Here is a 57436-nt window from a genome sequence, read left to right as displayed (position 1 = left end):
GCAACACCCTGGGAGCAAGCTTTGGAGGGTGTTGCGGCGAAGGCGGGTTCGATAATTCCGGTTTTTAAGAGCGCGTCATCAAGGCCGGCAGCAGCGCGCCGGAAGCGTGCGGCGTGACCTTGACCTTGTCGCTGTGCAGGATCGGCTGAACGTACTGCAGCAGCGGAATGACCAGGGCGTTGTCTGCGATGTAGCGGTCAACGTCCTTCCAGCCTTCAATACGCTTGTCCTCGTCCGCCTCACCCCACAGCGGCAGGATCTTCTGCATCAGTTCTTCGCCATCCCACACGGAATGCGGCGAGGGCCCAAACATGGCAAAGCCTGTCGAGGTGGTCGGGTCGCCGATGGCATTGCCCCAGTTATAGAAGGCTGCCGGGGCCAGCGTATCCGCCGCGCGCAATTCGTAATGCTTGGCGATTTCATAGACTTCGATTTCCGCCTCGATGCCGATCTTGCGCCACAGGCCGACGATAGCCTGGATGATTTCATAATCCTTGGGCTTGAAGCCGCGTGTGGTCTGGATCTTGAACTTGACCGGATTGTCCGGGCCATAGCCGGAAGCCGCCAGCAGCTCCTTTGCCTTGTCAGGATCGTAGGGAACGGTGATGGAGGCATCATAGGCGGTGTAGTCGGGTGTCTGCAGCGTGTCGATGGGAACGCCGTAGCCCGACAGAAGCCGCTCGATGATGGTTTTCTTGTCAATGGAATAGGCCATGGCCTTGCGCACGTTCTCGTCCAGCATCGGATCGACATCGTTGATGAAGATCATGCCGATATCGGAGATCGGTGCAGCGGTGCCGACGATGCCGTCGTTTTCCTTCAGCCGGTCGAATTCCTCGTAAGGCATCTCCAGCGTGACATGGGCATTGCCGGACATCACTTCGAATGTGCGGCTGGAGGCGTCGGTGACGAACTTGATCGTGACCGTCTTGAATTCCGGTGCGCCGCCCCAGTAGTTCTCGTTGGCTTTCAGCCGGACGAAGGCATTGCGTTCGAACTTGTCGACCATGTAGGGCCCGGTGCCGATCGGCTTGGCCTCGAACCCCTCCGCGCCGACTTCCTCGTAGTATTTCTTCGGCATGACGTAGCCGGTCAGGAAGCTCATCCATTTGAAGATGGTCGGCTCGTATTCCTTGACGTCGGCGGTGATCTTGTTGCCGTCGATCTGGAAGTTGCCGATCTTGCCCCAGATGAACTGGATCGGGTTGCCGGTGTCCGGATTACCGGCGCGTTCCAGCGACCAGACAATGTCTTCCGGGGTCAGCGGGTCGCCATTGTGCCAGGTAACGCCTTCGCGCACGTCCATCCAGACTTTCGACTTGTCTTCGTTCCAGCCCCAGGCGGTGATGATGCCCGGCGCAAAGCTGAGGTCGGTGTTCTGATGAATGAACATGTCGAACACGGACTGGTAGATGCCCTGGATGGTCGGGTTGACCGCGGACGGGCCGACAGTCGGATCCCAGCTCGGCAGGTTGACGTTGTAGGCAATCACCAGTTCTTCGATGTCGCTGGCAAAGGCAGGTGTTCCGACGGCTGTCAGCAGACCGCTGGCAGCCGCACTTTTAAGCAGTGTGCGTCTTGAAACTTTCATTGTTACTGTTCCCCATTTTTACCTCTGGAGCCGGTGCGTTTCTTTTTTGCGCTATCCGGCAAGTTTTTGTGCGAGCAGATATCCGGGCCCCGCACCGGTGCCTGCACCCGGCCAGACGGCGGCGCCGGTGTGGTAAAGGTTTCCCACCGGTGTTGCGCCGTCGGCAAAGCCGCGTACGGGCCTGAACATGAAATGCTGGGTCAGGTGATGGCTCCCGCAGACCTGGTCTCCTCCGACCAGGTTGGGATTGTCCGCCTCCAGCTGGGCGGGCGATACGATATGGCGGCCGAGGATCTTGGCCCTCGTGCCGGGGGCATAACGTTCCAGGATGTCGAGCGCGCGTTCGGCAAAGGGTTCCGCCGCTTCGCTCCAGTCCGTGGCCGTGATCTTGCCGGCGGCATCCCCTTTGATCGTCCCGGGCGCCATGCGCACCTGGAGCCAGAGCACGTGCTTGCCCTCCGGCGCTCGGCTCGGGTCGACAACGGTAGGCTGGCCGCACACGATCACCGGTTCATCCGGCAGCAGGCCGGCGCGCGCCTGGGCATAGGTGCGCGCCATCTGGTCTAGATCCGGCGCCATGTGCACATAAGCGAATTTTTTCAGGTCTTCGCCGGCAGCCCAGTCGGGCAGGGCGTCCATCGCCAGATGGATCATCATCGTGCCGGGCGCATGGGCGAATGTCTTCAAACCGAGATCATAGCGCTTGTCGCCTGTCTCGCCCGCCAGTTTCAAAAGGGCTGAAGGGGCAACGTTGGCAATGACGGCCTTGCGAGCCATGATCTGCCGCCCGTCGCTGAGCTCAATGCCGCGTGCCTGTCTGTTTTCGACAATGACCCGTGTTACTTCCGCATTGCAGGTCACCGATCCGCCGCTCGCCTCGATCTGCGAGACCATGGCCTTTACGATCGTGTCAGCACCGCCCTGGCCCAGCACCATGCCGAAGGCCTGGTTGGTCATGCCTTCCAGGTAGGGAAACAGGGCGCCACCTGAAATGTCGGGTGCAAAATCAAGATGCATGCCCCAGGCGGCAAGAAGCGCGCGCACCTTGGGCGAAGTGAAGGTTGCGTTCAGCCAGTCGCGCGGGGCGGAAAGCAGAAAACGGCCAAGATCCAGAACGCCGTCCGCACCGCTTTTGCGCCACTGCTTGAACAATATATATGCAAATGCACGTTTTTTTGCTGGGCTGCCCAAGAGGGAGAACAAGGTCTCCGCACGGCCGGGGAATTCCGACGTCAGCGTGCGCCAGACTTGAGCATCTTCCGCGCTGACTTTTTCGATTCGTGAAGCGGTCGTCTCCAGGTCGTTGCTGACCCCAAGCCAGGTGCCGTCCGGAAAAACGGAAGAGAAACAATCGGATGCAGGCGCGAATGCAAGCCCGTGACCGCCCAGTTCCTCTGCGTATTGCTTGAAGAAAGCGGAACCAGCGAACAGGGAAAGGTTCATGGCCGCCCAGTCATGGCGAAACCCCGGAAGCGTGTATTCGCCGGTCTTGACGGCGCCGCCGGGCTCTGCCGCGCGTTCGAAAACGCCGATTTTCCAGCCCTGGGCAGCAAGGTGAACAGCGCAGGCCAGGCTGTTATGCCCGCTGCCGATAATGACGCCGTCCAACATCTCTGTCACGATTAATCCCCTCCATCGTTCGAAGAAGATAATTGCAAATACAAATAAATCTGTCTAGCATTGAATTGTGATAACGAGCCGACAGGCCACAGAGGTACAGAGGGAACGAATATGTCTGCACAGAGCGCGCTCAGCGGGCTTGGAGCAAAACTCCTGTCCGGAGAAGTGGAGGTGGTGGATTGCACGGGCGTTCTGGGTCCGAATACGCCGATCCTGCAGCTTCCACCTGATTTTGCAAAGAATACGCCGAAGGTAGAGATTCACAAGATCAGTGAATATGATTCCGATGGCCCGTTCTTCGCCTGGAACTGGATGGTTCTGGGGGAGCATTCCGGCACGCACTTCGATGCACCGCATCACTGGATCACCGGGAAAGACTACAGCGACGGTTTTACCGACACCCTGGACGTCCAGCGTCTGATTGCGCCGGTCAACGTGATTGACTGCTCCAAGGAGAGCGCGGCGGACCCTGATTTCCTGCTGACCGCGGATTTGATCAAGGCCTGGGAAGCCGAGCACGGCGAGATTGGTGCCGGCGAGTGGGTGGTAATGCGCACCGACTGGGACAAACGCGCCAACGACGAGGCAGCGTTCCTCAATGCCGATGAGACCGGCCCTCACAGCCCTGGACCGACGCCGGATGCCATTGAATATCTTCTGTCCAAGAAGATCGTCGGTTGGGGCAGTCAGTGCATCGGAACCGATGCCGGCCAGGCTGGTGGTATGGAGCCGCCGTTCCCGGCGCATAATCTGCTGCATCGAGACAATTGCTTCGGTCTGGCCTCGCTTGCAAATCTCGACAAGCTGCCGGCCAAGGGGGCGATCCTGATCGCCACGCCGCTGAAGATCGAGCGCGGCACGGGCAGCCCGATCCGTGCGCTGGCTCTGGTCGCGAAAGCCTGAGGCGACCCGGGATGGCCGCTCCGCATGTCATCGTAGGGTCCGGCATCAACGCTCTTGTCGCGGCAGCCATGCTGTCGCGGCGGGGAGAGCCGGTCCTGCTTCTGGAACGCTCTGACGTCCTTGGCGGCTGCATGCGGACCGAGGAAATCACGCTGCCGGGGTTCCGGCACGATGTCATGGCGGCCACCTTTGTCCTTTTCCTGACATCGCCTGCCTACGCGGAACTGGCGGAAGATCTTGGCCGTCACGGCCTCGATTTCTGCCACTCTCCGCATCCGACCGCCGTTTTGCGGCCGGGAGGCGAGGCGCTCAAGCTGACGACGGACCGCGCGGCCAACATTGCCGCCTTCGATGCCCTTGCGGCTGGAGACGGCAAACAGCATGAAGCTGATGTCGGCGGTATCGAAGCCGATGCGGAGTTTCTGTTTGCCTTGCTCGGCGGTCCACTCTGGTCCGGCAAGATGGCGCGCCTGATGCTCAGTCAGGCCTGGAAGCGCGGTCTCGGCGGCTTGAAGGCCTGGCTCGGCACCTGTCTCCAGCCGGCACGCGGCTGGCTGGAAGGAAGCTATCAGAGTGAGACCCTGCAGGCGCTTTGGGCGCCCTGGGTTCTGCATACCGGCCTCACGCCGGAAAGCACCTACTCGGGCCAGATGGGCCGTGTGATCGCATTTGCGCTTGAAGCTGCCGGCGCGCCGGTGGCAAAGGGGGGCTCAGGCTCCGTGCCGGAGGCGTTCAAGCGCCTGATTGAAGCCAAGGGTGGCAAGATCCGGACGGGTGTCGATGTCGAACGTGTTCTGGTGAAGGACGGCAAGGCGGTCGGCGTCGAAACGACGGACGGAGAAACCATCAAGGCGCAGTCGGTGATTGCATCCGTCACGCCGACACAGCTTTACCAAAGGCTTCTGAAACAGGAGCCTCTTCCCGAGCAAACGCGGACCTATCGCTACGGCCGTGGCAATTTCCAGCTTCACTATGCTCTCGACGGGGATCCGGACTGGATTGCCGAAGGTCTGGAAGATGTGGCGCTGATCCACCTGACGGACGGCATCGACGGTGTTTCCAAATCCGCCAACGAGGCCGAGCGGGGCCTGCTACCGGAAATACCGACGATCTGCGTTGGTCAGCCTCACCGGCTTGACCCGTCGCGCGCACCGGAAGGCAAGGGCATCCTGTGGCTTCAGATACCCGATGCCCCGCGCACGATAAAAGGGGACGCGGCCGGCAAGATCGAGACCGGGGCCGAATGGACCGAGACTATTCGGGAAGCCTTTGCCGACCGGTTGGAAGACATCCTCAGGCGGCATATTCGTAATTTCGATCAGATCAAGCTTGCCCGGCGGGCCTACTCGCCGGCGGATCTGAATACCCTCAACATCAATCTGGTCGGCGGCGACCCCTATGGCGGGGCTTGCAGCATCGATCAGTTTTTTGTCTGGCGCCCCTTTGCTCATTCCGTTAATAGCGCCACCCCAATCCGGAACCTCCACATGATCGGTGCTTCGACCCATCCAGGGCCGGGGCTCGGTGGCGGGTCCGGTTACAACCTGGCGAAATGGATGGGTGCATGAGCGACGAGGATCAGACGGACGCAATTTTGGAAGAGGCCCGCTTGCCGCGGCTCGGTGAGATCGGACTGGAAAATTTTCCGCCTTATCTGATGAACCGCATCATGGGCCGTTACAACGCCGCGCTGCGTGAGGAGATGGCCAACCTGGGCCTGACGACACCAAAGATGCGAGCTCTGGCCGTGCTGTCCGTGGTTGACGGTCTGCTGATCCGGGAGCTCGCCATCTACGCGGTTGTCGAAGTCTCGACGTTGAGCAGGGCGCTGGACGCGCTTGAGCGGGACGGACTGGTGCGACGGATTTCCGACAAGGAAGACAGCCGAGCCGTCCGTATTCACCTGACGTCCAAGGGGCGCGACACCCACGAGCAGCTTTGGCCGCATCTGGCAGGTGCCTACCGGCAGATGTTCAAAGGCATCAGCGACGCGGATCAAAGAGCTTTTGTCGCCACGCTGCAGGCAATTTTGAAGAACGTGCGCAAGCACCCGATATAAGTTGATCGCGTAAGGAGGGGCCGATGGCCGAAAGGTCGTTCAAGGCTGAGGTAGAGCATCTTCGCAAGGGAACTGGAGACACCTTCACGGGTGAGGGCATTCTGGCCATCACGAAGGCGCTTCTGGAAAATGGTGTCGGCTATGTCGGCGGCTATCAGGGCGCGCCGATCTCACATCTGATGGATGTTCTCGCCGACGCCGAGGATCTTCTGGGCGAGCTCGGCATTCGGTTCGAGGCCAACGCCTCCGAAGCGGCCGCAGCTGCCATGCTGGCCGCCTCCGTGCATTACCCGATACGCGGCGCCGTCACCTTCAAGGGCTCGGTCGGTGTCAATGTCGCCTCGGATGCGCTGGCCAATCTGGCGTCTTCCGGTGTCACCGGTGGCGCGCTTGTCATCGTTGGCGAGGATTACGGCGAAGGCAGCTCCATCATGCAGGAGCGCTCCTACGCCTTTGCCATGAAATCGCAGTTCTGGCTGCTGGATCCAAGGCCCAACCTGACGTCGATCGTCAAATCCGTTGGTGATGGTTTTGCCCTGTCTGAGGCCAGCAATTCGCCGGTCATGCTGATGGTGCGTATCCGCTCCTGCCACGTCACCGGCCGGTTCGAGACCAGGGACAATGTGCCACCGCCGCTTTCCGTGCGCGATGCGCTGTCCAGTCCGATGCGCGACTTCAAGCGGGTGGTGCTGCCGCCCATGTCCTATGCCCATGAGCATGACAAGATCGACAACCGCTGGCCGGCAGCCGAAAAGTTCATTCTGGAAAACCGTCTGAACGAGCGTTTCGGACCGGCAGAGGGCAAGGTCGGCATCGTCTGCCTCGGCGGCATCTACAACAGCGTCATCCGCGCGCTGCAACGGCTCGGCCTTGCCGATATCAGCGGCAATACGTCGATTCCGCTTCATGTTTTGAACGTGACTTATCCGCTGGTCAAATCCGAACTTCTGGAGTTCTGCGCAGGCAAGGAAGCCGTGCTGATGGTCGAGGAAGGCCAGCCGGAATTCATCGAGCAGCAACTCGGCGCCATGCTCTACAAGGAGGGCCGGACGACAAAGCTGGAAGGCAAGGGTATCTTCCCGCGTGCGGGTGAATACACCGGCCAGATCATGCTCGACGGCCTGGATGCCTTTGTCCGCCAATATGCGCCGGAGCTCCTTCCGGGCAAGGTGCTGGCGCCGAACACGCCCAAGACGGAATTGCCGGATCTCACCAAAACGGTGCCGATCCGCCCGCCGGGCTTTTGCACCGGCTGTCCGGAACGTCCGATCTTCGCCTCTTTGAAGATGGTGGAGCAGGAAGTCGGCCAGCATCAGATCACCGGTGACATCGGCTGCCACCTCTTTGCCTGCCTGCCGCCCTTCGAAATCGGCGGCTCAACCATGGGCTATGGCCTCGGGCCGGCCTCGAACGCCGCCTTCGATGGCGGCGGAGAGAGACGGGCGATCTCCATCATTGGCGATGGCGGCTTCTGGCACAACGGCCTCAGTAGCTCCATCGGCAACATGGTGTTCAACAAGTCCGACAGTGTCGCGATTATCGTCGATAACTACTATTCGGCGGCAACCGGCGGGCAGGACATTCCCTCCAGCCGGGCAAAGAACGAGACCAAGTCGACCAACAACCCGATTACGAAGGCGCTTCAGGGCGCCGGGGTCAAGTGGATCCGGCAGATCGACCGCACCTATGATGTCACCCGGATGCGCGAAACCATCCGAGAGGCACTGACGACCGAATATGACGGTCCGAAGGTGATCGTTGCCTCCTCCGAGTGCATGCTCAACCGCCAGCGTCGGGAAAAGCCCTTGCGCAACAAGGCGATTGCGGGTGGTGAACGGGTCGAGATACCCCGGTTCGGGGTCGATCAGGACGTCTGTACCGGCGATCATGCCTGTATCCGCCTATCCGGATGTCCGTCGCTCTCGCTGAAGAAGCTGGATGATCCGCTGCGCGACGATCCGGTGGCCCACATCGACCAGTCCTGTGTCGGTTGCGGCAACTGCGGCGAAGTCGCCGATGCGGCAATCCTGTGTCCGTCCTTCTTTGAGGCGAAAGTGGTTCATAACCCGACCGGCTTCGAAGCCTGGTATGCCGGGCTTCGGACGAAAATCATTTCCTGGCTGCAGACTCGGCGGGCCGGTGCCCGTCTGACGTTTACCGGGGAGGGCGCGTAATGTCTCTTTCATTGCCACTCGATGCCAGACCGGCCGATCCGGCGCTCGAAGGGATCATCAAGCTCGCCATTCTCGCCGTTGGCGGGCAGGGCGGTGGCGTTCTGACGAACTGGATCGAGAGCCTTGCGAGATCGCAGGGCTATCATTGTCAGGCCACGAGCGTGGCGGGCGTTGCCCAGAGAACCGGCGCGACCATCTATTATATGGAAATGGCGCCGGGGGATGTTGAAGCCCCGGTCTTTTCTCTCGCCCCGTCTGCGGGCGATGTCGACATCATCGTTGCAGCGGAAATGATGGAAGCGGGCCGGGCGATCATTCGTGGCTTCGTGACCCCGGACCGCACCACGCTTATCGCTTCGAGCCACCGCATGCTCGCGGTTTCCGAAAAATCCGTGCCGGGTGACGGCATGGCGTCCTCGGAAGAGGTGAAGGCTGCGGCTGAACTGGCCGCACAGAAGCTTGTGCTGGCCGATATGGATACCGCTGCCCTAAAGGTCGGCTCCGTGATTTCCGCCTCCCTGTTCGGGGCACTGGCTGGCTCCGGTGCTCTGCCCTTCGAACGGGCAGCCTTTGAAGACGCCATTCGTGCAGGCGGCAAGGGCGTGGAAGCCAGTCTGAGGGCTTTTGCTGCCGGTTTCGATCTGGCGAAAAACGGTGAAGAACCAAAGGCCGAGGCCCTGAAGCCCGCTCATCAGGAAATCGTCAGGCCTGCAGGCCCGGACATGGCGCAAAAGGCCTGGGCATCTTTGGAAGCCAATGTCGCGGGCTTGCCGGAACCGGTGCGCGAAATGGCCCGTGCCGGACTGCGCAAGGTGGTCGATTTTCAGGACACGGATTACGGCGCGGAATATCTCGGCCGGCTGGAAGGTCTCGTCAGCCGGGACAGCGCGGAGAAGGATTACGAACTCTCCCGCGAGGCCGCGAAATACATCGCCAACGCCATGGCCTATGACGATGTTATCCGCGTCGCCGATCTGAAAACGCGACCGCAGCGGTTCAACCGGATCGAGTCGGAAATGAAGGTGAAGGACGGCAAGCTGCTGCATCTGACCGACTATCTTCATCCGCGCGCGGAAGAAATCGTTGGCCTGCTGCCGGAAAAGATGGGCCGCAAGATGGAAAGCGATCCGGCGTGGATGAAACGCATCGACCGCTGGTTCAACCGTGGCCGCCGCATCCGCACCGACAGCCTGCGCGGCTTTGCAATGCTCTACTTCCTGGGTGGTTTGCGCGGCTGGCGACGCCGGACCCTGCGCCATCGGATGGAACAGGAGCATCTGGAGAGCTGGCTCAAGATGGTGTCGGGATACCTGCCTGACCGCTATGCCATGGCCGTTGAGGTTCTGAAATGCCGGCGCCTCATCAAGGGCTACTCCGACACCCATGCAAGGGGTCTGTCGAAGTTCGACAAGGTACTGTCGGGCGCCCGGCTGGTGGAAAACCGGGATGACGGCCCGGAATGGGTCGCACGCCTGCGCGAAGCGGCTCTCAAGGATGAAAAGGGCGCGGATCTCGACGGAGCGCTGAAGACCGTTGAGAGCTTTGCATGAGCCAATTCCGGTCCTGACTTAAGTGACGGATCGTCTCCCTCGATTGTGCCTCGGGCGAGCTTGGCGAGACCCGCGGGGCGCTCATGCGCGGAGCAGTTGAACTTCAAGATCGGTTCCCGGGAGAATGACTTCGAAGCAGGCGAGTGGCTACGTAAGCTGTATCTGATCAGGGTGTGTGGTTGCTGAGTTTGCGACCCATCCTTCGAGACGGCCTCACGGCCTCCTCAGGATGAGGGGTAGGTTGATGCGAGGCTGAAAGTTCCCCGAGTAAACCTGTTAACTTGTGCCAACCTCATCCCGAGGAAGCGCGAAGCGCTGTCTCGAAGGATGGGCGACATCCTCTGACGAAGCTCCCTCCCGGGGTTACCGGGGAAGCATTGTTCCCAGTTCCACCACCACTTCGCGAGCGGCGTCTTCAGAGGTCAGGATGCCGGGGGAGAGGCGGAGGGTTGCGCCGCGTGTGTCGGCTATAAGGCCTGCGGTGCGCAATTGGTCGAGCACCAGTGTCGCTTGATCGGCTGAGGCAAGGCCGAACATCAGACTGCCGCCACGATCGTCTTCCGCCCGGGGTGTGAGAAGTTTCAGGCCGAGCGCATCGGCACCATCAATCAGAATGCTGCAAAGATGCCTGTTGTGGCGCAGGATCGTTTCCCTGTCTGCGCTCGCATGCCACTTGAGCGCCGGCACGGAAGCGACTGCGGGCATGATCGAGGGCGTGCCGTTGTCGAAGCGGCGAATGTCCGGCGCATATTCGAAGGCGTCGATATCCCAGTTGAACGGGTTGTCCTGACTGAACCAGCCACGCAGTTCAGGCCGGCAATCGCGGATCAGGTCCGGATGAACGTAGAGGATACCGGCGCCAGGCGTACCGCACATCCATTTGAGACTGGTTGAGACGACAAAATCCACATTCGGTGCATCGACAGAAAAGGGCAGCAGGCCTGCACCCTGGGTGATGTCCACGCCGATGATGCTGCCCATCGAACGGCCATGGGCTACGAGGCTTTCGAGATTCGAACGTCGGGACGTGGTCGAGCTGATCCAGGTAATCAGGCAGATCGCGACATCGCGGTCCCATTCGGCGATCATGTCTTCATCGGCGACAAAATTGGCCCCTTGACGGGCCCGCACGGTCACCAATTCGAACCCGAGCCGTTCCTGCAGGCGGTTCAGCAGGAAGTGGTTGGACGGAAAACAGTCCGCAGCCACAAGAACCTTGCGGCCACGCAGCAGGCCATCCGGAAGCGCCCGCATCAGCATGTCGACGCCCTGGGTGACGTTTTCGCAGGTGGTCGCAGACCCTTCAGGCGCGTCGATTATTGCCCGCCAGTGATCGATAAATTCCGCACGCTTGCCCAGCAGGTAGGACCACTGCTGATCGTTTGGGGCACTCCAGACAGAGGCAAACTCCGCCATTGCGGCGCTCAACCCAGCTTCCTTGCCAGGATACTGTCCTATGGAATGATAGAGGAAGTAGCCGTCTTCCCTGGTTGTCATGCGGTCCCCCGAAAGCTCGTGTCCACTGGTCGGTGAGAATGCCGAATTCGGTCCGTTTCTGCATCAAACACGCTATTGACCCGCGTGGAATTATTCGTATACAGTTTTTCAGATAGTTCAAGCTTAAAGGACTTTTCAAGTGTCTGAAAATGGGTTGAATAAGCGAATGATCCGTTTCGGCCTGAATTGTTCCGTATACGATTTTGCCGGTGTGATACGTTTGCAAACTGGAGGAACTTGCTGGTGAGTGCCGGAAAAACATCCTCCCCCCCATCTGTCGCACAAAGCACCAGCGGCCAGATCCACGATCTGCTGATGGGCCGCATTCAGCGCGGCGAACTTGGTCAGGATGTCCGTCTTGTCGATACGGCGGTGGCCGCCGAGTTCGGTGTTTCCCGCATGCCGGCACGCGACGCGTTGATGCGACTTGCCCATGAAGGCTATCTGGAGCCGACAACGCGCGGTTTCATGCTGCCGCGGCTCGATCATCAGGAAATTCTCGAAATCTTCGACCTCCGCCGCCTGCTGGAGCCACGGGCAGCGGCCATGGCCGCGCTCAACCTGTCGGACGAAGAGCTGAAGGCCCTGGACGATATTCAGGCGGAGGCACACGCTGCCATGGCGGCGGAAGATATCGAACGGTTGCACCGGGCCTGCGAGATTTTCCGCAACAGCTGGATCGCTTCCGTTCCCAATGTTTCGTTGCGCAAGGCGCTGCAACGCTACATGACACAGGTTCAGGCCGTGCGCCTGATGACGTTTGCCGACCAGGCCAACCACCCGCTGATCGTTGCCGGAAACACCCAGCTTTACCAGGCGTTCTGCCGCCGGGATGCGGTTGCCGCCGGCGACAGGATCCTGCGGTTCGTGTTCGAAGGGGAGGCGGCCTACCTCCAGGCGCATGAAGAGATACGCAATCAGACCGCAACATCATCCGCGCAGGCAGGTTGAAGCGCAGAAGCAACAGGAGCGATGGACAGGACATGAGCGAAACCCGCGCGGAAGTCAGACTGCCGACACAGGACCTTGCCAAGGATCTGCCGTTCTACACCAAGACGTTGAACATGCGGCTGGACATGATCTATCCGGCCGATAATCCGGAGATCGCGGTGTTTTCAGGCCATGGCCTGCGTGTGAGGGTGGAAAAGGGTGCAAGCGAAGCTGCTGGCACGCTTCGCATCCTCACCGATAATCCGGATGACTTTGCAGGCGGCGAACGTCTGCTGGTTTCCCCGGGCGGTACGCGTGTCGAAATCGATGAACTTAATCCGCCGCTCGTCCTGCCGCAAACGGAGCATGCCTTCGTGGTGCGCCGCCTGGCCGACCAGGCCCCCTGGGTGATCGGACGGGCCGGCATGTCCTATCGCGATCTGGTGCCCACGCGGCTCGGCGGTGCGATGATCGCCTCGCACATCCGGGTGCCGGACGGGCCGGTGCCGGACATGGTTCATTTCCACAAGGTCGGTTTTCAGCTGATCTTCTGCGTTCACGGCTGGGTCGACGTTCTCTACGAAGACCAAGGTGGCATGCGACGTCTGAGGGCAGGTGACTGCTTCATCCAGCCGCCGGAAATCCGCCACCGCGTGATGCATGCAGCCGAAGGCATCGAAGTGGTCGAGATCGGCGTTCCCGCCGAGCACATTACCGAGATCGACCACGAGATGACCCTGCCCACACCCCATGAGCGGCCGGACCGCGAGTGGCAGGGCCAGAAATTCGTGCACAGCCTGGCGAAGGACGGCACCTTCAGCCCGTTCCGCATCCCGGGTTTTGAGGCGCGCGACACCACCATCTGTGACAATACGAAGGGCGTGGCATCTGTTATGGTGGCACGTCCGGCCGGGGAGGCCTCTCCCTGGACACGCCATGACTGCGATATTCTATTCAACTTTGTGCTGGCAGGCGAAATGACCCTGGAGGGTGAAGGCAAAGATCCTTACCGCCTGTCTGCCGGAGACGCCTTCGTAATCCCGCCGCATATGGCGACGCGATACACGGATGCAACTGCCAACCTGGAGCTGCTGGAAGTCAGTTTGCCGGGCCGGTTCGAAACGGAAGTCCTGCGCGACTAAAAAAGACAAAGCCTGTCGAGGAGGAAAGAACAGGCTGTGCAGGGTTTGATAGTCAAGCAATGAGGGGATGACAGCATGAAAAAGTTGACGACAATTGTGGCCGCGGCAGCATTGCTCGGCTCGGGAACTGCCGCACTGGCGGACGATACCAAAATCGGCATCCTGATGGACATCACGGGTCCGATCGCCAATTTCATTCCGCCGCTTCAGAACGCGGCCGATCTCGCCGTCAAGCAGGTGAACGAGCAGGGCGGTCTGCTGGGCGGCACTGCCGTTGCGGTTTATGGCGACACCACCGGCACGGCCCAGGGTGCGGTCGACGCCGCCCAGAAACTCGTGAACGTTGAAAACGTGCCGATCATCATGGGCTCGCTCATGTCCGGCACCACGATTGCAGCGGCTGAAGCGGCGATAATTCCGGCGGGCGTGCCGCAGATCTCGCCGACCGCAACGTCACCGGCCATGACCTTCCTGGAAGATGACGGCCTGGTGTTCCGCATCGTGCCCTCCGACAACTATCAGGGTGAAATCCTTGCCAAGATGGTCATGGACGAAGGCATCAAGAAAGTCGCACTGACCTACGTCAACAACGACTATGGCGTCGGCATTGGCGAAACCTTCATCGACGCCTACACTGAAGCCGGTGGCGAGATCGTCGCCGAGGCGAAGCACGAGGAAAAGAAAGATTCCTACCGCTCGGAACTGGCTAGTCTTGCCAAGGGCGATGCCGAAGCCCTGGTCGTGATCGCCTACGCAGGTGATAGCGGTGGCAAGATCGTTCGTCAGGCCATTGAAGGCGGCCTCTTCACCAAGTTCATCGGCACGGATGGTCTTCGCGACGAACTGCTGATCCAGAACGTTGGCGCCGATGCTCTGAAGACCTCGTTCTTCTCTTCCCCGACGTCTCCGGCCGAAAACCCGGCTCAGAAAGCGCTGCATGATGCCTTCAATGCCGCGTACGGCGAAGGTGCGGACAAGGCCTTTGTCGACCAGACCTATGACGCAACCTTCCTGGCTCTGCTGGCGATTGAAAAGGCTGGCTCTACCGACCGCGCCAAGATCGCAGAAGCCCTGAAGGATGTTGCCATGGCTCCGGGTGAGAAAGTCGGCCCGGGCGAATGGGCGAAGGCGATTGCGCTCATCAAGGAAGGCAAGGACATCGACTATGAAGGCGCCAGCGGCTCCGCTGAGTTCGATGAAAATGGCGATGTCGGCGGTTATATCGGCAAGTTCGTTGTCGACGGCGACGGCTACAAGCAAGTCGAAATTGTTGAATAAGCCGATCAGGCAATAGCGTGATTGAGCTGGAAAAAATCTGCGTCGATTTTGGCGGTTTGCGGGCTATTGACCATGCAAGCTTCAAGATCGGCGCAGGCCGCATCACCGGCCTGATCGGGCCCAACGGTGCGGGAAAAACAACCGCCTTCAACGTCATCGCAGGCGCGATCCGGCCAAGCGCCGGCCGGGTGCTTCTGGACGGGAAGGACATCACTGCGCTCAAACCCCATCAACGGGCCAAGGCAGGTCTCGCACGCACCTTTCAGATACCGCATGAATTCGGGCATCTCTCCGTCCTGGAAAACCTGATGGCTTCCGCCTCGGCACCAGAGGGCGAGAATGTCTTTAACGTGATTTTCCGTCGAGGGCATTATCAGGCCGAGGAGCAGGCGATCTATGAGACTGCGCGCGACACCGTGCGCCTGCTTGAGCTGGACCATGTCATTGACGAAAAGGCCGGCAATCTTTCCGGTGGTCAGAAGAAGCTGGTCGAACTCGGCCGCGCCTTGATGCGCAACCCCAAGATCATCCTGCTGGACGAGATCGGGGCCGGCATCAACCGCACGCTTTTGTCGAAACTGGCAGACAAGATCCTGATGCTGAACCGGGAGCGGGGGCTGACCTTCTGTCTGATCGAGCATGATCTCGATTACGTCTCCAAGCTGTGCGACCACGTGCGGGTGATGGCGCAGGGCTCACTCCTGACCGAAGGCTCGGTTGATGAGGTTCGCAACGACGAACGCGTGATCGAAGCTTATTTCGGCGGCGGAAAATATGAGGCGCAGCTATGACCGAACGACTTTCCGTCACGGGCGTCAGCGCCGGTTACGGCGGCCCGCCGATCATCGAGGACGTGTCGCTGACCGTTGAGCCTGGCGAGATCGCGGTCATTCTCGGGCCGAACGGCGCCGGCAAGTCGACCCTGCTGAAAACCATTTTTGCACTGACCACCGTTTCCGCCGGATCGATCAAACTCGGCGAGAAGGAGCTTTCAGGCTGCAAGACCTCTGCTCTTGTTCCGCTCGGTGTTTCAGCAGTGCCTCAGACGAAAAACGTCTTTGCGACCATGTCCGTAGACGAAAACCTTGATGTCGGGACCTATGCGGCTCCACCAAAGGATAAAGCGGCAACACGCGAACGCGTGCTCACCTTGTTTCCGGACCTTAGGGACAAGTTGAAACAGCCTGCGGGCGAGCTTTCCGGCGGGCAGCGGCAGATGGTCGCCATGGGGCGCGCCTTGATGAGCGACCCGAAACTGGTGCTTCTGGACGAACCGACAGCCGGGCTGTCGCCTGCCTATCTGGAGCGGATCTTCGACCTGCTCATCGACATCCGCGAAACCGGGATCACGATATTGATGGTGGAACAGAATGCCCGCCAGGCACTGCAGATTGCCGACCACGGCCATATCCTGGTGAATGGCCAGAACTATGCCAGCGGAACCGGCAAGGAACTGCTCGCGGATGAAGACGTCCGGCGCCTCTTCCTCGGGGGAGCAGCCGCATGATCGAGTTCGTGAACTTCTATCTTTTTCCGGCGCTGGCCATCGGCAGCATCTATGCGCTCGGCGCTGTCGGCATCTCCATGATCTTCGGCATCCTGCGCTTTGCCCATTTCGCCCACGGTGATCTGATGACCCTGGGCACCTACGGTGTGCTGGCCATGGCCGCCATCGTGCCGGTCAATCCGCTTCTGCTGATCCCCTTCGGCATGGCGCTCACCATTGTCTCGGCGCTGCTGGTCGACCGTTATTTCTACAAGCCTTTGCGCGAACTGCCGACCATCTACACGGTGATCTCGTCCTTCGGCATCGCGCTGGTCTTCCGCTCGGTCGTTCAGTTGGTCTGGGGTTCTCAAAACCAGGTGTTTTCGACAGGCGTTAAACCGCCACTGGTCTTGTTCGATACGTTCCGTATTTCCGTCCTGCATCTGCAGGCGGTGATCTCAACGGCGATCATTGCCGTGCTTCTGCACTACTTCCTGACCGTGACCCGAACCGGCCGGTCCATGCGGGCGGTTGCCGACGATCCGGAATTGGCCGAAGTTTCCGGCCTTGATACGGCCAAGGTCATTCGCTGGACCTGGATCATCGGTGCGGCGCTTGCGGCCATTGCCGGAACCTTTGCCGCGCTCAACACCAGTGCGCACCCGAATCTCGGCTGGAACCTCTTGATGCCGATGTTCGCCGCCGCCATTCTGGGCGGGATCGGCAAGCCGATGGGTGCCATGGCAGGCGGTTTCATCATCGGTCTGGCCGAGGAACTGTCCTCCTATCATTGGATTGGCGACGATGCGCTCATTTCGCCTTCCTACAAGACGGCGGTCGCTTTTGTCCTGATGATCGGCCTGCTCATCTTCCGGCCGCAGGGCCTCTTCAAGGGGAGGTTGCTCTGATGGAACTCACCGGTCTCTTTTTCTATGCGGTCAGCCTTCTGATCCTGGGCGGGATCTACGCAATCCTCTGCCTAGCGTTGAACGTGCAATGGGGCATGGGCGGTCTCTTCAATGCCGGCATCGCCGGGTTTTATGGCGTCGGCGCTTATACCTCGGCAATCCTGACAACCCCTGCCTCGTCCAAACACCTTGGGGGCTTCGGCCTGCCTGTGCCGCTTGGCCTGGTCGGGGCAGCCATTCTCGCCGGGCTTGCCGGCTGGGCGGTTGCCAGGATCTGCGTGCGCCTCAAAAGCGACTATCTGGCGATGGCCTCCATCGGGATCGCCGAGATCCTGCGGCTCGTCATCGTCAACGAGAGCTGGCTCACCAACGGCAGCCTGGGCCTGTCCCGCATTCCAAGACCTCTGGCGGATCTCACCACCGGACGCATGGGCGACATCGTGTTTCTCGGCTTTGTCTGGTTCGTGGTGCTGCTGGTCTATCTGGCGGCCTCGCGGTTGCACGACAGCCCGTGGGGCCGCAGCCTGCGCGCGATCCGTGACAACGAGGCTTCGGCGGCAGCTGCCGGAAAGAATGTCGAGAAAATCAGGATCCAGACCTTCGTCATCGGCTGCGCCATCATGGGGATCGCGGGCGCTCTGTCAGCGCATTATTTCCGCTTCCTGTCGCCGACGGCCACCGATCCGCTGCTGGTGACCTTCCTGGTCTGGGTGATGCTGATGGCCGGTGGCTCCGGCAACAACAAGGGAGCCATTCTCGGCGCCCTGACCATCTGGACGCTGTGGTCGGTGACGGAGATCTTCACCAACCGCCTGCCGCCGGAATGGGCGACCCGCAGTTCGTTCATCCGCATGCTGTTGGTGGGCCTGCTTCTTCAGGTGGTGCTGCAACGTTTCCGGTCCGGGCTGCTTCCGGAAAAATCGCCACCGGTCAAATTCCGGCAGGAATAGAAGTTTGGCGCGTCAGGTCAGGCGAGCGGTGGAAACACCGCCGTCTTCTTGACGGTGCCATAAACGAAACTGGTATCGATCGACGCTATGCCGCCGATCGGATGGATGCGGTTGCGGATGAAAGTCTCATAGGCTTCAAGATCCGACACCACCACACGAAGCTGATAATCCATCGCGCCGGTCAGGACGTGGCATTCCAGAACCTCCTCGATGGTCTGCATCCGGCTTTCAAACCGGCGCACGTCCTCTTCGTTGTGCCGCTCCAGCCGGATGCGGACGAAGACCGTGATCGGCAGTCCGTATGCGGCAGCATCCACATCCACCGAAAACCCCTTGATCGCCCCGGAGGCTTCCAGATTTCGAAGCCGACGCAGGCAGGGTGAGGGCGACAGATTGACCGCCTCCGCCAGGTCCTGATTGGTCATGCGGCCGTCCCGCTGCAGAGCGCGGATGATCTGGCGGTCTTTCTTGTCCATTTTGCTTTCGATTGGCAGATTCTGCTAATTTAAGAATTAGCACTGATAGATTTTGAAATCTATCACCCTCAAGAATGGATCATATTGCTCTGGTTGAATTTTGGGAGACAGCCATGAGTGCCTACAAGGGTTTTGCCAGCCGCGCGATCCACCTCGCTTACAATCCGCATGAAAACGAGGGGGCTCTGACACCGCCGTTGCATCTGACGTCGACTTTCGTATTCGAGACGGCAGAGGCCGGGGGCGAGATGTTTGCCGGCGAGCGGGCAGGGCACATCTACAGCCGCATTTCCAATCCGACGCTGGATCTGCTGGAGCGCCGCATCGCGGATATGGAAGGAGCGGAGGCTGGTCTCGCCCTGTCGTCCGGCATGGGCGCGATCACATCGACCCTTTGGACGCTCGTGGCACCTGGGGACGAGATCATCGTCGATGAAACCCTTTACGGCTGCACCTTTGCCTATATGCGCCATGGTCTGACCAAGTTCGGCATCAAGATCACCCATGTGGACCTGACCGACCCGGAAAACCTGCGCCGTGTCATTTCCGACAAGACCCGCGTCGTCTATTTCGAGACCCCGGCCAACCCGAACATGCGTCTTGTCGACATCAGCCACGTTTCGGAAATTTCCCATGAAGTCGGAGCAACGGTGCTTGTCGACAACACCTATGCCACACCCTATCTGACACGCCCGATCGAACTCGGCGCCGACCTCGTTCTGCATTCGGCCACCAAGTATCTGGGTGGTCATGGCGATGTCGTTGCCGGTCTCGTTGCCGGGCGGGCCGAACAGATCCAGGAAATCCGCCTTGTCGGCATGAAGGATATGACCGGCGCCGTGATGGCCCCGTTCAACGCCATGCTGATCCTGCGCGGCCTGAAGACACTTGCCCTGCGCATGGACCGGCACTGTGCTTCTGCCCAGAAAGTTGCCGAATGGCTGGAAGCGCACCCCGCGGTGTCAAAGGTCTATTTCCCGGGTCTTGAAAGCTACGAGCAGCACGAGTTGGCAAACAGGCAAATGAGCCAGCCGGGCGGCATGATCGCCTTCGAACTGAAGGGCGGTCTGGAAGCCGGTATTTCCATGATGAATGGCCTGAAGATGATCCAGCGGGCCGTGTCCCTGGGCGATGCCGAAACGCTGATCCAGCATCCGGCCTCCATGACCCATTCCACCTACACCCCGGAAGAACGCGCCGTGCATGGCATCAGCGACGGCCTCGTGCGCCTGTCCGTTGGGCTGGAAGATCTCGGCGACATTCTTGAAGATATGGAGCAGGCCATGCCGCAGGTTCCTGCGGCCGTTGCTGCCTGAGGGCGGCGCGAGCCGCAGGCTACATCCATCCACTCTTCAGTCTCTCCTATCGTCCCCTCAACCTCATCCTGAGGAAGCGCGAAGCGCTGTCTCGAAGGATGGGCGGCATACTCAGAGCAAGCGGCCCATCCTTCGAGACGGGCCGTTGGCCTTCCTCAGAATGAGGGAGTCGGGGATGCGAAGGAATGGCGAAGGAGAGGGAGTGAGGGGGACGTGAGCTGAGGGTGTGAGCGAGCGACAGGGCCGGCAACAGCCCAAATCACGGCGTCCGCGCCACGCCGGATTTCACGCGCCGCAGCGGTATGGAGCTTTCGATATTGGCAACGCCCGGCACCTTGGTCAGTTTCCCGGTGAGGAAGGTTTCGAAGGCTGCGAGCCCGGTGGTAGCCACGCGCATGAGGTAGTCCCGGTTGCCGGTCATCAGCCAGCAGTCGACGACTTCCGGAAACGCCTGAATGGCAGCTTCGAACTGGTCGAGCGTGACATCGATCTGCTTGTCGAGCTCGACGGACACGAAAACCGAAACCTCGTAGCCGAGCTTCACCTCGTCGATCAGAGCGCAATATCCGGTCACGATGCCGCGGTCTTCCAGGTGCCGCAAGCGGCGGGCGGTCGGAGTCGCGCTCAGGCCGATACGCTCGGAAAGATCCTGGATCGATACTCTGCCGTTCTGGCGCAGCTCACGCAGGATCTGGATATCAAATGTGTCGAGTGTGTCGGAAATCGCCAAGAAAGGATCCATTGTTGGTGAAAGTCGCCAAGACTTATCCCAAAAGATTAGGAAATAGCAAGAAAACGGTTCTTGCCCGAAGCTAGAGTAACGTCGAGTACGCATTGAACGGGAACGCCACCATGAGCACCGAGCACCTGAAGACCATCGAACAGCGCCTGTTGTGGCTGTCACACTGGATGATCCACCACGCCAACCACATCCGTCCGAAAGTGGATGGCATCAAGATCGGTGGGCATCAGGCAAGTTCGGCTTCCATGGTTTCCATCATGACGGCGCTCTATTTCTCGGTGCTGCGGCCGGAAGACCGGGTGGCGGTCAAGCCGCATGCCTCACCGATCTTTCATGCGATCCAGTATCTGATGGGCAATCAGACGCGTGAAAAGATGGAAAACTTCCGGGGTTACGGCGGCGTCCAGTCCTATCCTTCGCGCACCAAGGATATCGATGATGTCGATTTCTCCACCGGCTCGGTCGGCCTTGGAGTGGCAATAACTTCCTTCGCCTCGCTGGTGCAGGACTATATCGCCGCAAAGAGCTGGTCCGGCGACAAGCCGCTTGGCCGCATGATCGCTCTGGTCGGCGATGCTGAACTGGACGAAGGCAATGTCTATGAAGCCCTGCAGGAGGGCTGGAAGAACGACCTCAGGAACTGCTGGTGGATCATCGACTATAACCGTCAGTCGCTCGACGGCATTGTTCGCGAAGGCCTGTTCGACCGTGTCGAGAAGATCTTCGATGCCTTCGGCTGGCAGGTGGTCCGGATCAAATACGGTGCCTTGCAGCGTGCTGCCTTTGCCGAACCCGGCGGCGACAAGCTGCGCCAGTGGATCGACGAGTGTTCCAACCAGGAATATTCCGCGCTCACCTTCATGGGCGGTGCCGTCTGGCGCAAACGCCTGATGGATGATCTGGGCGATCAGGGCGATGTTACCGCCTTGATAGACCGCCGCTCCGACGACGAACTGGCGGATCTCATGGAAAATCTCGGCGGTAACTGTACCGAGACCATGGCCGAAGCCTTTGCCGCCATCGATCATGACAAGCCGACCTGCTTCCTTGCCTATACCATCAAGGGGTGGGGCACGCCGATTGCCGGCCACAAGGACAATCACGGCGGCCTGATGAACAAGGCGCAGATGGCCGAGTGGCAGAAGCATATGGGTGTTGCCGAAGGCGAGGAATGGGAACCGTTTGCGACTGTTCAGGACGTTGGCGCGCTGAAAGCGTTTCTGGATCAGGTGCCGTTCTTTGCCAACGGCAGGCGCCGCTTCTCCGACGACAAGATCACCGTACCTGCCATCGAGATCGCCTCGGACCGGGATATTTCCACCCAGATGGCCTTCGGCAAGGTGCTGGACGATCTCTCCAAAGGCGACAGCAAGTTGGCGGAGCGCATCGTCACCACCTCTCCCGATGTCACCGGCACCACCAACCTCGGGCCCTGGGTCAACCGTCGCAAGCTCTTTGCGCGCAAGGCGATGGCCGACGCCTTTATCGAGCACCGGATCCCGTCGACCGCCAAGTGGGAATTCACGCCGGAAGGCCAGCATATCGAACTTGGCATCGCCGAGATGAACCTGTTCCTGCTGCTGGGGGCTGCCGGTCTTTCCCATTCTCTTTTCGGCGAACGGCTGATCCCCATCGGCACTGTCTATGATCCCTTCGTCTGTCGCGGCCTCGATGCCCTCAACTATGCCTGTTATCAGGATGCCCGCTTCATGATTGTCGGCACGCCGTCAGGCGTCACCCTGTCGCCGGAAGGCGGTGCCCACCAGTCCATCGGCACGCCGCTGATCGGCATGAGCCAGGACGGACTGGCCGCTTTCGAACCGGCCTTTGCCGACGAACTGGCCGTGATCATGGAATGGGCCTTCGACTACCTGCAGCGGGACGGCGAGGGAGATCCGGATGAGCGCACCTGGCTGCGCGACGAGACTGGCGGCTCCGTCTATCTGCGCCTGTCGACCAACCCGATCGAACAACCTGTCAAACGGGCGGACGATGCCTTCCGCCAGGGCGCTATCGATGGTGCCTACTGGCTGCGCAAGCCGGGACCCAATTGTGAAGTGGTGATCGCCTATCAGGGCGTCGTTGCGCCTGAAGCCATCAAGGCGGCTGGAGAACTTGCCGGCAACCGGCGCGATGTCGGCGTTCTGGCCGTCACTTCTGCAGACCGCCTCAATGCGGGCTGGACAGCAGCGCAAAGGGCACGGTCTCGCGGCAATGCGGCGGCCAGATCTCATATCGAGCTGCTTCTGGGCGATCTGCCAGCTCATTGCAAACTGATCACCGTGACCGACGGTCACCCGGCAACGCTCGCCTGGCTCGGTGGTGTCGCCGGTCACCAGACCATCCCGCTCGGTGTCGAACATTTCGGCCAGACCGGCACGATCGGCGATCTCTACCGGCACTTCGGCATCGACGCAGCCTCGATCATCGAGAAGGTGAATGGACTGACGCCAGGGCGACGGGTTTAGAGCGCTTGGTCTCTCACCCGCAGTTGCATGAGACCGACCGCCAGCGCCACACTTTGATATCATCCCGGTCGACCGAAGGGAGGCCCTGCGCTCACTCATTTCCAGAGGGCGGAATGACAGTCACTTTCGAAATGACGCGGGCTTCAGCAAGCTGCATTGAGAGTAGGCCCCGGATCTGCGCTACGCCTGTCCGGGGTGAATCCGTAGCAAGGTGTCCAAAGTCATTCAGCGGACAGGCCGGGTGGCCGTCGCTGCAGCACCGGGACGGATTGTACCAGATTCAACGACACTCAGCCTCATCCTGAGGAAGCGCGCAAGCGCTGTCTCGAAGGATGGGCCGCTTGCTCCGAATAGCCGGCTTATCCTTTGAGAGAGGCCTATCGACCTTCCTCAGTATGAGCGTGAGAATTAATCCGCCCTCTTGAGATAAACCCGCTCCGCATTCCCGCCGAGAACAGCCTGCCGTTCTGCTTCATCAAGGTCCCTCAGCAACGCATCGGTGATCCCGATCCAGTCCTCATAGGAGCAGGCGAGGGTGCAGACCGGCCAGTCGCTGCCCCAGATCAGGCGGTCCTGGCCGAAGGTGTCCAGCAGGTGCGCCACATAGGGGCGCAAGGTTTCCGTGGTCCAGTTGCTGCCTGCTTCCGTGACCAAACCGGAAAGCTTGCAGTAGGCTGTCGTGTCCCGCGCAATGGTGGCCATATCCTCTGCCCATCCGGTCATACGGCCATCCGCGATATACGGTTTGGAACCATGGTCGATGACGATGCGCATGCCGGGATGGCGCTCCGCGATTTTCAGGAGGTTCGCCAGATGCTGTGGCAGGGTGAGCGCATCGAACACGAGGTTCTGCTCGATCAGCGCCTCATATGCCGGCACGAGGTCCGGGCGCAACATCCAGTCCGGATCTTCAATATCCTGGATCATCGGCCTCAGCCCGACCAGCTTCGGGTTGCCCGCCAGTTCGGCGATCTGGTCCGACGCTTCCGCAGCCTCGAAATCGACCCAGCCGACCACGCCCTTGATGAAGCTATTCTCATCGGCCAGGTCCAGCATGTAGCGGGTTTCCGCAACCGTTGGCGCCGCCTGGACAAGGATTGTTCCTTCAATCCCGAACTGCTGCAGATACGGTGTGAGGTCGCCGGGGCCGAAATCGCGATAGATCGGTTCGAGCTCGGGCGTCAGCCAACCATAGTCTCCGCGCTCAAGGGCCCAGAAATGCTGATGTGCATCGAGTCTCATGGTTCGATAATGCCCTTGGTCAGGATGATGTTGCCATAAAGGCGGCTTTCCCCTGTCTGGACCACGGCAAAGGCATTGCTGGCGGCTTCATAGAAGGCGTGACGTTCCAGGGTCTGGATCTGCGCAGGTTTGTCGGCGGTTTCATTGATGATGGTCTGAAACTCCGCGACGATCCCCGGCACCGCATCGGGATCGCCAACCACCTGCATCGTTCTGGCGGGCGCCGGAACGAATGTGTCGAGCGGCATTACTGACAGGATCGCCTTCAGCGTATCGGTTGCGGAAATGCCGTCGAGGCGAACACAATCGGGGCCGGAGCTTTCAGCCGGAAAATTGGCGTCGACAATGGCGATCTCGTCGCCATGGCCCATGGCTCTGAGGGCATAAAGCAGCGAAGGGCTCAGGATAGGGGGAAGGTTACGCAACATGGTTGGTCTCGCTCGGCAAGGGGGCATCGGGACGGATCAGTTTGGCGGACCTGAGATCCGACCAGAGCGCTGCTGGAATATCGGTCTGTAGAAGCGCAATGTTCGCCTCCACCTCGGCGGCGTTCACTGCTCCGGGGATGACGGTTTTCACGCTCGGATGCCCAAGAACGAATTGCAGGGCGGCTGCGATCAGCGGCACGGAATGGCTGCGGCAGACATCCTCGATCTTGCGCACGCGCTCCAGGATATCCTCCGGCGCATCGGCATAGTTGTACTTGGCACCGGGAACGGCTCCGGTTGCCAGAATTCCGGAATTATAAGGCCCGCCCAGAATGATGCCGACATCGCGCTGTTCGCAAAGAGGCAGGAAGCTCTCAAGGGCGTCCTGTTCGAGAAGCGTGTAGCGCCCGGCCAGCAGGAAGCAGTCGAAATCGGCAAGGCCCAGCAGCTTCTGGCAAACCTGCCACTCGTTTACACCGGCGCCAATGGCGGCAATTTCGCCTGCCTCTTTCAACTCGGTCAGGGCCTTGTAGCCACCAAGATCGAAGAGTTCGCGCACGCGGGCATCGCTTGCTTCCTGGGATCCTTGCGAAAAGGCGCAGACGTCATGCACGAAAAGTATGTCTGCGTTTGCGACCTCAAGACGCTGTCGGCTTGCCTCGTAGCTGCGCATGACGCCGTCGTAGCTGTAGTCGAAGACGATCCGCTTTTGCGGCACGTCGACAAAGGCTTCCGGCGTCACTTCATGCGGCTCGCAGTCCAGCAGAAGACGGCCGATCTTGGTCGAAAGCTGGATGTTCTCACGGCCGAAGCGTTTGATGGCAGTGCCGAAGCGCATTTCCGAACGGCCGAGGCCATATTGCGGCGCCGTGTCGAAATAGCGAATGCCGTTGTCGTAGGCCGCCTGTAACGCAGCCTGAGCATCGTCTTCAGAGACCTTGCGATAAAGATTGCCGAGTGGAGCGCCGCCGAAACCCATCTCTGTCAGGTCGATGGGTCTTGCGGTTCTGCCGTTCAGCCGCTGCGTTTTCAAAGCGGTCATGTGTTTCCTTTGGACATTTCCCCGGGGTCGGATTGATTTCGCGCCGCATGACCTGCGGTCTTGTGTCGGGCCGAAGGGCCAGGTGTCAGTCGAACAGATCTGGTCTGGTTTCGGCGAGCGGTTCCAGACGGCTTACAAGTTCACTCAGGTGCTTTTTCATGGCTTGTCGGGCCCGTTCCGGATCGCGATCGCGGATCGCCTCGATGATGACCCTGTGTTCGTCGTAGGCCTCAAAGGCACGGCCACGCATGGGTAGCAGCAATTGCCGCGCCCGGTTTACCTGCACCCAGCCGGTGGTGGCAAGCGTGTTGAGTTTCGGATACCCGGTGAACGAGAAGATGAGCTCGTGCATATGCTCGTCCTCCCGATAAAACCCGGCTTCATCGTGGTCTTCCAGGCAAAGGGCCTGAAGGCGCATGTTGCGGTTCAGCTCAAGAAGCTGTTCCTCGGTGCGCTCGGCGGCGACTTTTGATACCGCCGCCAATTCAATGGCTTCCCGCAGAAACGCGCCTTCACGAATTTCGGACATCGAGAACTTGGTGACGCGCGAACCTGACTGGGGAATGACTTCCACCAGACCTTCGCCGGCCAACCGGGTGATGGCTTCCGTCACAGGGGAGCGGGACACGCCGAGCTGATCGCAGATGACCTGTTTCTTGAGCGGAGTTCCTGGAGGCAGGTCCATGGCGAGGATGGCGGTGCGCAGGGCCTCGTAGACACGCTGAGCCAGCGAACCGGACAGTTTGCCGATGTCGGGCAGGGTGATTTCGGGAAAGTCTTGTTCGCTGTTCAGGGACATTGTCAACTCGATTGGAATGCTAACATGTTAGTTGACACAGTTGCCCTGTCAAGCTAATCGTGAAGAAAGACCGGCCAGATCAGCACGCCTTCTCGGGTGTCCTGAGCGAAGTGAAAAGTCGATATTCGTCAGAAGGTTACGTGAGCCCAAGTCATCTACCGAGGGCAGGGCGGACCGACCAAGCCGGCCGTAGCGGGGAGACAGACGTGTTGCAGCCACATGCCAATTCAATCCTTCTGAATGCCGATGACAACGTGGTCATCGCCCTTCAGGACATTGCGGCCGGCGCCAGCGTTTCCCATGTCGAAGGGCCCATCCCCGGACAGATCCTGCGCGGGCACAAGATTGCCTGCAAACTGATCCCGGCTGGCGAAAACGTCATCCGTTACGGTCAGATCATCGGCCAGGCGAAAGCTGACATCCGGCCGGGAGAGCATGTGCATGTTCATAACCTAGGCATGGGCGAGCACAGCCAGGACTATCAGCACGCCGAAGCCTCCGTTCCCCTGGATGCGGCAACTGAAGAGCGCACCTTTCTCGGCTACCGCCGTCAGACGGGGCGCGCCGGCACGCGCAACTACATCGGAATATTGACCTCGGTGAACTGCTCCGGTTCCGTTGCGAAGTTCATCGCCGAAGCTGCAGAAAAGTCCGGTTTGCTGGAAGAGTTTCCGAATGTAGATGGGATTGTTCCCATCGTTCACGGCACCGGCTGCGGCATGTCCGGCAAGGACGAAGGCTACGCGACCTTGTTCCGGACCCTTTCCGGTTATGCCCAGCATCCGAATTTCGCAGCCATCCTGCTGATCGGTCTCGGTTGCGAAGTCATGCAGATTGCCGACCTTGTTGGTGACAGGAAAATCCGCCCGGATGGTGATCTGCGCTATATGACCATTCAGCAGACGGGTGGCACGCGCAAGACCATCGAGGCAGGGCTGAAGGAGCTGCGGGCACTCGCCGAACTTGCCAACAAGGCCGAGCGCATACCGGTGCCGATCTCCGAAATCACCGTCGGCATGCAATGCGGCGGTTCGGACGGATATTCCGGCATTACGGCCAATCCGGCCCTCGGGATCGCATCCGATCTTCTGGTCCGTCACGGCGGCACCACCATCCTGTCCGAGACGTCCGAGATCTACGGCGCAGAACACCTTCTCACGCGACGGGCCGTGTCCGTCGATGTCGGCAAGAAGCTGATCGAGCGTGTGCGCTGGTGGGAAGACTACACCGCACGCAACGGCGGCGAGATGGACAACAATCCGTCCCCCGGCAACAAGCGCGGCGGCTTGACGACTATTCTGGAAAAGTCGCTCGGGGCTGCTGCCAAGGGCGGCTCTGCGCCGCTGGTGGACGTCTACAAGTTTGCCGAACCGATCGACAAGAAGGGCTTTGTCTTCATGGACAGCCCCGGCTTCGATCCGTGCTCGGTGACCGGTCAGATCGCCTCGGGTGCCAATATCATTGTCTTCACGACAGGGCGCGGTTCCGTCTCGGGTTACATGCCGACCCCTTGCATCAAGCTGGCCACCAACAGCGAGATGTATGGCCGTATGTCGGAAGACATGGACATCAATTGCGGTGACATCATCTCCGACAACGTCAGCCTGGAAGCCAAGGGTGAGGAGATCTTCGAAATGATCATTGCCGTTGCCTCGGGAAGACAATCCAAGAGTGAGGAACTCGGCTTCGGCGGTGTTGAATTCGTGCCGTGGCAGATCGGTGCGGTGATGTAGTCGCATCGAGCTTGATGTGAAGAAAATACCTAGGCCTTCGGGAGGATTTCAGTGCGCTTGAAAGATAAAACAATTTTGGTAACAGCGGCGGGACAAGGCATCGGCCGTGCAAGCGCGATTGCCTGCGCAAACGAAGGCGCGAAGGTTTTTGCTGCGGACGTCAACGAGGAAACGCTGTCGACGCTCCCCGCGGAGTGCCCCGGTATCGAGATCCACAAGCTGGACGTTCGCGACCGCGTAGCCATTGATGCCCTGGCCGCCGAACTGCCAGCGCTTGACGGCCTCTTTAACTGCGCGGGCTTTGTTCATAACGGCACGGTTCTCGATATCAGCGAAGACGACTGGGCCTTCAGCTTCGAGCTGAACGTCACCTCTATGTATCGCATGACGCAGGCCTTCCTGCCGGGTATGCGCGACCGCGCCAAGGCCACCGGAACCGCTTCGATCCTGAACATGGCGTCAATGGCATCGTCCATAAAGGGCTTTCCGATGCGCACGGCCTATGGTGCTACCAAGGCGGCCGTGATTGGCCTGACCAAGGGTGTTGCGGCGGACTTCGTGAAGGAAGGCATCCGCTGCAACGCGCTGTGCCCTGGCACCGTCGACACCCCGTCCTTGCGCGGACGCATCGCCTCTGCACCCGATCCCGTGGAAGCGGAGAAAAACTTCATTGCCCGGCAACCCATGGGCCGTCTGGCAACTGTCGACGACATGACGCCGATGGTCGTCTACCTGCTGTCCGACGAAAGCAGGTTCGTTTCCGGTCAGGCACTTCTGGTCGATGGAGGTGTCACCATCTGACGGTGCCCCCTTTGTCGCGGTTTGGGAGGATCGCGCCATGACAAATCTGGTGAGGATGACGGGGATCGAAAAGCGCTTCCCCGGCGTGCATGCCCTCAAGAATGTCAGCTTCGACCTGAACAGCGGTGAAGTGCACGCACTTATGGGAGAAAACGGCGCCGGCAAGTCGACGCTGATGAAGATCCTGTCCGGCATCTACCCGAAGGACGGCGGCGAGCTGCTGGTCAACGGCCAGGCGGTGGAGATCGACGGCCCAAGAGCCGCGCAGGCGCTCGGCATCGGCATCATTCACCAGGAACTCAGCCTGATGAACGACCTTACGGTTGCCCAGAACATCTTCATCGGCAGGGAACCGCGCAAGCGTTTCGGCCGACTGGATGAGGCGGCGCTCAATGCAGGGGCGCTTGAGATCTTCAAGTCCATGAACCTGAAGATGAACCCGAAGACGATTGTCGGCGAACTGACCATTGCCCGCCAGCAGATGGTGGAGATCGCCAAGGCGCTGTCCTACCGCTCCTGCGTTCTCATCATGGACGAGCCGACTGCCGCGCTGAATGATGCGGAAATCGCCGAACTCTTCACCATCATCCGCGGCCTGAAGGCCGATGGTGTCGGCATCATCTATATCAGCCACAAGATGGACGAACTGAAGCAGATCGCCGACCGGGTGACGGTCATGCGCGATGGTGCCTATGTCGGAACAGTCGATGCGGCGGAAGCGCCCGTTTCCAAGATTATTTCCATGATGGTGGGCCGGGAGTTGACCAGCGAAGCCATCGTCATTCCTGATCTGTCCAATGCGGAGACCGTGCTGGATGTGCGCGGGCTCAACCGGGGGCGCGAAATTCGAGATGTCAGCTTCTCCGTCAAGAAGGGCGAAATCCTGGGTTTCGCCGGGCTGATGGGCGCAGGGCGGACGGAAGTGGCGCGTGCCATTTTCGGCGCAGACCCGCGCGACAGCGGCGAAATCCGGGTTCACGGCACACCCCGCTCGATATCGAAACCTTCCGACGCGGTGCGGGCAGGGATCGGGTATCTCTCCGAGGACCGCAAGCATTTTGGCCTCGCCACCGGTATGGATGTCCGCACCAACGTGGCGCTGGCCAGTCTGGATCGTTTTTCCAGCCGGTTCGGTGTCCTGCGTGAAGACGCCATGCGCCAGACCGCGCAGGACTATATCGCCAAGCTGGAAATCCGCACGCCGTCCGACAGGCAGGAAGTCCGGCTGCTCTCAGGCGGCAACCAGCAGAAGGTCGTCATCGCAAAATGGCTTTACCGGGACTGCGACATCCTGATCTTCGATGAGCCTACCCGTGGCATCGACGTCGGCGCCAAGTCGGAAATCTACAAACTGCTCAAAGCATTGGCGAACGAGGGCAGGGCGATCATCGTCATATCCTCGGAATTGCCTGAAATCATGCGGCTCAGCCATCGCATCGCCGTCATGTGTGAAGGGCGGCTGACCGGCATCCTGCCGGGAGGTGAAAGCACCACCCAGGAAGACATCATGCATCTTGCGACGCTTCGGGCGCCATCCATGCAGCCAGAAGGATACCAGCAATGACCGCCGTCAATCCGTCCTCCTCGCCGTCGCTCGTTGCACGTCTGATCGAGACCGGGGCGCACCAGAAATTGCTGGCCTTCGCCAGTCTGGTTCTATTGCTGATCGGTTTCTCGATCGCTTCGCCCAACTTCATGCAGACCTCCAACATGATCGCCATCCTTCAGGCGACATCCGTCAATGGCGTGCTGGCGGTTGCGGCAACCCTGGTGATCATCACGGGCGGGATCGATCTGTCCGTCGGAACCTTGATGACATTCTGCGCGGTCATCGCAGGCGTCGTTCTGACAAATCTCGGCATGCCGTTGCCGCTTGGCGTGATTGCCGCCGTTGCAACGGGGGCTCTTTGCGGCCTGTGTTCGGGCACCTTCATTGCCAAGATGAAAATTCCGCCCTTTATCGCCACCCTCGGCATGATGCTGATCCTGAAAGGTTTGTCGCTGGTGATTTCCGGAACCCGGCCGATATACTTCAACGACACGCCGGGCTTCGACCTGATTTCCCGCGGTTCGCTGATCGGTGACATTTTTCCGGCGCTGCCGATCCCGAACGGGGTTCTGATCCTGTTCCTGGTGGCCGGGGCCGCATCCTACATTCTCGGCCGCACGGTTCTTGGCCGTTACACCTTCGCGCTGGGCTCCAACGAAGAGGCGGTCCGCCTGTCCGGCGTCAACACCGATTTCTGGAAGATGTCGGTCTACGCCCTGGCTGGCTCCATCTGCGGCATCGCCGGCATTCTGATCGCATCGCGCCTCAACTCTGCCCAGCCGGCGCTCGGCCTGGGGTATGAGCTGGAAGCCATCGCGGCTGTGGTGATCGGTGGCACATCGCTGTCCGGCGGCCGCGGCACGGTTCTGGGCACCTTGATCGGAGCGCTGATCATGGCTGTCCTGACCAACGGTTTGCGCGTCCTGTCCGTCGCCCAGGAGTGGCAGACGGTGGTGACCGGCGCAATCATCATCCTGGCCGTTTACGCGGACATGGTGCGCAGGCGCAAAGCCTGAGTGAAACCACAAGAGGGCGGCAATGCCCCGACTATCGGACCTTCCGTCCGTTTCTACCAAAGGAGAGGAATATGCTGAACAGACGTACTCTTATCGGAGCCGCAAGCGCAGCCGCTCTGATGCTTTCGGGGAACTTCGCCTTCGCCCAGGAGACCTACATTCCGCTGATCTCCAAGGGCTTCCAGCACCAGTTCTGGCAGGCCGTGAAGGCCGGTGCCGATCAGGCCGCCTCGGAAATGGGCGTCACGATCACCTTCGAAGGTCCGGACAATGAGACCATGGTCGACCGCCAGATCGACATGCTGGCCGCTGCCCTTGCCAAGAACCCGACGGCTATCGGCTTTGCGGCCCTCGACAGCCAGGCGGCCATTCCGCTGCTGAAACAGGCTCAGGAAAAGGGCATCCCTGTCATCGCTTTTGACAGTGGGGTGGACAGTGACATTCCGGTGTCGACCGCATCCACCGACAACATTGCGGCCGCCGCTCTGGCCGCCGACAAGATGGCCGATCTGATCGGCGGAGCCGGCAAGGTCGCCGTCGTGGCACATGACCAGACCAGCCGGACCGGCATCGACCGCGTGGACGGTTTCGTCAACCAGATGAAGGAGAAGCACCCGGATATCGAGGTGGTGACCGTTCAATATGGTGGCGGCGATCATCTGAAGTCGACCGAACTCACCAAGGCCATCCTGACGGCCAACCCGGACCTGAAGGGCATCTTCGGTGCCAATGAAGGCTCGGCCCTGGGTGTCGTCAACGGTGTCTCCGAAATGGGGAACACCGACGTCGTCATCATCGGCTATGACAGCGGCAAGGCCCAGAAAGATGCCATCCGCAACGGCGTCATGGCGGGTGCTATCACCCAGAACCCGGTCGGTATCGGCTATGAGACCGTGAAAGCGGCGCTTGAAGCCTCTCAGGGCAAGGAAGTTCCGGCCCACATCGATACCGGCTTCTACTATTACGACAAGTCCAACATTGACGATCCGAAGATCGCTGCAGTCTTGTACGACTGATCGGTTTTGTCGTAACCAAACCCATCGAGCCCGGTTGCAACTGCGGCCGGGCTCCAACCATACAAGGACGATCCTTTATGAAATTGCTGAGATATGGCGCACCGGGACAGGAAAAACCCGGTGTTCTCGATGCCGACAACCGTGTTCGTGACCTGTCTTCCGTCGTCGCGGATATTTCCGGCGATGTTCTTCTGCCTGAGAGCATTCAGCGCCTTCAGGGGCTTGATGTCGCTTCGCTGCCGCTGGTCGAGGGAACTCCCCAGAAGGATCTGCGCGTCGGTCCTTGTGTCGGCAAGATTGGCAAGTTCATCTGCATCGGCCTCAACTACGCCGACCACGCTGCCGAATCCGGCATGGACGTTCCGCCGGAACCGGTGGTCTTCAACAAGTGGACTTCGGCCGTCGTCGGTCCTGATGACGACGTGAAGATCCCGCGCGGATCACAGAAGACCGACTGGGAAGTCGAGCTCGGCGTCGTGATCGGCAAGGGCGGTGCCTATATCGAGGAAGGCGATGCGATGAGCCATGTCGCCGGCTTCTGTGTCGTCAACGACGTGTCCGAACGCGAATTCCAGATTGAACGCTCAGGCACCTGGGACAAGGGCAAGGGCTGCGATACCTTCGGCCCAATCGGCCCCTGGCTGGTTACACCGGATGAAGTCGGCAACTTCGACGATCTGGGCATGTGGCTGGAAGTTGACGGCAAGCGCTACCAGAACGGCTCTACCAAGACCATGGTCTACCGCGTGCCGTTCCTGATTTCCTATCTCAGCCGCTTCATGAGCCTGCAGCCGGGAGACGTCATCTCCACCGGCACGCCTCCGGGCGTCGGTATGGGCCAGAAGCCGCCGGTCTACCTGAAGGGCGGCGAAGTCATGACGCTGGGCATCGACAAGCTGGGCAGCCAGACCCAGAAAGTTACCAAGGCCTGATCCCTCAGGCTTTGGACGTAAATCTATGGCCGGACGCGGCAACGCGTTCGGCCTTTCGCGTGTTGAAGGAAGGCCGAGGTCAAAAGGGCCTGAAGCCATGCAGGTGGCAGCCGGCTATTGTCCGGAAAGCCGGGACAACAGCACGGCAACGCTTTTGACCTGAAACTTCTTCAGGAGTCTCGCCCGCACGTCCTCGACGGTTCTGGGAGAAAGATCCAGGACACGCCCCATTTCCTTGCTGGTCTGGCCCTGGGACAGGAGCAGCAGAACATCGCGCTCACGCGGTGTCAGTTTCGGCCCCGCGGCCGCATTGTCGATCAGGGCGAAACTCAGGACGATCCGGGCCAGCGGCGTTTCCGGCGTCAGGGTGCGGGCGCGGAACCGGCACCAGATCGGCGTCCCGTCGGAGCGCCGCATCAGCCGTTCGTCCGTATAAGGCAGGGACCGGCGCAGGGGCTCAAGGCCGATGTCCCGGATCTGGTGGAACTCTTGGTCGGTGCCGTAGAGCAGCCGGAAACTCTGGCCGATCAACTGATCCTTCTTGAAGCCGAACATCTCCACGAATGTCTGGTTGCAGGCGCGGATGATACGGTTCTCGGTCAGCGCAAGGCCCATGGGGGCATTTTCAAAAGCGAGTTGGTCGAGGTCTTCCATGGTTCACCGTGTTCCTACGGTATTGGCACCGTAGTTTGACGGTAGCATAGTTCTCGCCTGATTTTCCAACGGGAGGTGGGACGGGATGGCGCTTGCAGACGACCTGATCCGTGAAATTGACGGAAGACGCGACGATCTGATTGCGCTGACGCAGGACCTTCTGCGTATTCCCACGCTCAACCCACCCGGCGAGAACTACCGGGAAATCTGCGACTATCTGCAGAAGCGCCTGTCCAGGTCCGGTTTCGACATCGAACTGATCCGGGCCCATGGCACACCGGGCGACAGCGACAGATATCCGCGCTGGAATATCATCGCGCGCCGCGATGGCGACCACCCCGGCGAATGTGTGCATTTCAACAGTCATATCGATGTGGTCGATGTCGGGCACGGATGGACGAAAGACCCCTTCGGCGGAGAACTTATCGACGGCAAGATCTATGGCCGGGGCGCCTGTGACATGAAGGGCGGTCTTGCCGCCAGCATCGTCGCGGCCGAGGCTTTTCTGGCCGTCTGTCCGGATTTCGCCGGGGCAATCGAGATCAGCGGCACGGCGGACGAGGAATCGGGTGGTTACGGCGGCGTCGCCTATCTCGCCGGCAAGGGCTACTTCAGCCCGGACCGCGTCCAGCATGTCATCATTCCCGAACCGCTCAACAAGGATCGTATCTGCCTCGGCCACAGAGGCGTCTGGTGGGCCGAACTGGAAACCTTCGGGGAAATCGCCCATGGCTCGATGCCGTTCCTCGGCGATTGCGCCGTCCGGCACATGGGCGCGGTGATCGACGAAATGGAGCAGAGCCTGTTTCCGGCGCTCGCGCAAAAACGCACCGAAATGCCGGTAGTGCCGGAAGGGGCCAAGCAGTCGACGCTCAACATCAACTCCATCCATGGCGGACAGTCGGAAGGCGAAGCGGATTTCACCGGCCTTCCGAGCCCCTGCGTACCGGACAGTTGCCGGATGGTGATCGACCGCCGGTTTCTGCTGGAGGAAAACATCGATGATGTGCAGGCGGAAGTTCTGGAGGTGCTGAAGACGGTCGAGGGACGGCGCGACAAATTCCGCTATGACCTGCGCGAATTGCACAGGGTGCTACCCACCATGACGGAAAAGGATGCACCCGTCGTGCGGACCGTCGCCAAGGCGATTGCCGAGACCATGGGCCGCGAAGCGGAGTATGTCGTCAGTCCAGGCACATACGACCAGAAGCACATCGACCGTATCGGCAAACTGAAAAATTGTATCGCCTATGGCCCGGGCATTCTGGATCTGGCACACAAACCGGACGAATATGTGGGAGTGGATGACATGCTCGATTCTGCGAAGGTGATGGGCCGTTCGCTGATCGAGCTTTTGGCAAGGCCTTGCGAAAGCGGCCTCAATAAAGGGGGAAGTCATGCGTTTGCGTAAGTTTGGATTGGGTCTGGTCAGCGCTCTGGCGTTGGTCGCGAGCGTGGGACTGGCCCATGCGAAGAGCGATATCGTGGTCGCCATGCAACTGGAGCCACCGCATCTGGACCCGACTGGTGCCGCTGCAGGCGCGATTGATTCCGTTCTTTATTCCAACGTCTTCGAAGGGCTGACCCGCTTCGGCCCGGATGGCTCGGTCAACCCTGGTCTTGCCGAAAGCTGGGAGATTTCCGAGGACGGCAAGACCTACACCTTCAAGCTGCATGAAGGCGTGAAGTTTCATGATGGATCGGATCTGACGGCAGACGACGTCAAGTTCAGCCTGGACCGCGCACGGGCCGATGACAGCCAGAATGCCCAGAAGGCGTTGTTCACCGGCATCGAAACCGTTGAAGTGGTTGATCCGCTCACTGTGAAGGTGACGCTCAAGGAACCGAACGGGAATTTCCTGTTCAATATGGCCTGGGGCGATGCGGTCATCGTCGCGCCGGAATCCATCGCCGATATCAAGAGCAAGCCAATCGGAACGGGAGCCTTCAAGTTCACCGACTGGGTGCAGGGCGACCGCATCGATCTGGAAAAGAACGCGGATTACTGGGGTGAACCGGCCAAGCTGGACAAAGTCACCTTCAAGTTCATTTCCGATCCGACGGCGGCCTTCGCTGCCGTGATGGCGGAAGACGTCAATGCTTTCGTCGGTTTTCCGGCACCGGAAAACCTGCCGCAGTTCGAAGCCGATCCCCGCTTTCAGGTGCTGGTCGGCTCTACCGAAGGCGAGACCATTCTTGCCGCCAACAACAAGCTGCCGCCGCTTGACAACATCAAGGTGCGCGAGGCGATTGCCCATGCGATTGACCGGCAGGCGATCATCGATGGTGCCATGTTCGGCTACGGCACGCCGATCGGTACCCATTTCGCGCCGCATAATCCCGACTACGTCGATCTGACGGACAACAGCCAGTACGACCCAGAACTTTCCAAGAAACTTCTGGCCGAAGCCGGTTATGCCGATGGCTTCACCACCACGCTGAAGCTGCCGCCGCCTTCCTACGCCCGCCGGGGCGGGGAGATCATCGCGGCACAGCTCCGTGCCGTCGGCATAGAAACCGAGATCACCAATCTGGAATGGGCGCAGTGGCTGGAGCAGGTCTTCAAGGGCAAGGATTATGGCCTGACGATCGTCAGCCATACCGAACCGATGGATATCGGCATCTATGCCCGTCCGGACTATTATTTCCAGTATGACAATGCGGACTTCCAGAAACTCTTTGCCGATCTGACGGCAGAGAACGATCCGGCCAAACGCTCCGATCTTCTGAAGCAGGCCCAGGAGATGATCTCCAAGGATTATGTCAACACCTACCTGTTCCAGCTCGCATTCCCGACCGTCGCCGATGCCAAGATCAAGGGCCTCTGGGAAAACCAGCCGACCCAGGCAACGGACCTGACGGCGGTTTATTGGGAAGACTGACCCGAACTGCACAGAAGATGTCCGCGCCGGGTGTGCGGGCATCTTTCATCCCTCCATTCCTTTTGCCGGTATCTGACTGCCGATAGGCACGCGACGCGTTCATGCTGCAATATTTCCTGAAACGCCTTTTGTCTCTGGGGCTTAGCCTCGTGGCTGCGTCGGTGGTGATCTTCCTGGCCCTGGAAGTGGTGCCCGGCGATCCGGCGTCCTACATGCTTGGCCTCAACGCCCAGGAAGACACGCTGGCTGCGCTGCGCCAGGAACTGGGCCTCGGCGGCAGTATCCTTGAGCGCTACGCAACCTGGGCCGGTGGTCTTCTGGTGGGCGATTTCGGAACGTCCTATACTTACCGAACACCGGTCGCCGGCATGATTGCCGACAGGCTCTGGGTGTCCTTGCCACTGGCACTTTATGCCCTGGTCCTGAGCACATTGATCGCCTTTCCGGCCGGCATCTGGGCCGCCTCGCGCCGTGGCTCCCATGCCGATGGCGCCGTCATGGGTGTCACGCAGCTCGGCATTGCCATTCCCAATTTCTGGTTTGCGATGCTGATGGTGCTGGTCTTTGCCATCAATCTGCGCTGGTTTTCCGCTGGCGGTTTTCCGGGGTGGGATGCAGGCTTCTTCGTGGCCCTGAAGGCACTGACCCTTCCGGCCATTGCGCTCGCGCTGCCACAGGCGAGCATCCTGACACGTGTCATGCGCTCCAGCCTGCTCGACACGCTGGGGGAGGATTTCGTCCGTACCGCCCGGGCCAAGGGGCTCAGCAAAGGGCAGGCGCTCTGGCGCCATGCGGTGCGCAACGCGCTCATTCCGGTGCTGACCATCCTCGGGCTTCAATTCTCCTTCCTGCTGGCGGGGGCCATCATCATTGAGAACGTCTTCTTCCTGCCGGGGCTCGGCAGACTGGTCTTCCAGTCAATCAGCGCGCGCGACCTGATCGTGGTCGAAAGTGTCGTGATGCTGCTGGTGTTTGCGGTGATCGTCGTCAACTTCACCGTCGACATGGCCTATGCCTGGGTAGATCCGAGATTGCGGAGGCGCCGTTGATGAGCCTCTTGTTCCACAGCCGCACCCTGCTTCCGGGCGCCTTTCTGACGCTTCTGTTCACGGCTGCCGCGCTGATCAGCCTCGTGTGGGTGCCGTACGACACGACGGTGGTGGATATCGCCAACCGGATGAAACCGCCAAGCTGGCTGCATCCCTTCGGCACCGATCAGTTCGGGCGGGATATTCTCAGCATGATCATGGTCGGCGCGCGCACCTCTATCGCCGTTGCGCTGGTGGCCGTCGGCATCGGCATGGCCGTCGGTGTCCCGCTCGGTCTTGCCGCCGCTGCCAGAAAAGGCGGACTGATGGACGAGATCATCATGCGCGCCAACGACCTCGTATTTGCGTTCCCGAGCCTCCTGATCGCGGTCATGATCACCGCCGTTTTCGGGGCATCGGCACTCAACGCCATCATCGCCATCGGCATCTTCAACATCCCGGTGTTCGCCCGCCTGACGCGTGGGGCAGCACTGTCGCTCTGGAACCGGGAATACATTCTGGCAGCGCGGGTGGCGGGCAAGGGCTCGGCGCGCATTTCGCTGGAGCACATCCTGCCCAACGTCGCCAATCTCCTGATCGTTCAGGGCACGATCCAGTTTTCGCTGGGTATTCTCGCCGAGGCAGGTCTCAGCTATGTCGGCCTTGGCGCGCAGCCGCCCACCGCAAGCTGGGGCCGTATGCTGGCCGACAGCCAGACGATGATATCGCTTGCGCCCCATCTGGCGCTGTTTCCGGGCCTTGCCATCCTGTTGACCGTGCTCGGGCTGAACCTGCTGGGCGATGGCCTGCGTGACAGTCTCGACCCGAAACTCAGGAGAGCTCGCACATGAGCCTCTCCGAAGCTGGCCTTCTTTCGATACAGGACCTGTCGCTTTCCATTCATGGTCTGCCGATCCTGAAGAACGTTTCCTTGGACGTGGCGCCGGGCCGCATTCTCGGTGTCATTGGCGAGAGCGGCTCGGGCAAGTCGATCACGGCTTTTTCCGTGCTGCAGCTGTTGCCGGGAGGTGCGTCCTGCACCGGGTCGATCACCTTGTCCGGCAAGGATATCCTCTCGCTGAGTGAAGCCGAAATGTGCGGTCTGCGCGGGCGGGACGTCGGCATGGTCTTCCAGGAGCCCATGACCGCGCTCAACCCGCTGAAGACCATCGGCGCTCAGGTTGCCGAGACGATCCTGATCCACGAGCGCGTTTCCAAAGCCGAAGCGATGGCACGAGCAGCCGATGCCTTGCATCGGGCAGAGCTGCCGCAGGAACGGTTCCCGCTCAGCCGCTATCCGCATGAACTCTCCGGCGGTCAGCGGCAGAGGGTGGTCATCGCCATGGCGATCGCGCTCAGGCCCAAACTCCTGATTGCCGATGAACCGACCACGGCGCTGGATGTCACCACCCAGGCGCAGATCCTGGATCTTCTGAAGCGCCTTGTCGCCGAGGACGGCATGGGCCTGATGCTGATCAGTCATGATCTCGCCGTCGTGGCCGACCTTGCCGACGATCTGGTGATCATGCGCCAGGGCGAGGTGGTCGAAAGCGGTCCGGCGAAAGTGCTTTTTGGCAACTTGCAACATCCTTATTCGCGCGCGCTGTTGGAGGCCTCGGCCCATGTGCCGGAACGCTGCCAGGAGGTGCTGGAGTTGCCTCTGCTGCAGGTGCGGGACGTCGTGCGCGATTATACCGGGCACACACATGGCTGGTGGGGCAAGACCACACAGTTTCGAGCCGTTGACGGGGTCAGCTTCGAGATCCGCAAAGGTGAAAGCCTTGGTCTTGTCGGCGAATCCGGTTGCGGAAAATCGACGCTTACGCGGGCGATCCTCGGCCTTGAGGAGGTGCAGGGCGGCGAGATCCTGTTCGATGGTCTGCCGGTCTTCACCCATCACCATGCAAATCAGATCGTACGCCGGCGCATGCAGGTGGTGTTTCAGGACCCCTATGGCAGCTTCAATCCGCGTTGGAAGGTGGAACGGCTGGTCACCGAACCGTTCCATCTGCTTGCTAACCCGCCCAAGGGTGCCGAGCGCGACAGGGCCATTGCCGAAGCTCTTGAAAGCGTTGGCCTGAGCGCGGCCGATGCCAACAAGTACATTCACGAATTTTCCGGCGGCCAACGCCAGCGCATCGCAATTGCACGCGCGCTGATCATAAAGCCTGACCTGATCATTCTGGACGAAGCAGTGTCGGCGCTTGATGTATCCGTCCGTGCCCAGGTGCTCGATCTTCTGGCGGATCTGGCCGACAGGTTCGGCTTGACCTACCTCTTCATCAGCCACGATCTCAGCGTGGTCCGCTCGATCACGGATCGGGTGCTGGTAATGAAATCCGGCAAGATCGTTGAAGAAGGTCCGACAAACACCGTCTTTGACCGGCCCAACCACCCATACACACAACAACTTGTTGCCGCCGCGCCGGTTCTGCCGGCCGGTATTGCTTGAGGGAGAAGCCCATGACCCAGGACCTGGACCTTTGGTTCGATCCGGCCAAGTGCCTGATCGGCGGAAAATGGGTGGCCCCTGCGGGAGGAGGCGAACTGCCGCTGAACGATCCATCGACCGGTGCACGCATCGGGGCGATTGCCCGCGGCGGGGCGGAGGATATTGATGCGGCGGTCGAGGCGGCGGAAGCTGCCATGGCAGGGGAGTGGGGCCGGACAAACGCTGCCGAACGCGGCCGGTTCCTGTTTCGCCTGCGCGAACTGGTGCTGGAAAAGGTCGACCATCTGGCGCGGATCGAATCCATCGACGTTGGCAAGCCGCTGAAACAGGCTCGCGCCGATGCGGTCGCGCTTGCCCGGTATCTGGAATTTTATGGCGGCGCCGCCGACAAGCTCCATGGCGAAACCATTCCCTATCTCGATGGCTACACGGTTTACACCTTGCGCGAACCGCATGGCGTCACCGGGCATATCGTGCCGTGGAACTACCCGATGCAGATCATTGGGCGATCAGTTGGTGCGGCACTGGCAACGGGCAACGCCTGTGTGTTGAAACCGGCGGAAGACGCCTGCCTGACGGCACTCGCCTTTGCCGATCTTGCCCGTCAGGCCGGTTTGCCGGAGGGGGCGTTGAACGTGGTTCCGGGGCTCGGGTCCGAAGCCGGTGCAGCTCTGACAGCTCATCCCCGCGTTCACCACATTTCCTTCACCGGATCGGTCGCGACCGGTGTTCAGGTGCAGACGGCAGCAGCCAAAAATGTTGTGCCGGTCACACTGGAGCTCGGCGGCAAGTCGCCTCAGCTTGTGTTCGAAGATGCCGATCTGGACGCAGCCCTGCCGTTTCTGGTCAACGCGGGCATCCAGAACGCGGGCCAGACCTGCTCGGCGTCCTCGCGCATTCTTGTGCACCGGTCTGTCGTTGATCAGGTTACCGAACGCATGGCGGCTCGTTACGGTTCCCTGAAGGTTGGACCGGCGCTGAACGATCTCGACGTTGGGCCGCTGATCTCGTCAAAGCAGAAGGGCATCGTTTCCAGCTTTCTGGACCGGGGTGCGGATCTTCAAAAGGTGGCAGAAGGTGTGCTGCAGGATGCACCTGACGGCGGCAACTATGTCTGCCCGACCCTTTTTGCCGGCGTCTCACCCGGCCACGTGCTGGCCCGGGACGAGATCTTCGGTCCGGTGCAGGTGATCATTCCCTTTGACGACGAGGACGAAGCCATCGCCATCGCCAATGGCACGGACTACGGCCTGGTCGCGAGCCTTTGGAGCCGCGACGGAGCGCGCCAGATGCGGCTCGCCAAAAAGATCCGTACAGGCCAGGTCTTCATCAACAATTACGGCGCCGGTGGCGGTGTCGAGTTGCCGTTCGGCGGCATGGGCAAATCCGGCCATGGCCGGGAAAAAGGCTTCGAAGCACTCTACGGCTTCACCACGCTGAAGACGGTGGCGGCGTTTCACGGGTAGGGGCTCGGATGCTCCGGATCGCTGCGCCAAAGAACATTCGAATGTAGCTCCCCTTTCCCGGCTCGCGTTTCGCTTGGCCGGGATGACGCTGGAGAGCATGGAACCAAGATCGGGAGGTTTGCATGAGACTTGAAGGAAAGAAGGCGATTGTCACGGGCGGGGCCTCGGGCTTTGGCGCCGGGATCGTGCGCAAGTTCGCTGCAGAAGGCGCCAAGGTGATGGTCGCCGACCTGAACCTGGAACTTGCCGAGGAAATTGCCTCCGAAGTCGGCGGTCTCGCCATCAAGGCGGATGTGTCCAGCAACGACAGTGTCAGCCACATGGCCGACGTTGCCTCGTCTCTGCTCGGCAGCGTTGACATTCTGGTCAACAACGCAGGCATCACGCATCTGCCCAAGCCGATGCAGGAGGTCACCGAAGAAGAGTTCGACCGGGTGATGGCGGTCAATTGCAAGTCGGTCTACCTGACGGCCAAGCACTTCGTTCCGGCCATGACGGAAGCCGGCAAGGGCGCGATCCTGAATGTTGCCTCCACCGCAGGCCTCAGCCCGCGTCCGCGGCTCAATTGGTACAACGCCTCCAAGGGGTGGATGATCACCGCGACGAAGACAATGGCCGTGGAACTGGCCCCTTCGGGTGTTCGGGTGAACGCGATCTGCCCGGTGGCCGGTGAAACGCCGCTTCTGAAAAGCTTCATGGGGGAAGACACGCCTGAAATACGGGCCAAGTTCCTGTCCACCATTCCCATCGGCCGCTTTTCCACGCCCGAAGACATGGGCAATGCCGCCTGTTTCCTGTGCTCGGACGAGGCAGGCATGATCACGGGTGTCGCGATGGAAGTCGACGGCGGTCGCTGTATCTGAGGATTGATCAGCCTCGGCCGGATCCTGTATCGACATGTTCCAACAGACTTGCGCGACATCGAGACGGCTGAAGGAAAACGAGATCATGAAGCGATACACCGGTGGCTGCTTGTGTAGAAACGTCAGATTTGTGGCTGAGGGCGAACCGTATCGGGTCGGCCTCTGCCATTGTCTCGACTGCCGCAAGCATCACGGGGCTCTGTTCCACGCCTCGGCTGTGTTTCCACAGGATGCCGTGACGGTTGAAGGCCAGACAGAGGCTTATCAGGGGCGGTCTTTCTGCCCGTGCTGCGGCTCGTCGGTCTTTTCCCAGTCCGGTGATGAAATGGAACTGCATCTGGGTGCGCTGGACGCCCCTGATCAGTTGAAGCCGACCTATGAACTCTGGACCATCCGCCGAGAAGCCTGGTTGCCGGAGTTTCCGATTTCCAGCCATTACGAGCGTGACCGGGAAAACGAGGGCCGCGAGGAGTAGGGGCTCCAGGACCAAAGACCACCGCGCCGCCCTCCGGTGTCTACCCGGGCGAGCATCGCGAGACCCGGGGTATACGCATTTTCTGAGTGGCCGAGTCTTCAAGCTACGCTGACGCGATCAAACCCGGGCTTGGTGCTAGCTGGATGGTGAGCAGGCCTGGATGAGGTCTGCGTTTGTCCTTCGTGCCACCTGCTGAAACGGCAAAGCCTGTAGGTCTTCGCGCGTTCTGATTTCCGGTTTATGCATCCCTGAACGATGGTACCTCACGTCTTCGGCGGGACAAAGGGGCACCGGATTCGATCCTCTTTGGCGCCGTCGGAACCCTCTCAGGCAAATTTTTCTCACGTTTAATTTCAGGCGAAAGATGCTGAAATCGCTCGCTATTTTTACGCATGAAATGAATGCATTCAAAAAAATGAAACGTTTCATATTGACGTCCCAATTCGGCCGTGCTTTCAATTATCGAGCCTGATAGCGCCCTTGGAATGGCGTGAGAGGTGCAGCCTTTTTGGGAGGAAAATCATGAAGTTATTGAAAATCGCTGTTGCGGCAGCGACAGGCCTCGCTTTGCTCGGTGGAACCGCTCTCGCTGATGACAAGCCGGTGGTTGGCCTGATCATGAAATCGCTGGCCAACGAGTTCTTTCAGAACATGATGGTGGGTGCGGAAGAGCATCAGAAGCGCCGCGGCGACTATGAGCTCAAGGCCGTTGGCATGCAGAACGAGACCGACTTTGAATCCCAGATCAACGCGGTCGAGAACTTCATCACGCAGGGCGTCGACGCCATCGTGGTTGCGCCTGCCGACAGCCGCGCCATGGTCCGTCCGCTGAAAAAGGCGATGGAAGCCGGTATCGTCGTGGTGAACTTCGACGTGGCACTTGATGAAGAAGCCAAGAAACAGCAGGGCGTTGAACTGGCCTTCGTCGGACCGGACAACCGCGGCGGTGCCAAGCTTGCCGGCGACGCACTCGGCAAAAAGCTGGGCGAGGGCGGCAAGGTCGTCATCATCGAAGGCAACCCGGGTGCGGACAACGCCACGCAGCGCCGTCTGGGCTTTGAAGATTCCGTTGCCGAATACAAGCTCGACCTGCTCGACAGCCGCACTGCGCATTGGGAAACCGAAGAAGCCAACCAGGTCTTCGCAACCATGCTGACGGCTCATCCTGACATTCAGGGCGTGATGGCAGCCAATGATTCCATGGCCATCGGCGTTGTAAAGGCACTGGAAAGCGCTGGCCGCACCGACATCGAAGTGGTCGGTTTCGACAATATTCCCGCTGTCGGTCCGATGATCGAAGACGGCCGGATGCTGGCAACCGTCGATCAGTTCGGCACCGACATGGCGGCCAATGCCATCGACATGGCGCTCGACGTCGTTTCGACCGGTGAACAGCTTCAGGGCTGGGTCAAGACCCCGATCGAATTGGTGACTGCGAAGTAAGCAGTCTCAAGAACGCTCCCGCCCGATCAGCTTTAGGGCGGGAGCTGTTTATCCATCAAAAAACGACTGGACGCACCATGGCAGCAGCATCGCTTGCCGCAGCGCCCGCCGCTGCACCGGACCGTGCTTTCCTGACGGTCGAGGGTCTGAAGAAGCATTTCGGTGGCGTCAAGGCGCTGGACGGGGTCAGCTTTTCCCTTGATGAAGGCGAGGTTCATGCGCTCGTTGGGGAAAACGGCGCGGGAAAATCAACCCTCATCAAGATCCTTTCCGGCGTGTTTCCCTACGATGCGGGACAGATTGTCCTGGCGGGTGAGGCGTATCGTCCCTTGAGCCCGCATGACGCCAAGGATCATGGCGTGCAGGTGGTTCATCAGGAATTCAACCTGCTGGAACATCTCACCATCGCCGAAAACATCTCCATCGAGCAATTGCCGAAGAACAGCTTCGGTCTTCTGGACCGCAAGGAAATGAACCGGCGTGCCCGCAAGGCCCTGGATGCAATCGGTCTGACGGATGTGGACGTCACCGCGCCGGTGCGCTCTCTCGGGATTGCTCATCGCCAGCTTGTCGAAATCGCGCGGGCGCTTCAGTCGAAAAGCCGGATCCTGATCCTGGACGAACCGACAGCAACCCTGACGGAGCGCGAGACCAAACGCCTGTTCGACATCGTCGCCGGCATCAAGGCGGACGGGGTCACCGTGGTCTTCGTCTCGCACCATCTCGATGAAGTCTTTGCCATCTGCGACCGTGTCACGGTGTTTCGAAACGGCAAAACTATCGCGACCGATCTCATCAGCGAGACCACGCCGGAAGGTGTCGTTCAGCGGATGGTGGGGCGCAAACTGGCCGCCGAGCAGCATGAGCACCCCGAGGGCCACGTTGTGGGCGCAAGCGCGCTGCGGCTGGAAAACCTTGTGACCTCCGCAAATCCCGGAAACTCAGGGATTTCGCTTGATTTGCGCTACGGCGAGATTGTCGGAATTTCCGGACTTGTCGGCGCCGGACGAACGGAAATCCTGCGCGGCATCTTCGGCATTGATCCGCCCCGGTCCGGAAAGATCTTTCGCGATGGTACGGAAGTTCGTTTCAAAGGCCCGCGCGATGCCATCGCGGCCGGGATCGGATTTGTCACGGAAGACCGCAAGGACGAAGGTCTCATTCTGGGAATGCCCATTGCGGCGAATATCTCGCTGGCGAACATGGGGGCCGTTTCCCGCTCGGGGCTATTGAAACTGGCGGAGGAAACGCGCCAGGCCGTTGCAAGCGCAGCCCGGCTGACCCTCAAGTACGGCCGCACCTCGGACCCCGCTTCGAGCCTCTCTGGCGGCAACCAGCAGAAGGTTGTTCTGGCCAAGTGGCTGGCGCGCAATCCGAAGGTTCTGCTGCTCGACGAGCCGACACGCGGTGTCGACGTTGGTGCCAAGGCGGAAATCTACGCCATCCTGAAGGATCTGGCGCGCGAAGGCGTCGCTCTGCTCGTGGTCTCTTCGGAAATGCCGGAGCTGATGACCCTGGCCGACCGCATTCTGGTGCTTGCCGAACATGAGATCCAGGGCGAAGTGAAACGCCCGGATTTCTCTGAAGAAAACATCCTGAAACTGGCCTATGGGCAAACGCCGGGCGCCGGGGAAAACGACACATGACAACCGAAACCTTGAGTGAAACGGCCGGCGCTGCACCGAAGTTCTCCATCCGCACGGTGCTGCATAATGCCGGGATCGGTCTGGCCCTCTTGGCGCTGATCGTCTTTTTCTCGCTCTTCACCGAGCACTTTCTGACGCCGAACAACATCACCAACATCCTGACGCAGATCACCATCAATCTGGTGCTGGCCGTCGGCATGACCTTCGTCATCCTGATCGGCGGTATCGATCTGTCTGTCGGATCTGTGATGGCCTTTGCTGCCGTTGTTGCCGGCAAGGCGATTACCTTGCCCGGCTTCGGCCCGGCGGAAGCCATCGCGCTTGCTGTTGTCGCGGCCACGCTGACCGGCGTTTTCTGCGGCTTTCTGAACGGTGCCATCAGCGCCTACTGGTCGCTGCCGTCCTTCATCATCACGCTCGGCATGTTGAACATTGCCCGCGGCGCGGCATTGCAGGTGTCCGAGGCGCAGACGATCTATTCTTTCCCCTTCGCCTTCGAGGAATTCGGATCCGCCATGATCTACGGCGTGCCGGTGGTGTTCCTGGTGGCGCTGGTTCTGGTGTTCATCGCCTGGTTCGTGCTGAATTTCACGGTCTTCGGCCGCTTGATCTACGGCATCGGCAACAACGAGGAAGCCGTCCGGCTCGCCGGTCATTCGGTGGCCCGCTACAAGATTGCGGCCTTCACCATCTGCGGTCTGACGGCGGGCATCGCCGCCGTGGTCTATATGGCGCGTCTCAACATCGCCAGCCCGATTGCCGGCATCGGCTTTGAACTCAATGCCATTGCAGCCGTCATCATCGGCGGCACCAGCCTCAGCGGCGGACGGGGATCGGTCATCGGCACACTTCTGGGTGCCTTCATCATCGGTGTTCTCGCAAACGGTCTCATCCTGATCGGCCTCAGCGACTTCATGCGCCAGATGATCACCGGCGTCGTCATCATCGTTGCCGTCATCCTCGACTACTACCGTGCAAAGTACGCCACCAAATGAAACGCACAGCCTTGTTGAACCGCCACCTGAGTGCGCTTGTCGCCTCTCTTGGGCATAAGGACGAAATCGTGGTTGCCGATGCAGGTCTGCCCGTGCCTGCCGGGATAAACGTCATCGATCTGGCGGTCACGCCGGGCGTGCCCACCTTCCGGGAACTGCTCGCGGCGCTGCAATCCGAACTCGTCATCGAGGGGGCCGTCTGGGCTGAGGAAGCATCTGACGCACTTTCCTCCCTTATGCAGCGCGAAGTGGATTTCTGGGCGTCGGAAACAGGCAAGGAGATCACTGTTTCAAGGCTGTCGCACGAGGCTTTCAAGCATCGGACGCAAAAGGCCAGGGCCGTGATCCGCACCGGCGAGGTTACGCCCTACGCCAACATTATTCTTATCAGCGGAGTTGCGTTTTGACGTCCGTTACCGTTGTCGGCAGCATCAATATCGACCTCACCAGCTATCTCGACCGCTGGCCGAAGATAGGTGAGACCATCTCCGTTCGTGAAACCGTCACCTCGCTGGGCGGGAAGGGGGCAAATCAGGCCGTCGCAGCCGCTCGGTTGGGCGCAGATGTCAATTTCATCGGAGCTGTCGGCAAAGATGGCTTTGGTGCGGAAGCCGTGGCAGCTCTGAGGCCTGAAGGGGTCGCGACCTTGCTGGAGGAATTGCCGGAAGCGGCAACCGGTCTCGCCTTCATCGATGTCGGTCCGGATGGGCAGAACATGATCCGGCTTTCCGCCGGTGCCAACGGCCGGTTTTCGCCCGATACTGTGTCTAAACATGCAGATATCCTTGGCCAAAGTCGTGTGCTGCTGCTTCAGAACGAAATCGGCCTGGAAACATCGCTGGCAGCCGCGCGGCTGGCCCGCCAGGCCGGAGCGCTGGTGATCATGGACCCGGCACCCGCTCCCGAGCCGGCCTGGACCGCTGACGTGCTGACCGCCTTCGACATTCTGACGCCAAACGCGGGCGAGGCAGGTGGCCTTTTGGGCGCTGAACCTCGATCGCTGGCAGAGGCGCGCGAGGCAGCCGATGCCTTGCGGTCTTTCGGGCTACGCGGTGCCATCGTCACAATGGGTGCTGACGGAGTGGCCTGGTCCGTCGACGGCAGCTCCGGCGCCTTGCCGGCACCAAAGGTGCGCAGCATCGATACGGTGGCCGCAGGCGATTGTTTCAATGGCGCATTTGCCGCGTGGATGGCCATAAACAAGCCGATAGAAGAGGCAATTGCATTCGCCATGCAGGCGGCAGCCCTGGCGACCACCCGCAAGGGAGCCGCCGCATCCCTGCCACGTCTGGACGAGTTGGAGGCATTCCCCGTCCAGCGGATCGCCTGAATGAATTCAATTGCTTGATCCTGTCATCGAGGAGTGGTTCAAGGTAGGCATCGCCTGAGGCGCGGGGAGACACGCAAAACATGCCAACAATCAAAGACGTCGCACGCAAAGCCGGTGTGTCCGTTGGTACTGTCTCGCGCGTTCTGTCCAAAAATGAATCGGTCAAGCAGCCGCTGAAGGAACGTGTGCTCGCGGCAATGCAAGAGCTGGACTACAAACCCAACCTTGCCGCCAGGGCACTGCGAACCAACAGCATCGACGTGATCGGCCTTGTGGTGCCGGATATCACCAACCCGTTCTTTTCCCAGCTTGCCAAGAACATCGAAATGGAAGCCGCAAAGCGCGGCCACTCCGTGATGCTGGCGAACTCCCACGATGATGCGGACGCCGAACAGACGCAGATCGCGGCGCTGCTCGACAGGGCCGTGTGCGGGGTTATCGTGGTGGCAACATCCGATGGCGGCCAGACACACAAGGCCGATGTTCCGATTGTTTCGCTCGACCGCCGGTTCGGACCCTATCCGCTGGTCGCGACCGATCATTTCGACGGTTCGGCCAAGATTGCCGATCACCTGGTTGGCCTGGGGCATCGCCGCATCGCCTATATCGCCGGCCCGCAATCCATGGAGGTTGCCCGCCAGCGGCAGGAAGGTTTCGTCGCCCGGATCAAGGCCCTGTCGACACCGGATGATCCGATCACGCTCACTGTTCACGAAGGCCATTTCGATTACGACAGCGGCGAGGACATCGGCCGGGAAATCCTGAAGGACGCCTCAAGCGAGACACGCCCCACCGCCATCGCCGCCGCTAGCGACCAGCAGGCCATCGGCGTTCTGCGCTGCGCGCGCGACCTGAAGATCGCCATTCCGGCGGATCTTTCCGTCACAGGGTTCGACGACATCGCACTGGCAGCTCTCGTCGTCCCGCGTCTCACCACCTTGCGTCAGCCCATCGAGCAACTGGCAAAATGTGCGGTTGAACGGATCTTTGCGGGTGAAGCACAGGACGCCGAAGCGATTGCCGGGGAAATCGTGGTGCGGGAATCGACGGGGAATGTCCCGGAATTCTGATAGGCGATTGCTTCTTCCTGACCGAGATTGCCCGACCCAATCAACGAACCGAAAGTCACCGCTTTTATTTATTTCAAGCTTGAAATTTTAGGCTTGAAATAAATACCTCCCTGTGTTTCGCTGAAGCATACCACAGCAGGGGAGTTTCGTATGCGGATTGCTTGTCTGGGCGGGGGACCTGCCGGTCTCTATTTCGCCATTTCGATGAAACTGCGAGACCCGTCCCACGAGATCGACGTGATCGAGCGCAACCGCGCCGACGACACGTTCGGCTGGGGCGTGGTGTTGTCTGATGAGACCTTGCAGAATCTTGCCGTCAACGACCCTGTCAGTGCCAAGGCCATCGGCGAGAATTTCGCCTATTGGGACGACATTGCCCTGCATATGCGTGGTGAACGTCTTGTCTCTACCGGGCATGGTTTCTGCGGTATCGGTCGTATGAAGCTGCTGCTGCTCCTTCAGGAGCGCGCCCGCGAGCTCGGCATCAACCTGAAATTCGAAACCGAGGTCGACAGTGCCGAGGACTACCGCAAGGACTACGATCTTGTGGTTGCCAGCGACGGTCTGAATTCCAAGACTCGGACGCTCTATCAGGACACCTTCAAGCCGGATATCGATCAGCGTCTGTGCCAGTTTGTCTGGCTCGGAACCCATCAGAAATTCGCTGATGCCTTCACCTTCATCTTTGAAGAAACCAAGCATGGCTGGGTCTGGGCGCACGCCTATCAGTTCGACGATGAGACCGCGACCTTCATCGTGGAGTGCACGCAGGAAACCTTTGATGCCTTCGGCTTTGGCGAGATGAGCCAGGAAGAGAGCATCCGGACCTGCGAGGAGATCTTCAAGGATCACCTTGGCGGCCATCCGCTGATGACCAACGCCAAACACATCCGGGGCTCCGCCTGGATCCGTTTCCCGCGCGTCCTGTGCGAGAAGTGGAGCCATGAGAACGTGGTGCTGCTCGGCGACGCCGCCGCAACTGCGCATTTCTCCATCGGCTCCGGCACCAAGCTTGCGTTTGAATCGGCAATCGCTCTTGCGGAATATCTGCATACGGAAGCGGACATGGCCGCTGCCTTCAAGCGTTACGAGGAAGACCGACGACTGGAAGTGCTTCGTCTTCAGTCGGCAGCGCGCAACTCGCTGGAATGGTTCGAGCATGTCGAGCGGTATCTCCACCTCGATCCTGTCCAGTTCAACTATTCCATGTTGACCCGCTCCCAGCGCATCAGCCATGAAAACCTCCGGCTGCGCGACCCGAAATGGCTGGAGTCTGCCGAGCGCTGGTTCATGAACCAGGCGGGCGTGTCGCCGAATTCGCCTGTGCGCGCACCGATGTTCACGCCGTTCAAGCTGCGTGAAATGGAGCTGAAGAACCGCATCGTCGTCTCGCCGATGGCCCAGTACAAGGCCGTTGATGGCGCGCCGACCGACTGGCACATGGTCCATTACGCCGAGCGCGCCAAGGGCGGCGCTGGTCTCGTCTTTGTCGAAATGACCTGCGTCAGCGCCGAAGGCCGGATCACACCGGGGTGCCCGGGGCTCTATGCGCCCGAACACGAGGCAGCCTGGAAACGGCTGACCGATTTCGTCCATACCGAAACCGACGCGAAGATCTGTTGCCAGATCGGCCATTCCGGCCGGAAGGGCTCAACGCGGATCGGCTGGGAAGGAATGGACAAGCCTCTTAATGACGGCAACTGGGACCTTGTCTCCGCGTCCGCCATTCCCTGGTCGGAGGGCAACGCGGTGCCGCGCGAAATCACGCTGGCCGAGATGGACGAGATCAAGGCTCAGTTCGTGTCTGCCGCCGAAATGGCCGAGCGGGCCGGCTTCGACATGATCGAGCTGCATGCCGCCCATGGCTATCTGCTGTCGTCGTTCATTTCGCCGGTTTCCAACGCGCGGACGGATGAGTATGGCGGGTCGCTGGACAACCGGATGCGCTGGCCGCTGGAAGTCTTCAATGCCATGCGGGCCGTCTGGCCCGAGCACAAGCCGATGTCGGTGCGCATTTCCGCCTGCGACTGGGTGGGCGAGGAAGGCATCACGCCGGACGACGCGGTCGAGATCGCGCGCCGGTTCCGGGCTGCCGGTGTCGATCTGGTCGACGTTTCCGCCGGTCAGACAACACCCAAGGCACGTCCGGTCTATGGCCGCATGTTCCAGACGCCGTTCTCCGACCGCATCCGCAACGAAGGCGGGCTGCCGACCATGGCTGTCGGCAACATCTATGAGGCTGACCACGCCAACTCGATCCTGATGGCAGGCCGTGCGGATCTCGTAGCCGTCGGCCGTCCGCATCTGGCGGATCCCTACTGGACGCTGCATGAGGCTGCCAAGATCGGTGACCGCAATGCCACGGATTGGCCGTTGCCCTATCTTGCCGGCCGCGACCAGATGTGGCGTCTGGCCGACCGGGAAGCGGAGATGCTGAAGGTATGAGCGTCGAAGGCCGCCATATCCTCGTGACTGGTGGCGGAAGCGGCGTCGGTGCTGCTTGTGCCCACCTCTTCGCCGAAAAAGGCGCGAAGGTCACCATATTCGGCAGGACGGAAGCAAGCCTGGCTGAACAGAAGCTGCCCTATCAGGTCTGCGATGTCACCGACGCGCAGGCCGTTCAGGCAGCCGTCGAAGCGGCCCGGCAGATGAACGGCCCTGTGGATGTGGTGATCGCCAATGCCGGTGCTGCCAGCAGCAAGCCTTTTGCCCGCACCACGGCGGAAGATTTCCAGGCCATGCTGGGGGTCAATCTCTTCGGCGTGTCCAATGTCTGGCAGGCAGTCCTGCCAGACATGAAGGCAAAAGAGTGGGGCCGGATGATCGCGATTGCCTCCACCGCGGGCCTGCGCGGCTATCCCTATGTCAGTGCCTATAGCGCCGCCAAACACGCGGTTGTCGGTCTGACGCGCTCTCTGGCACGCGAGCTGGCCAGAACTGGCATCACTGTCAATGCCATTTGCCCGGGCTTCATCGAGACGCCTCTGTTGCAGCGCTCGATCGACACAATCGTCGAAAAGACCGGCATGAGCCGCGAAGCTGCGGCGGACAGCCTGAAAGCGGATAATCCACAGGGACGGTTCATCCAGGTTTCGGAAGTTGCCGAAGCCGCTCTCTATCTGTGTTCTGATGGCGCCGTGTCCGTAAACGGTCACGCGCTGACACTTTCGGGAGGGGAGCTGTGATGGCGGAAACTGCAGCAAAACAGGAAGCCTTGTCCAAGACGCGCCTGCGTCTGTGGCTGAAGCTTTTGAAATCCGTTAACGGCATTGAGGCCGAAATCCGGCGGAACCTGCGTGATCAGCATGGCACGACACTGCCGCGGTTCGACGTCATGTCCGCGCTGGCCCGCTTTCCCGATGGCCTGAAAATGTCGGAACTGTCCACGTTTCTGAAGGTGTCGAACGGCAATGTCACCGGCATTGTCGACAAGCTGACCGAAGAAGGCCTTGTCCTGCGCGTTGCCGTTCCGGGCGACCGGCGGGCCCAGGTGGCGCGGCTGACGCCTAAGGGAAAAGCCGCCTTCGAGGAACTGGCCGCCAATCACGAAACCTGGATCGATGAACTGCTCGAAGGCTGGTCAGCGGACGATATCGCTGCGCTTTCGACCCGGCTCGATCTGGTTCTGAAACGTCAAAGCCAGGAGGAGAGTGGCAATGCGAAGTGACGTGACGCATTTCAAATGTGAGATCGCGAACGGCATTGCGCGTATCGCGCTCGACCGGCCGGAACGAAAGAACCCGTTGACCTTCGAAAGCTACGCCGAATTGCGCGACTGGTTCCGGGATCTCGTTTATGCCGACGATGTTCATGCGGTAGTGATTCTGCCGAACGGCGGCAATTTCAGCTCCGGCGGCGATGTTCACGACATCATCGGCCCGCTGACGAAAATGAACATGAAGGAGCTCTTGGCCTTCACCCGCATGACGGGCGACCTGGTGAAAGCCATGCTCAATTGCGGCAAGCCGATCATTTCTGCGGTGGACGGCATCTGCGCCGGTGCCGGCGCCATCATGGCCATGGCATCCGATCTTCGCGTTGCCACACCGGACGCCAAGGTTGCCTTCTTGTTCAACAAGGTCGGCCTAGCCGGTTGCGACATGGGCGCCTGTGCGATCCTGCCACGGATCATCGGTCAGGGCCGGGCAGCGGAGCTGCTTTATCTCGGCCGATCGATGAAGGCCGAAGAAGGTCATGCCTGGGGGTTCTTCAACGCGGTTGTGCCGGCGGATGAGCTGGACCAAACGGCCATGGATATGGCCGGCCGCATTGTTGCCGGTCCGACCTTCGCCAATTCCATGACCAAGACCATGCTGGCACAGGAATGGTCCATGGGGCTGGATCAGGCCATCGAGGCGGAAGCTCAGGCTCAGGCAATCTGCATGCAGGGCAATGACTTCCGCAGGGCTTATGAAGCTTTCGTCAAGAAAGAAAAGCCAGTGTTCGAGGGCGACTGATGTCGGATAAATCTTTCCTCCGCTGGCCGTTTTTCGAAGACCAACACTGGAACCTCGCCGAGGATCTGGAGATTTGGGCGGGCGCGCAGCTGGCCGATGTCGATCACACCGACACGGACGCTGCTTGCCGGCATCTGGTAACGGCTCTGGGCGATGCTGGGTTCTTGAAGCACAGCGGCGCGCCTGACGGCAAGCTGGATGTGCGCAGCCTCTGCCTTATCCGCGAGACCCTTGCGCGTCATGATGGTTTGGCCGACTTCGCCTTCGCCATGCAGGGGCTCGGCACCGGTGCCATTTCCCTGTTCGGCACGGACGAACAGAAAGCCGAGTGGCTTCCGCTGACGCGCAGCGGCAAGGCAATCTCCGCCTTTGCCTTGACCGAACCTCAATCCGGCTCGGATGTTGCCAATTCGACCATGACCGCCATCGACGATGGCGATGCCTATGTGCTCGACGGCGAAAAGACATGGATCTCCAACGGCGGTATCGCCGATGTCTATACGCTCTTTGCAAGAACCGGCGAAGCCCCCGGCGCAAAGGGCCTGTCCGCTTTCATCGTGACGCCTGATCTCAAGGGTTTCGAGGTCGTTGAACGACTGGAAACAATCGCACCCCATCCGCTTGCCACATTGCGTTTCACCGGCTGCCGCGTTCCCAAGAAGAACCTGATCGGAACGCCGGGAGCAGGGTTCAGGATCGCCATGTCGGTTCTGGATATCTTCCGCTCAACGGTCGCCGCCGCCGCTCTGGGCTTTGCCCGCCGGGCACTGGACGAGGCGCTTTCCCGGGTCACGACGCGTGAAATCCAGGGCTCGCCTCTGTTCGATCTGCAACTGGTGCAGGGGCATATCGCCGACATGGCGCTGGATGTCGATGCGGCAGCGCTTCTGATTTACCGCGCTGCCTGGACCAAGGACAGCGGTGCCCCGCGCGTCACGCGCGAAGCTGCCATGGCGAAACTCTTCGCCACCGATCAGGCGCAGAAGGTCATCGACAAGGCCGTGCAGCTTCACGGCGGCGATGGCGTGCGCTCGGGCACGCAGGTTGAAAAGCTCTACCGCGAAATTCGCGCTCTTCGCATCTACGAGGGGGCGTCGGACGTCCAGAAAATCATCATCGCGCGCCAGACACTTGGCGCTTTTCAGGGAGACTGATGCATGCTTGGTCCCTCCGCACATGTCGATACTTTCACCCGGGACAACCTGCCGCCGGAAGAGAGCTGGCCCGACTTCCTGCTGGATGGTTTTCAGTATCCCGAACGTCTCAATGCGGGCGTGGAACTGACCGACAGGATGGTCGAGAAGGGGCTGGGAGATCACACCGCCCTGATCGGCAATGGCCGTCGCCGCACCTATAAGGAACTTGCAGACTGGACCAACCGCCTGGCCAATGCGCTGACCGAGGATCTGGGTGTGAAACCGGGCAACCGGGTGCTGATCCGGTCCGCCAACAATCCGGCCATGGTCGCCTGTTGGCTCGCCGCCACCAAGGCAGGCGCGGTTGTCGTCAACACCATGCCCATGCTGCGGGCAGGTGAACTTTCCAAGATCGTCGACAAGGCCGAAATCGAGTTTGCGCTCTGCGACACGCGCCTGATGGACGAGATGGTCACCTGTGCAAAGAACTCGTCTTTCCTGAAGAAGGTCGTCGGCTTCGACGGCACATCGAACCACGACGCGGAACTGGACCGGCTCGCGCTGGAAAAATCCGTTCTCTACGAAGCCGTTCCGACCGGGCGTGACGATGTTGCCTTGCTGGGGTTCACCTCCGGGTCCACAGGCACGCCCAAGGCGACGATGCACTTCCACCGGGATCTGCTGATCATTGCCGACGCCTATGCCAAAGAGGTTCTGGGCGTCACGCCGGATGATGTCTTTGTCGGCTCGCCGCCACTGGCGTTCACTTTCGGTCTCGGTGGACTTGCGATCTTCCCGCTTCGGTTCGGCGCTGCTGCGACGCTTCTGGAAGCTGCGACACCGCCGAACATGATCGAGATCATCGAAAAATATAAGGCAACCGTCTGCTTCACCGCGCCGACCGCCTACCGGGTGATGCTGCAGGCCATGGAGGAGGGCGCTGACCTTTCCTCGCTGCGCGCCGCGGTTTCCGCCGGTGAAACCCTGCCGGCTCCCGTTTATGAGGCATGGATGGCCAAAACAGGCAAGCCGATGCTGGACGGGATCGGCTCCACGGAGATGCTGCATATCTTCATCTCCAACCGCTTCGACGATCACAAGCCTGCCTGTACCGGCAAGCCGGTGTCCGGTTACGAAGTCAGAATTCTCGACCAGGACGGCAATGATGTTCCTCCCGGCGAAGTGGGGCGTCTTGCGGTGCGCGGGCCGACTGGCTGTCGCTATCTGGCAGACGACCGCCAGGGCCAGTACGTGATGGATGGCTGGAACATCACCGGTGACAGTTTCTCCATGAGTGAGGACGGCCATCTGCACTTTGCCGCCCGCAACGACGACATGATCATTTCCGCCGGCTACAACATCGCCGGCCCTGAAGTGGAGGCAGCGCTGCTGGCGCATCCGGCGGTTCAGGAATGCGCCGTCATTGGTGCGCCCGATGAGGAGCGCGGCTCCATTGTCCAGGCCCATGTGGTTCTTGTGGCCGGACAGGAAGCATCTGATGAGCTTTCCAAGATACTGAAAGATCACGTCAAAGCGACGATCGCCCCCTACAAGTATCCGCGGTCGATCATTTTCACCGATGCCTTGCCGAAAACGGAAACCGGCAAGATTCAGCGCTTCCGGTTGCGTCCGGACGCCTGACCAGATCCTCGCGTGGGGCACGCGGGAAAACAAGACGACAAGCCCCTTGCCGACCGTGCCGGAAAACGAAGCACGGCGGTTCAAACTTTAAAAAACAATGGGAACAGCAGGTCTTAAGACCAAGAGGAGCAGCATATGAAATTTGTAACATTGGCGGCGGCGGCAGCGCTGACGATCGGCCTTGGCAATGCCAACGCCGAACCGGTGAAGGTCGGCATGATCACGACGCTCTCCGGTGGTGGTGCGGGTC

General features: G+C 60.3%; 50 protein-coding genes and 1 pseudogene. 41 read left to right on the top strand and 10 right to left on the bottom strand.

What is annotated here, in order from left to right; all coding sequences use genetic code 11:
* Nucleotides 1-64 precede the first annotated feature (64 nt).
* Together V1T76_RS26680 and V1T76_RS26675 are read right to left on the bottom strand one after the other, a co-directional pair.
* Nucleotides 65-1591 (bottom strand): ABC transporter substrate-binding protein, encoded by a 1527-nt coding sequence (locus V1T76_RS26680; protein WP_330563716.1) that lies wholly within the window; start codon nt 1589-1591, stop codon nt 65-67.
* A gap of 51 nt (nt 1592-1642) precedes the next feature.
* Nucleotides 1643-3202, bottom strand: a complete 1560-nt coding sequence (locus tag V1T76_RS26675) for a phytoene desaturase family protein (RefSeq protein WP_330563841.1) — start codon at nt 3200-3202, stop codon at nt 1643-1645.
* 120 nt (nt 3203-3322) lie between these two features.
* Here V1T76_RS26675 and V1T76_RS26670 point away from each other — a divergent pair, with 120 nt between their 5' ends.
* The 5 genes from V1T76_RS26670 to V1T76_RS26650 are packed head-to-tail and all read left to right on the top strand — an operon-like array spanning nt 3323 to nt 9897.
* Complete coding sequence (locus V1T76_RS26670) at nt 3323-4114, top strand: cyclase family protein (RefSeq protein ID WP_330563715.1); 792 nt, start codon at nt 3323-3325, stop codon at nt 4112-4114.
* Nucleotides 4115-4125: 11 nt separating this feature from the next.
* Entirely contained in the window at nt 4126-5682 is a 1557-nt protein-coding gene (locus V1T76_RS26665; protein ID WP_330563714.1) for a phytoene desaturase family protein, read from the top strand.
* Entirely contained in the window at nt 5679-6173 is a 495-nt protein-coding gene (locus V1T76_RS26660; RefSeq protein WP_330563713.1) for a MarR family winged helix-turn-helix transcriptional regulator, read from the top strand. The genes V1T76_RS26665 and V1T76_RS26660 overlap by 4 nt, the downstream gene beginning before the upstream one ends.
* A gap of 23 nt (nt 6174-6196) precedes the next feature.
* Nucleotides 6197-8347 carry an indolepyruvate ferredoxin oxidoreductase subunit alpha gene (locus V1T76_RS26655; protein WP_330563712.1) on the top strand — a complete coding sequence of 717 codons (2151 nt, stop codon included), beginning with the start codon at nt 6197-6199 and terminating at the stop codon, nt 8345-8347.
* Nucleotides 8347-9897, top strand: a complete 1551-nt coding sequence (locus V1T76_RS26650) for an indolepyruvate oxidoreductase subunit beta family protein (protein WP_330563711.1) — start codon at nt 8347-8349, stop codon at nt 9895-9897. Before V1T76_RS26655 ends, V1T76_RS26650 begins: the two co-directional genes overlap by 1 nt.
* 363 nt (nt 9898-10260) lie before the next feature.
* On the opposite strand, the gene V1T76_RS26645 is transcribed toward V1T76_RS26650, so the two are convergent.
* Nucleotides 10261-11394: an aminotransferase class V-fold PLP-dependent enzyme gene (locus V1T76_RS26645; protein ID WP_330563710.1), complete on the bottom strand. Its 1134-nt coding sequence runs from the start codon at nt 11392-11394 to the stop codon at nt 10261-10263.
* 243 nt (nt 11395-11637) lie between these two features.
* Between V1T76_RS26645 and V1T76_RS26640 the strand changes: the two genes are divergently transcribed.
* From V1T76_RS26640 to V1T76_RS26610, 7 genes are all read left to right on the top strand, one after another.
* Nucleotides 11638-12345, top strand: coding sequence for a GntR family transcriptional regulator (locus tag V1T76_RS26640; RefSeq protein WP_330563709.1), 708 nt, complete (start codon nt 11638-11640; stop codon nt 12343-12345).
* A gap of 32 nt (nt 12346-12377) precedes the next feature.
* Entirely contained in the window at nt 12378-13466 is a 1089-nt protein-coding gene (locus V1T76_RS26635) for a cupin domain-containing protein (RefSeq protein ID WP_330563708.1), read from the top strand.
* 75 nt (nt 13467-13541) lie between these two features.
* Nucleotides 13542-14744 carry an ABC transporter substrate-binding protein gene (locus tag V1T76_RS26630; protein WP_330563707.1) on the top strand — a complete coding sequence of 401 codons (1203 nt, stop codon included), beginning with the start codon at nt 13542-13544 and terminating at the stop codon, nt 14742-14744.
* Nucleotides 14745-14761: 17 nt separating this feature from the next.
* Nucleotides 14762-15535, top strand: coding sequence for an ABC transporter ATP-binding protein (locus V1T76_RS26625; protein WP_330563706.1), 774 nt, complete (start codon nt 14762-14764; stop codon nt 15533-15535).
* Nucleotides 15532-16251: an ABC transporter ATP-binding protein gene (locus tag V1T76_RS26620; RefSeq protein ID WP_330563705.1), complete on the top strand. Its 720-nt coding sequence runs from the start codon at nt 15532-15534 to the stop codon at nt 16249-16251. Before V1T76_RS26625 ends, V1T76_RS26620 begins: the two co-directional genes overlap by 4 nt.
* Nucleotides 16248-17138: a branched-chain amino acid ABC transporter permease gene (locus V1T76_RS26615; protein WP_330563704.1), complete on the top strand. Its 891-nt coding sequence runs from the start codon at nt 16248-16250 to the stop codon at nt 17136-17138. The genes V1T76_RS26620 and V1T76_RS26615 overlap by 4 nt, the downstream gene beginning before the upstream one ends.
* Nucleotides 17138-18088 (top strand): branched-chain amino acid ABC transporter permease, encoded by a 951-nt coding sequence (locus V1T76_RS26610; RefSeq protein ID WP_330563703.1) that lies wholly within the window; start codon nt 17138-17140, stop codon nt 18086-18088. The genes V1T76_RS26615 and V1T76_RS26610 overlap by 1 nt, the downstream gene beginning before the upstream one ends.
* A 17-nt stretch (nt 18089-18105) precedes the next feature.
* Here V1T76_RS26610 and V1T76_RS26605 read toward each other — a convergent pair whose 3' ends face one another.
* Nucleotides 18106-18564: an Lrp/AsnC family transcriptional regulator gene (locus tag V1T76_RS26605; protein ID WP_055659083.1), complete on the bottom strand. Its 459-nt coding sequence runs from the start codon at nt 18562-18564 to the stop codon at nt 18106-18108.
* Between the two features lie 113 nt (nt 18565-18677).
* Here V1T76_RS26605 and V1T76_RS26600 point away from each other — a divergent pair, with 113 nt between their 5' ends.
* On the top strand, nt 18678-19880 hold the full coding sequence (locus V1T76_RS26600) for a methionine gamma-lyase (protein ID WP_330563702.1): 1203 nt from the start codon (nt 18678-18680) through the stop codon (nt 19878-19880).
* Between the two features lie 259 nt (nt 19881-20139).
* Here the strand turns inward: V1T76_RS26600 and V1T76_RS26595 are convergent, their stop codons facing one another.
* The gene (locus V1T76_RS26595; RefSeq protein WP_330563701.1) at nt 20140-20610 is read right to left on the bottom strand and encodes an Lrp/AsnC family transcriptional regulator; all 471 of its coding nucleotides are present in this window, start codon (nt 20608-20610) and stop codon (nt 20140-20142) included.
* Nucleotides 20611-20732: 122 nt separating this feature from the next.
* Here V1T76_RS26595 and V1T76_RS26590 point away from each other — a divergent pair, with 122 nt between their 5' ends.
* Nucleotides 20733-23090, top strand: a complete 2358-nt coding sequence (locus V1T76_RS26590; protein WP_330563700.1) for a transketolase-like TK C-terminal-containing protein — start codon at nt 20733-20735, stop codon at nt 23088-23090.
* Between the two features lie 408 nt (nt 23091-23498).
* Here V1T76_RS26590 and V1T76_RS26585 read toward each other — a convergent pair whose 3' ends face one another.
* The 4 genes from V1T76_RS26585 to V1T76_RS26570 all read right to left on the bottom strand — a co-directional run bounded on the left by V1T76_RS26585 (nt 23499) and on the right by V1T76_RS26570 (nt 26601).
* Nucleotides 23499-24332 (bottom strand): amidohydrolase family protein, encoded by an 834-nt coding sequence (locus V1T76_RS26585; RefSeq protein ID WP_330563699.1) that lies wholly within the window; start codon nt 24330-24332, stop codon nt 23499-23501.
* The gene (locus V1T76_RS26580) at nt 24329-24760 is read right to left on the bottom strand and encodes an RbsD/FucU family protein (protein WP_330563698.1); all 432 of its coding nucleotides are present in this window, start codon (nt 24758-24760) and stop codon (nt 24329-24331) included. The genes V1T76_RS26585 and V1T76_RS26580 overlap by 4 nt, the downstream gene beginning before the upstream one ends.
* The gene (locus V1T76_RS26575) at nt 24750-25802 is read right to left on the bottom strand and encodes an aldo/keto reductase (RefSeq protein WP_330563697.1); all 1053 of its coding nucleotides are present in this window, start codon (nt 25800-25802) and stop codon (nt 24750-24752) included. Before V1T76_RS26575 ends, V1T76_RS26580 begins: the two co-directional genes overlap by 11 nt.
* Before the next feature lie 85 nt (nt 25803-25887).
* Nucleotides 25888-26601: a GntR family transcriptional regulator gene (locus V1T76_RS26570; RefSeq protein ID WP_330563696.1), complete on the bottom strand. Its 714-nt coding sequence runs from the start codon at nt 26599-26601 to the stop codon at nt 25888-25890.
* Between the two features lie 206 nt (nt 26602-26807).
* On the opposite strand from V1T76_RS26570, the gene V1T76_RS26565 reads away from it, so the two are divergent.
* From V1T76_RS26565 to V1T76_RS26540, 6 genes are all read left to right on the top strand, one after another.
* Nucleotides 26808-28334 carry a UxaA family hydrolase gene (locus V1T76_RS26565; RefSeq protein ID WP_330563695.1) on the top strand — a complete coding sequence of 509 codons (1527 nt, stop codon included), beginning with the start codon at nt 26808-26810 and terminating at the stop codon, nt 28332-28334.
* Between the two features lie 45 nt (nt 28335-28379).
* On the top strand, nt 28380-29135 hold the full coding sequence (locus V1T76_RS26560; RefSeq protein ID WP_330563840.1) for an SDR family oxidoreductase: 756 nt from the start codon (nt 28380-28382) through the stop codon (nt 29133-29135).
* A 37-nt stretch (nt 29136-29172) separates the two neighbouring features.
* Nucleotides 29173-30699 (top strand): sugar ABC transporter ATP-binding protein, encoded by a 1527-nt coding sequence (locus V1T76_RS26555; protein WP_330563694.1) that lies wholly within the window; start codon nt 29173-29175, stop codon nt 30697-30699.
* On the top strand, nt 30696-31700 hold the full coding sequence (locus V1T76_RS26550; protein WP_330563693.1) for an ABC transporter permease: 1005 nt from the start codon (nt 30696-30698) through the stop codon (nt 31698-31700). Before V1T76_RS26555 ends, V1T76_RS26550 begins: the two co-directional genes overlap by 4 nt.
* Nucleotides 31701-31771: 71 nt before the next feature.
* Entirely contained in the window at nt 31772-32716 is a 945-nt protein-coding gene (locus V1T76_RS26545; protein WP_330563692.1) for an ABC transporter substrate-binding protein, read from the top strand.
* A gap of 77 nt (nt 32717-32793) precedes the next feature.
* Complete coding sequence (locus tag V1T76_RS26540; protein WP_330563691.1) at nt 32794-33648, top strand: fumarylacetoacetate hydrolase family protein; 855 nt, start codon at nt 32794-32796, stop codon at nt 33646-33648.
* Between the two features lie 114 nt (nt 33649-33762).
* Here the strand turns inward: V1T76_RS26540 and V1T76_RS26535 are convergent, their stop codons facing one another.
* Nucleotides 33763-34302 (bottom strand): PAS and helix-turn-helix domain-containing protein, encoded by a 540-nt coding sequence (locus V1T76_RS26535; RefSeq protein ID WP_330563690.1) that lies wholly within the window; start codon nt 34300-34302, stop codon nt 33763-33765.
* A gap of 85 nt (nt 34303-34387) precedes the next feature.
* Here V1T76_RS26535 and V1T76_RS26530 point away from each other — a divergent pair, with 85 nt between their 5' ends.
* The 21 genes and pseudogenes from V1T76_RS26530 to V1T76_RS26430 all read left to right on the top strand — a co-directional run.
* On the top strand, nt 34388-35713 hold the full coding sequence (locus tag V1T76_RS26530) for an acetylornithine deacetylase/succinyl-diaminopimelate desuccinylase family protein (protein WP_330563689.1): 1326 nt from the start codon (nt 34388-34390) through the stop codon (nt 35711-35713).
* Entirely contained in the window at nt 35700-37184 is a 1485-nt protein-coding gene (locus V1T76_RS26525) for an ABC transporter substrate-binding protein (protein ID WP_330563688.1), read from the top strand. The genes V1T76_RS26530 and V1T76_RS26525 overlap by 14 nt, the downstream gene beginning before the upstream one ends.
* Nucleotides 37185-37285: 101 nt before the next feature.
* Nucleotides 37286-38233: an ABC transporter permease gene (locus V1T76_RS26520; RefSeq protein ID WP_330563687.1), complete on the top strand. Its 948-nt coding sequence runs from the start codon at nt 37286-37288 to the stop codon at nt 38231-38233.
* Complete coding sequence (locus V1T76_RS26515) at nt 38233-39063, top strand: ABC transporter permease (RefSeq protein WP_330563686.1); 831 nt, start codon at nt 38233-38235, stop codon at nt 39061-39063. Before V1T76_RS26520 ends, V1T76_RS26515 begins: the two co-directional genes overlap by 1 nt.
* On the top strand, nt 39060-40664 hold the full coding sequence (locus tag V1T76_RS26510) for an ABC transporter ATP-binding protein (protein ID WP_330563685.1): 1605 nt from the start codon (nt 39060-39062) through the stop codon (nt 40662-40664). Before V1T76_RS26515 ends, V1T76_RS26510 begins: the two co-directional genes overlap by 4 nt.
* A gap of 11 nt (nt 40665-40675) precedes the next feature.
* Nucleotides 40676-42130 carry an aldehyde dehydrogenase family protein gene (locus V1T76_RS26505; protein WP_330563684.1) on the top strand — a complete coding sequence of 485 codons (1455 nt, stop codon included), beginning with the start codon at nt 40676-40678 and terminating at the stop codon, nt 42128-42130.
* A 122-nt stretch (nt 42131-42252) separates the two neighbouring features.
* On the top strand, nt 42253-42993 hold the full coding sequence (locus V1T76_RS26500; RefSeq protein WP_330563683.1) for an SDR family oxidoreductase: 741 nt from the start codon (nt 42253-42255) through the stop codon (nt 42991-42993).
* A gap of 85 nt (nt 42994-43078) precedes the next feature.
* Nucleotides 43079-43468 carry a GFA family protein gene (locus V1T76_RS26495; protein WP_330563839.1) on the top strand — a complete coding sequence of 130 codons (390 nt, stop codon included), beginning with the start codon at nt 43079-43081 and terminating at the stop codon, nt 43466-43468.
* Between the two features lie 522 nt (nt 43469-43990).
* Nucleotides 43991-44911, top strand: coding sequence for a sugar ABC transporter substrate-binding protein (locus V1T76_RS26490; RefSeq protein ID WP_330563682.1), 921 nt, complete (start codon nt 43991-43993; stop codon nt 44909-44911).
* A 77-nt stretch (nt 44912-44988) separates the two neighbouring features.
* Nucleotides 44989-46557 (top strand): sugar ABC transporter ATP-binding protein, encoded by a 1569-nt coding sequence (locus tag V1T76_RS26485; RefSeq protein WP_330563681.1) that lies wholly within the window; start codon nt 44989-44991, stop codon nt 46555-46557.
* Nucleotides 46554-47552: an ABC transporter permease gene (locus tag V1T76_RS26480; protein WP_330563680.1), complete on the top strand. Its 999-nt coding sequence runs from the start codon at nt 46554-46556 to the stop codon at nt 47550-47552. The genes V1T76_RS26485 and V1T76_RS26480 overlap by 4 nt, the downstream gene beginning before the upstream one ends.
* Nucleotides 47549-47959 carry a D-ribose pyranase gene (rbsD, locus tag V1T76_RS26475; RefSeq protein ID WP_330563679.1) on the top strand — a complete coding sequence of 137 codons (411 nt, stop codon included), beginning with the start codon at nt 47549-47551 and terminating at the stop codon, nt 47957-47959. Before V1T76_RS26480 ends, rbsD begins: the two co-directional genes overlap by 4 nt.
* The gene (gene rbsK / locus V1T76_RS26470; protein ID WP_330563678.1) at nt 47956-48882 is read left to right on the top strand and encodes a ribokinase; all 927 of its coding nucleotides are present in this window, start codon (nt 47956-47958) and stop codon (nt 48880-48882) included. Before rbsD ends, rbsK begins: the two co-directional genes overlap by 4 nt.
* Nucleotides 48883-48962: 80 nt before the next feature.
* Entirely contained in the window at nt 48963-49952 is a 990-nt protein-coding gene (locus tag V1T76_RS26465) for a LacI family DNA-binding transcriptional regulator (protein ID WP_330563677.1), read from the top strand.
* Nucleotides 49953-50102: 150 nt separating this feature from the next.
* A complete protein-coding gene (locus V1T76_RS26460; RefSeq protein WP_330563676.1) occupies nt 50103-52397 on the top strand; it encodes a bifunctional salicylyl-CoA 5-hydroxylase/oxidoreductase in 2295 nt (764 codons plus the stop codon).
* Nucleotides 52394-53137 carry an SDR family NAD(P)-dependent oxidoreductase gene (locus V1T76_RS26455; RefSeq protein ID WP_330563675.1) on the top strand — a complete coding sequence of 248 codons (744 nt, stop codon included), beginning with the start codon at nt 52394-52396 and terminating at the stop codon, nt 53135-53137. The genes V1T76_RS26460 and V1T76_RS26455 overlap by 4 nt, the downstream gene beginning before the upstream one ends.
* The gene (locus tag V1T76_RS26450) at nt 53137-53619 is read left to right on the top strand and encodes a MarR family winged helix-turn-helix transcriptional regulator (RefSeq protein WP_330563674.1); all 483 of its coding nucleotides are present in this window, start codon (nt 53137-53139) and stop codon (nt 53617-53619) included. The genes V1T76_RS26455 and V1T76_RS26450 overlap by 1 nt, the downstream gene beginning before the upstream one ends.
* Entirely contained in the window at nt 53609-54409 is an 801-nt protein-coding gene (locus V1T76_RS26445; RefSeq protein WP_330563673.1) for an enoyl-CoA hydratase family protein, read from the top strand. Before V1T76_RS26450 ends, V1T76_RS26445 begins: the two co-directional genes overlap by 11 nt.
* Nucleotides 54409-55563 carry an acyl-CoA dehydrogenase family protein gene (locus V1T76_RS26440; RefSeq protein WP_330563672.1) on the top strand — a complete coding sequence of 385 codons (1155 nt, stop codon included), beginning with the start codon at nt 54409-54411 and terminating at the stop codon, nt 55561-55563. The genes V1T76_RS26445 and V1T76_RS26440 overlap by 1 nt, the downstream gene beginning before the upstream one ends.
* Nucleotides 55564-55566: 3 nt before the next feature.
* Complete coding sequence (locus V1T76_RS26435) at nt 55567-57186, top strand: benzoate-CoA ligase family protein (protein ID WP_330563671.1); 1620 nt, start codon at nt 55567-55569, stop codon at nt 57184-57186.
* Between the two features lie 135 nt (nt 57187-57321).
* Nucleotides 57322-57436: pseudogene (locus V1T76_RS26430) on the top strand (ABC transporter substrate-binding protein); the annotation flags it as partial.

Source organism: Roseibium sp. FZY0029 (assembly GCF_036350355.1).
Classification (GTDB): domain Bacteria; phylum Pseudomonadota; class Alphaproteobacteria; order Rhizobiales; family Stappiaceae; genus Roseibium.
This window is presented reverse-complemented; position numbering and strand designations above follow the sequence as displayed.

Excerpts from the sequence above, each read along its gene's own strand:
- V1T76_RS26680 (WP_330563716.1), bottom strand. The coding sequence starts at position 1,591 with ATGAAAGTTTCAAGACGCACACTGCTTAAAAGTGCGGCTGCCAGCGGT.
- V1T76_RS26675 (WP_330563841.1), bottom strand. The coding sequence starts at position 3,202 with ATGTTGGACGGCGTCATTATCGGCAGCGGGCATAACAGCCTGGCCTGC.
- V1T76_RS26670 (WP_330563715.1), top strand. The coding sequence starts at position 3,323 with ATGTCTGCACAGAGCGCGCTCAGCGGGCTTGGAGCAAAACTCCTGTCC.
- V1T76_RS26665 (WP_330563714.1), top strand. The coding sequence starts at position 4,126 with ATGGCCGCTCCGCATGTCATCGTAGGGTCCGGCATCAACGCTCTTGTC.
- V1T76_RS26660 (WP_330563713.1), top strand. The coding sequence starts at position 5,679 with ATGAGCGACGAGGATCAGACGGACGCAATTTTGGAAGAGGCCCGCTTG.
- V1T76_RS26655 (WP_330563712.1), top strand. The coding sequence starts at position 6,197 with ATGGCCGAAAGGTCGTTCAAGGCTGAGGTAGAGCATCTTCGCAAGGGA.
- V1T76_RS26650 (WP_330563711.1), top strand. The coding sequence starts at position 8,347 with ATGTCTCTTTCATTGCCACTCGATGCCAGACCGGCCGATCCGGCGCTC.
- V1T76_RS26645 (WP_330563710.1), bottom strand. The coding sequence starts at position 11,394 with ATGACAACCAGGGAAGACGGCTACTTCCTCTATCATTCCATAGGACAG.
- V1T76_RS26635 (WP_330563708.1), top strand. The coding sequence starts at position 12,378 with ATGAGCGAAACCCGCGCGGAAGTCAGACTGCCGACACAGGACCTTGCC.
- V1T76_RS26630 (WP_330563707.1), top strand. The coding sequence starts at position 13,542 with ATGAAAAAGTTGACGACAATTGTGGCCGCGGCAGCATTGCTCGGCTCG.
- V1T76_RS26620 (WP_330563705.1), top strand. The coding sequence starts at position 15,532 with ATGACCGAACGACTTTCCGTCACGGGCGTCAGCGCCGGTTACGGCGGC.
- V1T76_RS26615 (WP_330563704.1), top strand. The coding sequence starts at position 16,248 with ATGATCGAGTTCGTGAACTTCTATCTTTTTCCGGCGCTGGCCATCGGC.
- V1T76_RS26610 (WP_330563703.1), top strand. The coding sequence starts at position 17,138 with ATGGAACTCACCGGTCTCTTTTTCTATGCGGTCAGCCTTCTGATCCTG.
- V1T76_RS26605 (WP_055659083.1), bottom strand. The coding sequence starts at position 18,564 with ATGGACAAGAAAGACCGCCAGATCATCCGCGCTCTGCAGCGGGACGGC.
- V1T76_RS26600 (WP_330563702.1), top strand. The coding sequence starts at position 18,678 with ATGAGTGCCTACAAGGGTTTTGCCAGCCGCGCGATCCACCTCGCTTAC.
- V1T76_RS26590 (WP_330563700.1), top strand. The coding sequence starts at position 20,733 with ATGAGCACCGAGCACCTGAAGACCATCGAACAGCGCCTGTTGTGGCTG.
- V1T76_RS26585 (WP_330563699.1), bottom strand. The coding sequence starts at position 24,332 with ATGAGACTCGATGCACATCAGCATTTCTGGGCCCTTGAGCGCGGAGAC.
- V1T76_RS26580 (WP_330563698.1), bottom strand. The coding sequence starts at position 24,760 with ATGTTGCGTAACCTTCCCCCTATCCTGAGCCCTTCGCTGCTTTATGCC.
- V1T76_RS26575 (WP_330563697.1), bottom strand. The coding sequence starts at position 25,802 with ATGACCGCTTTGAAAACGCAGCGGCTGAACGGCAGAACCGCAAGACCC.
- V1T76_RS26570 (WP_330563696.1), bottom strand. The coding sequence starts at position 26,601 with ATGTCCCTGAACAGCGAACAAGACTTTCCCGAAATCACCCTGCCCGAC.
- V1T76_RS26555 (WP_330563694.1), top strand. The coding sequence starts at position 29,173 with ATGACAAATCTGGTGAGGATGACGGGGATCGAAAAGCGCTTCCCCGGC.
- V1T76_RS26550 (WP_330563693.1), top strand. The coding sequence starts at position 30,696 with ATGACCGCCGTCAATCCGTCCTCCTCGCCGTCGCTCGTTGCACGTCTG.
- V1T76_RS26545 (WP_330563692.1), top strand. The coding sequence starts at position 31,772 with ATGCTGAACAGACGTACTCTTATCGGAGCCGCAAGCGCAGCCGCTCTG.
- V1T76_RS26540 (WP_330563691.1), top strand. The coding sequence starts at position 32,794 with ATGAAATTGCTGAGATATGGCGCACCGGGACAGGAAAAACCCGGTGTT.
- V1T76_RS26535 (WP_330563690.1), bottom strand. The coding sequence starts at position 34,302 with ATGGAAGACCTCGACCAACTCGCTTTTGAAAATGCCCCCATGGGCCTT.
- V1T76_RS26530 (WP_330563689.1), top strand. The coding sequence starts at position 34,388 with ATGGCGCTTGCAGACGACCTGATCCGTGAAATTGACGGAAGACGCGAC.
- V1T76_RS26525 (WP_330563688.1), top strand. The coding sequence starts at position 35,700 with ATGCGTTTGCGTAAGTTTGGATTGGGTCTGGTCAGCGCTCTGGCGTTG.
- V1T76_RS26520 (WP_330563687.1), top strand. The coding sequence starts at position 37,286 with ATGCTGCAATATTTCCTGAAACGCCTTTTGTCTCTGGGGCTTAGCCTC.
- V1T76_RS26515 (WP_330563686.1), top strand. The coding sequence starts at position 38,233 with ATGAGCCTCTTGTTCCACAGCCGCACCCTGCTTCCGGGCGCCTTTCTG.
- V1T76_RS26510 (WP_330563685.1), top strand. The coding sequence starts at position 39,060 with ATGAGCCTCTCCGAAGCTGGCCTTCTTTCGATACAGGACCTGTCGCTT.
- V1T76_RS26505 (WP_330563684.1), top strand. The coding sequence starts at position 40,676 with ATGACCCAGGACCTGGACCTTTGGTTCGATCCGGCCAAGTGCCTGATC.
- V1T76_RS26500 (WP_330563683.1), top strand. The coding sequence starts at position 42,253 with ATGAGACTTGAAGGAAAGAAGGCGATTGTCACGGGCGGGGCCTCGGGC.
- V1T76_RS26495 (WP_330563839.1), top strand. The coding sequence starts at position 43,079 with ATGAAGCGATACACCGGTGGCTGCTTGTGTAGAAACGTCAGATTTGTG.
- V1T76_RS26490 (WP_330563682.1), top strand. The coding sequence starts at position 43,991 with ATGAAGTTATTGAAAATCGCTGTTGCGGCAGCGACAGGCCTCGCTTTG.
- V1T76_RS26485 (WP_330563681.1), top strand. The coding sequence starts at position 44,989 with ATGGCAGCAGCATCGCTTGCCGCAGCGCCCGCCGCTGCACCGGACCGT.
- V1T76_RS26480 (WP_330563680.1), top strand. The coding sequence starts at position 46,554 with ATGACAACCGAAACCTTGAGTGAAACGGCCGGCGCTGCACCGAAGTTC.
- rbsD (WP_330563679.1), top strand. The coding sequence starts at position 47,549 with ATGAAACGCACAGCCTTGTTGAACCGCCACCTGAGTGCGCTTGTCGCC.
- V1T76_RS26465 (WP_330563677.1), top strand. The coding sequence starts at position 48,963 with ATGCCAACAATCAAAGACGTCGCACGCAAAGCCGGTGTGTCCGTTGGT.
- V1T76_RS26460 (WP_330563676.1), top strand. The coding sequence starts at position 50,103 with ATGCGGATTGCTTGTCTGGGCGGGGGACCTGCCGGTCTCTATTTCGCC.
- V1T76_RS26455 (WP_330563675.1), top strand. The coding sequence starts at position 52,394 with ATGAGCGTCGAAGGCCGCCATATCCTCGTGACTGGTGGCGGAAGCGGC.
- V1T76_RS26450 (WP_330563674.1), top strand. The coding sequence starts at position 53,137 with ATGGCGGAAACTGCAGCAAAACAGGAAGCCTTGTCCAAGACGCGCCTG.
- V1T76_RS26445 (WP_330563673.1), top strand. The coding sequence starts at position 53,609 with ATGCGAAGTGACGTGACGCATTTCAAATGTGAGATCGCGAACGGCATT.
- V1T76_RS26440 (WP_330563672.1), top strand. The coding sequence starts at position 54,409 with ATGTCGGATAAATCTTTCCTCCGCTGGCCGTTTTTCGAAGACCAACAC.
- V1T76_RS26435 (WP_330563671.1), top strand. The coding sequence starts at position 55,567 with ATGCTTGGTCCCTCCGCACATGTCGATACTTTCACCCGGGACAACCTG.